Genomic DNA, 57450 nt, shown 5'->3' with positions numbered 1-57450 from the left:
CGGTGTCGAGGCCGCGGGCGGAGAGGATGCGGTCCTTGGCGAGGACGTCGAGGTCGCCGGTGCGCGGGTCCTGCGGGAGGTAGCCGACCTCGCCGGAGCGGGTCACCGTACCGGCGGCGGGCAGGCCCTCGCCGGCCAGCACCTTGGTGAGCGTGGTCTTGCCGGCGCCGTTGCGCCCGACCAGACCGATCCGGTCGCCGGCGGCGACCTTGAAGCTCGCGGACTCGATCAGAATGCGGGCGCCGGCGCGCAGCTCAAGGGCGTTCGCGGAAATCATGGCCGGGTACTACTCCTGGGACGTGGGCGGGCAGCCTGGGCGGTGCACAGGGCCGGGCGGCGGGAAGGGGGCTCGTCGGCGGTCGGCACGGCGCACGGGGCGCCGCCGCTCGCGCGCTATTGCCCGGAGAGAACAGCCATGACGGCAAGTCTACCGGGCCGCGCGGCAACCCCCCGGGGGGATTACCGCCCTGGGGTACCGGCGGCCCGTGCGGGACGGCCCGGACGCTACTGCTGCGGCGTCGCGGAGGCCTGGTCGGTGGCGGCGGCGGTCGGCTGGCCGGTGGCGGTCGACTGGTCGCCGACCGCGGGCGTCGCCGGGTCGGTGGCAGCCGGCGCCGGCCGGCCGGCCGCCGGGTCGGGTGCCTGGGCGGGCGGCACGTCCGTCGGCGCGGCCGACGGCTCGGCGCAGGCGATCGGCGAGCGGACGGCGGCGAACGGCGCGGCCGAGCTCTCGCACGGGACGACGGGCGCCGCGGCCTTGGTGTCGAACACCTTGGCCGGGACGATCGGGCCGTCCGTGATCAGCACCCGGGTCCGGTCCAGCACCTTGACCTGCGCGGCCGGGCCGGCGCTGAGCTCCCACCCGGTGCTGTCCAGCCGGTAGCCGGTGATGCCGCCGGAGACGGGCTGCCCGCTGTTCCCGAGGCAGCTGCGCGGGACGAGCACCGCGTAGTCGGTGTCGACCGTACGCATCGGGTCGTAGAGGCAGGTGCCCGGCGGCTTGCCGTTGTAGCGCAGGTCGCCGTCGGCGTCGCGCAGGCCCATGGTCAGGTTCGGGGTGACGATCGCCACCCACGGGGACGCCTTCTGGACGGTGTGCAGCGCCGCCGCGGCCCGCTCCTGGGCGAGTTGCTTGCGCTGCTCGTCGGTCCGCTTGTCGGCGCCCGGCTCGCCGTCGCCGCGCAGCCAGTCGGCCAGGCCGGGCACGGCGCGGTGCCAGCGCACCTCGTGGTCGCCCGGGCGCACCGAGGTGATCAGGCCGTCGTCCCAGACGACGATGGCGTTGTCGCCGGCCATCGCCAGGTACAGCGCGTTGGCGCCCTCGCGGCGGTAGGACCAGGCCTGTTCGCCGGTGTCGCGGTGGACCGCCTCCAGGCCGGGGCCGACGACCTTCAGCTCCAGGTCGGCCGCGCTCAGCGACTGGGAGTTCACCGGCGTGGCCTCCGCGTCGCCCGGCCCCGCCACCCGGTCGCCGAACGGCACCGGCTTGTTGGCGTGCGCCGCCGCTCCGGCCGCGAGGACCAGCATCACGGCGACGGCGGGCAGGATCGAGCGGGGGGTCAGTACACGCAGCGGCTTCCAGGACACGTTGCGGAGGGTACCTTTCGGCGGGCACACGAGTCAGCCGGGAATCGTCGTGGTCCCGCGGTGCGGACCCCGCGCCGGAGCGCGCGAGGCGGCCGCGCGCACCCCGCCGCCGACCTGCGCCGTCGGTGCCGACCGGGTCCGGAGCCGCGCCGCACGGCTCGCCGGGGGCGGGCTCCGGGGCCGGTCCGGACTGTTACAGACCCGATACACGACGGGCGCCCGGGGCGCCGTTGCGGCAGACGGCGTTCGAATATCGCCCACTTTAGGGTGACATTCGGCTTTTCCGACGCCCGACGGGCCTACTGTCGGCGAGCGGAGCGCCACGGTCCGTCCGCGCTCCCCCACCCCGCCCCACCCGTGACGCCCGGGAGAGACCATGCGCATCGGCCGCCTGACGCTGGCCGCCGCCGCCCTGCTGCTGATGGCCACCGCCAGCGTCCCGGCCGGGACGCCGCTCAGCCAGGGCGACCGGCACGCCCTCTCGTCCGACGCCTTCGAGCCCCGCGGCGCCGCACCCCGCCCGGCCGTGCAGCGGCCCCGGCACGAACCGCCCTTCGGCGCGTTCGTCGGCTCGTGGGACACCTACATCCCGCAGATCGGGCGGTACGCGCAGTGGCTCGGCGACGCCAACCTCCAGGTCGGCCACACCTACCTGGCGGGCGACAGCTGGGCGGACGTCGAGGGCGAGCCGGTGGTGCTCGGCATGTGGTCGCAGTGGCGGCTCGCCGACCCGTCCCGGGTGCTCGTGCTCGGCGTGCCGATGCTGGTGCCCAACGAGGGGAACGTGCCGGACGCCCAGGTGGCCAAGCTGCTCGGCCAGGGCGCGCGCGGCGACTTCGACCGGCACTTCCTCAAACTCGCCCACCGGCTGGTCGCCCTCGGCGGCGCCGACACCGTGCTGACCCCCGGGTGGGAGATGAACGGCGTCACCTACACCCACCGCTGCAAGCCCGACCCGGCCGCGTGGAAGGCGTACTGGCGGCGGATCGTCACGGTCATGCGCTCGGTGCCCGGGCAGCACTTCCGCTTCGACTTCGCGCCCAACCGCGGGCTGGACGCGATCCCGTGGACCAAGTGCTACCCCGGCGACGACGTCGTCGACATCATCGGCATGGACAGCTACGACCAGCCCGCCGGGGCCACCTTCGACGACTACGTGCGCGAGCCGTACGGGCTCCAGGACCAGGTGGAGTTCGCCGCCAGGCGCGGCAAGCAGGTCTCGTACCCGGAGTGGGGCCTGTTCCGCAACGGCGACAACCCGGACTTCGTGCAGCGCATGGTCGAGTGGATGCGCACCCACGACACCGCCTACCAGACCGTCACGGACTACTGCCCGCACGGCTTCTTCGGATGCGACCGCAACCCGCGCTCCAGCGCGCGGTTCAAGCAGCTGATGGCGGGCTCGAAGGGAGCGCCGGCGGTCGTCCCGACGGCGCCCCCGGTCCCGACCCCGCCGGGCACCCCGGCCAGCCAGAGCCCGTCGGTCGGAGCGTCGCCCCACGGCTCCCCCTCCGCCTCCCCCTCCGCTTCCCCGTCCGGCTCCCCGTCGCCCTCGCCGAGCGGACACCCGGCCCGACGGCAGGAGCAGTAGGACGCGGCCTTGGGGGGCTCAGCAGCGGCGGCGGGCCAGCAACGCCTCCTTGAGGCGCGGGAAGCGGGTCCGCAGGACGTGCGCCGCCGCCTGTCGGACCCGGATCGCACCGGCCCTGGCGGTCACCGCCGGGGCCGGCCCCTTCGGGCCGAACAGCAGCCGCTGGTTGGGCAGTCGGTCCGGCCGCCAGCGCTGCTTGTACGGCTCCTGGCCGCGCAGCAGGCTCAGCACCGGGATCCCGGCGCCGACCGTCTCGTCCAGCGCCGCGGCGAACAGCAGCCCGGCGATGTCCAGCCGCTCGCGCAGCTGAGGGTGGGCGCCGTACAGGTACAGGCCGCCGAAGGACGGGCAGAGCAGCAACAGGTTCACCGCCATCAGCTCGCCGTCGAGGCGGAACTGGTGCACGACCGCCCGGCCGGAGGCGACCATCCCGGTCGTGGACTCGGCCACGTGCCGGGCGAAGCGCTCGGTGCGGTGCTCCCGCGTCACGCCGCGCTCCTGCCACTGCAGGAAGTGCAGCCGCAGCAGCTCCTCCAGCGCCGCCGGCACCTCCGCCACCGGCGTCGAGCGGACCTCCACCCCCGCCTCGGCGATCTTGCGCAGCTTCACCCGGCTGCGCTGCGCGGTCTTTCCGGGCACCCGCTTGAGCAGCTGTTCCATCGAGACGGCCGGCAGGTACTGGCAGAGCGAGTCGGCGAACCGGCGGCGCCGGCCGCGCCAGTGCTCGAACACCTTCTGCACGGCCGCCTCGGGGTGGACCTCGCGCAGCTCCAGCGTGTGCCACGGCCGGGTGAGCGGGAGCGCGGCGGCGAACTCGGCGGCGGCCCGGTCGGCGCAGTCGTCGTCGAACAGGACGTCGGTGAAGTCGACCAGCCCCCCGCCGAGGGCGGTCAGCCCGCCGAGCGGACCGCCGCGCCGCCGGAAGGCGCCCGCGCCGACCAGCAGGCCGTCCCGGCGGACGGTCACCACCAGCAGGCCGCCCGGGGTGCCGTAGTGCCGCCACCACGAGCGCTGCCAGTCGGCGGCCTGGAAGAAGGTGGCGGTCCGGCAGCGGGCGGCCAGGTCGTCCCACTCCTCCGCGAGGGTGTCGAGGGTGTCATCCTCACGGCTCAGCTCGGCGGTCCAGACCGGGCCCGGCTCCGGGTCGGGTCCGGCACCGGACGGCGGGGCGGCCTGGGCGGGCAGACCGGCGGCCCGGGCCGCGGACCTCATCGCGCGCTCCCGGTCGCGGCCTTCTGCTTGGCAGGGAGCTCCCCTTCGGCTCCGGCACCGCCGGTGGGCTTGCCGGCCGCCTTCTCGGCCACGGCAGGCTTCTCGGCCGGCTTCCCGGCGTTCCTGTCGCCGGGCCCGGCGGCCGTCCGGGCGGGGGCCTCCTCCGTCCGCGGGCGCGGGGTGCCCGGAGCGGGGTCCGCCGGAGCCTCGGGGACGGCGGGTGCCGCGGCGTCGCCGCGGCGGCGGGTCATCATCACGAGCGCGCCCAGCAGCAGCCCGGCCGAACCGCCGACCGCGACGTCCAGGCTGCCGGACGGCGTCGTCGGCTTGTCCGGAGCGGCGGCCGGCGCCAGCGTGACCAGCCGGACGTTGGTGTCCCGGCTGCTGGTGTTGGCGAAGGAGACCAGCGAGCGGGCCACCGCGTCGGCGGTGCGGGCGGCCTCCCGGGCCTGGGTGCCGGTCCCGGTGATCTCGATCATCGGGGCGTCCGGGGAGGTGGTCCCGTGCACCAGGTTCCCCAGCTCGGTGAGGGTGTGCCCGGTGTCGGCGGCAGCCGCCGCGAGCACCTGCGGCTGGCCGGCCAGCCGCCCGTACGCCTGGGCGAAGTTGGTCGCGGTGGCGGCCTCCCCCGTGTTCTGCGGCACCACGAGCACATAGGCGCTGGCCGAGTACGAGGGGTGCGAGACGACGGCGTACCCGGCGCCGGCCGCGGCGCCCAGCGGCACCGCGAGCGCCACCGGCCACCAGCGGCGGACCAGGCGGCGGGCGCTTCGGCGCGGTGTGGTCATGGGTGTGACTCCTTGGATATCAGAGCCGCGCGGGCGGCCCTTCGGTGAGAACGGGGGGCGGTCAAGCGCGCGCCAGGCGGTCGTAGAGGGCGCCCAGGTCGGCGGCGACGCGGACGATGTCGTAGTGGCCGACCGCCGGGGGGTGCGGCAGCGGGTCGGCGGTGTGGTCGTTCAGGTGCCGCAGCTCGCGCAGCGCGGTCGCGTACGCGGCGGGCTCGGACGGGATGCGGCGGGCCTGCGGGGCCGCGCCGGGCGGCAGTTCGTCGAGCGCGGGGCAGGCGCTGTGCCGCACCGGCAGGCCCGCCGCGAGCCCCTCCAGGACGCCGAGGCCGAAGGTCTCCTCGGTCGAGGGGGCGGCCAGCACGTCCAGCGCGGTCAGCAGCTCCGGCACGTCGTCGCGCTCGCCGGTGAGCACCAGCCGTTCCCGGACGCCGAGTTCGGCGGCCCGGCGCTCCAGGGCGGCGCGCTCCGGGCCTTCGCCGATCAGCACCAGCCGGGCGTCCGGGTCGAGTGCGGCGAGCGCCTCCAGCAGGACGCCGAAGCGCTTGCCCGGCACCAGGCGGCCGATCCCGCCGACCACCCAACTCCCGTCCGGCAGGCCGAGTTCGGCGCGCAGCCGGCGCCGGGCAGCGGCCCGTTCGCCGTCCGGCCGGCGGAAGCGGGCGACGTCGATGCCGTTCGGGATCAGCTCCACCCGGGCCGGCGGGACGCCCCACGCGTGCAGCGTCTGGGCGACCTGGCGGGAGACCGCGACCGTGGTGGTCCCGAGCCGCTCGGCCGCCAGGTAGAGGCCCTTGACGCCCGGGGTGACCGGGCGGCCCTCGATCACCCCGGCGTGCAGCGAGTGCTCGGTGGACACCACCGCGCGGACCCCGGCCAGGCGCGCCGCCAGCCGGCCGTACAGCTGCGCGCGGTAGAGGTGGGTGTGCACGAGGTCGTAGCGGCCGCTGCGCACCAGCCGGACCAGCCGGGGCAGCGCCCCGAGGTCACGGTTGCCGCGCATGTCCAGGTGGTGAACGGTGAAGCCCTCGGCGCGCAGGGCCGTCGCGACCGTGCCGGGGTTGGTGAGGGCGAGCACCTCGCACTGCTGGTGCGGCGGCAAGTGCCTCAGCAGCAGCTGGAGTTGGCGCTCGGCACCACCGGAGGCGAGGCCGGTGACGATGTGCAGGACCCTCACCGCGCCGCCCTCCGGCGGGCCACCCGGGCGCGGCGCAGCTCGGTGACGGTGTCGCGCAGACGGTGCCGGCCGCGCTTGGCGCGCAGCCGCCAGGCGCCGTCGCGGTCGCCGACGTAGCAGCGGGGCAGCGCGAAGCGGCCGGTGAGCGGGGAGTGGGCGATCGCGACGGCGTAGTCGTAGCCGGCGTCGCGGACGGCCAGGGCGGCGGGCAGGTCGACGTCGCCGTACGGGTAGCAGAAGCCGGTGACCGGACCGCCGACGACCTCCTCCAGGAGCCGGCGGCTCTCCCTGGTCTGGGTCGTGAGGACGTCGGCGGGCAGGCCGGGCAGCGACTGGTGACCCAGGCCGTGCGAGCCGATCTCCCAGCCGGCGGCGGCGAGTTCGGTGACCTCCTGGACGGTGAGGAGCTTCTTGCGCGGGCCCTTCGCGTCCCAGTCGTTGGCCTGGCCCAGCAGGTCGGCGACGACGTAGGCGGTGGCGGTGAAGCCGTACGCCTGCAGGATCGGCACGGCGTGCCGCGCGAAGTCGGCGTAGCCGTCGTCGAAGGTGAGTCCCACGAGCCGTTCGTCCCGCCCGGCGGCCCGGGCCCGCATCAGCTCGCGGACCGAGACGCCGCGTCGGCCGCGCCGGTGCAGCCAGGCGATCTGTTCGGCGAAGCGCTGGGGGCTGACGGTGAGCTGGTAGGGGTCCTCCTCCTCGACCGCCACGGAGTGGTACATCAGGATCCACGGCGAGGTGGAGCCGGGGCCGGGCGGTTCTCCGACCGGGCGGCGGCTGCGGGGCAGGCGGGCCCGGTGCGGTGGGGCGTCGGTGACGCCCGCCTGGGCGGCCGAACGGACGGTTCCCCGTTCAGTGTCCATGGGGAAGCTTCCCTTCATCGGCGACGGTTGGCGGGTTCAGGACCCGGACGGCGGCGAGGACCGGCCCGCGGACCTCCCTGGCGCCGAGGCCGGTGCCGAGGGCGGCGAAGGCCAGCGCCACGGCCAGGCCCCCGGACACGGTCGAGAGCAGGGGGTCGGCGGTGAGGCCGGCCGCGCAGGTGCCGAGCGCGGTGGCGCCGGCGGCGGCGGCCAGCAGCCGGCCGTGGCCGCCCAGCACCAGGCGCAGCCGCAGCGGGATGCCCCGCAGGACGAGGCCGCGCAGCAGCAGGGCCGCGGTGGTGGTGATGCCGGACGCGTTCCCGGCGGCGAGGCCGAGGGCGCCGAAGTGCGGCGTGGCGAGCAGGCCGACGGCCACGGTGACGGCGAGGCCGAGCAGCATCGCGGCGACCGGGTACCAGTCGAGCAGGCGCCGCCCGCCGTCGTCGGTGCCCGGCTCGTCGGCCCGGCGCACGACGGGGCGCAGCGAGAAGTACGGGCGGATCATCACGCCGATCAGTGCCTGGGCGGGCAGGCCGAAGCTGTAGACCCGGATGACGGCGGCGGTGGCGGCGGTGTCCCGCGGGCCGAAGGCACCGCGCTGGAAGAGCAGCGAGACCACCGAGGGCGCGCAGGCCATCAGGAACGCGGTGCCGAGCAGGACGACGGCGGCGGCCTGCCCGAGGTCCTTCTCGACCCGGTCGCGGGCGGTGGTGAGGTCGCCCGCCGCGAGCGCGCGGGCGACCAGCGGGAAGGTGACGGTACAGATCAGGATGCCCGCCGTCATGGCGAGTTGGGAGACCTTGGCGGCGTAGTTGAGGTGCGAGATGGTGCCGGGCGGCAGCGCGGAGCCGAGGTAGCGCTCGACGAACACCTGGGACTGCCGGGTCAGGGTGAAGGCGGCGACCGGCAGCAGGGCGAACGGCATCAGGACCAGCGCGGGGCGCGAGCGGCGGGAACGGGCGGCACGGCCCGTCCGCAGCCGGCGGGCGAACGGGCCGACGAGCAGGGCGGCCATCAGGACGCTGCCGATCGCGACGCCGACGGCGGCCGAGCGGACGCCGAGGAAGGCCTGACAGCTCAGCATCACGGCCAGGATGCCGACGTTGTAGGCGACGTAGATGCCGGCCGGCGCGGTGAAGCGGTGGTGGGCGCGCAGCGCGGCGGCGAGGTAGCCGGCCACGCCGAAGGGCAGCACGGTGATCGCGGTGATCCGGGTGCAGGAGACGGCGAGGGCGGGGTCGCCGAGGCCGGGCGCGAGCAGTTCGACGAGCCGGGGCGCGCCGATCGCGGTGCCGAGGGCGAGGGCGCCGAGCGCGAGCAGCAGCCACGGCAGGGTGGCGCGGACGAGCTGGCGGACCGGGTCCGGGCGGTCCGGACGCTCTTCGCGCAGCACCAGGGCGAGGGCGAACGCGGGCACCATGAGGAAGGACATGGCGTCCTCGATCAGCAGCGGCGCGGCCGTCTCCGGCACCGTCCAGGAGACCAGGAAGGCGTCGGTGCCCTGGTTGGCGCCGAAGTAGCGGGCCAGCAGGAGGTCGCGCAGGAGCCCGAGGCCGGAGCCGGCGGCGCTGAGGAGGGCGGTGATGCCGAAGGCCTTGACGAGGAAGCCGCGCCGGGGGGCCGGGTCGGGGCCGCCGGGCGCCTCCCCGGCGGGCGGGGCGTGGCGCGGCGCGGGCAGCGTCGGGGCGAGCGCGGGCCGGTCCGTCGTCATGTCAGGCCTCCGGGGTCGCGGCGCGGGCGGCGAGGCCGAGGACGACGGAGGTCAGCACGGTGGTGGTGCCGCCGATGTCGGCGTAGAGGAAGTCGACGAGCACCCAGGTCAGCAGAGCCAGGGCGGCGAGGCCGGGGCCGCGGGTGCGGCGCAGGCAGCCGAGCAGGAGGCCGAGGAAGAGCGCGGCGTAGGCGACGATGCCGATCAGTCCCTGTTCGCTGAGCACCAGGAAGTACATGTTGTGCGGGGAGAGCAGCGGCTCGCGCTGGAAGCCGATGGTGGGGTCGGCGGCGTCGCTGCCCGAGGACAGGCGCAGCGGGGCGTGGCTGTCGCGCAACTGCTGGAAGGCCTTGGGGCCGGCGCCGTGGACGGGGTGGTCCTGCCAGATCCGGGTGGCGGTCGACCACAGGTCGTAACGGTCGGAGACGGACTGGTCGGGGGCGGCCTCGACGGAGCCGATCGAGCTGAGCCGCTCGGTGACCCCGGAGGCACCGAGGCCGAGTCCGCCGACGAGGACGACGGCGGCCGCCGCGCCGAGCACGACGCCCCGCACGAGCAGCCGGGCGTCGGTGCGCAGGAGCAGGACGGTGACGGCGACGGCGACGGCGATCCAGCTGCCGCGGCTGAAGGAGACGGCGAGGGGGAAGGCGAGGAACGCGGCGCAGGCGTACATCGCGCGCCGCAGCCGGACGCTGCCGCCGGGGCCTGGCGTCGCCACGCGGGCGGGAGTTCGAGGCCGGGCCCCGGGGGCGCGCTCGCCGAGGGCGAGGGCCAGGGCGGCCAGCAGGCCGTAGCTGACGACGGTGGACATCGCCATGATGTCGAGCGCGCCGAACGTGCCGACGGCGCGGATCGGCTGGCCGGTGTACGAGGCGCCGGTGCGGGTCAGGTACTGGTTCGCGCCGACGGCGCCCTCGACGAGCGCGGCGGCCACGAAGGAGCCGAGGACGAGCCGCTGGTCGGTGCGGTCGCGCAGCGAGCAGAGCACCGCGGCCGGGACGAGGACGAAGACCTGGACGAGCCGGACGAAGCCGGTGACGCTGCTGGCCGGGTCGATCGAGCCGACGGTGGCGACCGCGGCGGCGAACACGACCGCGGCGAACTGCGCACAGGTGGTGCGGCCGACGGCGGGCAGCCGCCCGCGCAGCAGGTTGTAGGCGGTGAGGGCGACCAGCGCGAGCGAGGCGAGGTCGGCGGCGGTGATGTGGACGGCGGCGGTGACGTCCTTCTCGCCGGTGGGCACGCACACCAGGAGCACGGTCGCCGCGGCGAGCAGGCTCGGCCGGTCGGCGAGCGCGGGCAGTGCCCTGCGTAAGGCCGGCCGGGGCGCGGCCCCGAGGACGGTGGAGAGGGTGAGGGCCACGAAGGGTCAGCTCCCGTCCGGGTGGAGCATCAGGGCCGCGGTGCGGCACAGGATCTTGATGTCCTGCCAGAGGCTCCAGCTCTCGATGTAGCGGTTGTCGAAGCGGGCCCGGTCCTCGATCGAGGTGTCCCCGCGCAGACCGTTGACCTGGGCGAGGCCGGTGAGGCCGACCGGGACGCGGTGGCGGTCCGCGTACTCCGGGTAGGCCTGGCTGAACCGCATGACGAAGTAGGGACGCTCGGGGCGCGGGCCGACGAGGCTCATGTCGCCGCGCAGGACGTTCCACAGCTGCGGCAGCTCGTCCAGCGAGCTCTTGCGCAGCAGTCGGCCGACGGCGCCCATCCGGTGGTCCTGGGAGATGTTCCAGCGGGTGGCCGACTCGTGCTCGTTGCTGGGGCGCAGGGTGCGGAACTTGAGGACCGTGAAGACCCGGCCGTCCAGCCCGGTGCGCTGCTGGCGGAAGAGCACGCCGGGGCCGGTGTCGAAGCGGACGGCGAGCGCGCACAGCGCGAGGACCGGGGCGAGCAGCAGCAGGCCGAGGCCGGCGGCGGCGACGTCCAGGGCGCGCTTGGCGGCCCAGCCGGGGCGGCGCATCGCGGGGCGCCCGACCTGGAGGCAGGGGAAGCCCCACAGGTGGTCGCCGGCGGCCAGCGGCGCGGTGGGCAGCGAGCCGTACTCGCGCAGGGCGGGCACCAGCCAGACCTGGCAGCCGAGCCGGGCGGCGTCGCGCAGGGTGGCGGCGGTCTCGGCCTCGTCGGCGGCGCCGGCGGTGGCGACGACGTGCTGCACGCGGTGGCGGCGGACCTCGCGCTCCAGGACCTCGCGGCCGCCGAGGACGGGCAGGTCGGTGTCGCCGGCCAACCGCGGCGGGTCGGCGTCGAGGAAGCCGACCGGGCGCATCCCGTACTCGCCGCGCGTGCTGAGGGCGGCGGCGACCCGGCGGCCGAGCCGGCCGGCGCCGAGCACCAGGACGGGGCTGGGGCGGCTGCGGCGGATCCGGCGGACGAGGTGGTAGAGGACGGCGCGACCGACGACGGCGATCAGCAGCTGGGTGGCGAGCAGCGCGGTGAGCCGGGCCGGGGTGGCCGGACCGCAGTCGGGCCACCGGCCCTCCAGGCAGCCGGTGAGGGTGACGGCGAAGGCGGTGGCGACCACGGCGCGCACGGCCAGGGCGGGCAGTTCGTCCAGGACGGACAGGGTGAGCCGGGTGCGGTAGAGGCCGCCGGCCAGGTTGAGCACGAGCAGGAGGGGCAGGACCGCGGCGACGCCGAGCAGCGGGGCGACTCGCTCCGCGGAGTCGAGGAACCGGTTGGCGATGCCCGCGGCGGCGCACAGCGCGATCGCGTCGACCTGGACCAGCGCGAGCGGCAGGGCGAGCCGGGAGCGGACCGCCCTGCGGTGCCGGCGCCCCGGCGCCACGGCGTGGGCCTGCACCGCCCCGGCCGGCCGGTCGAGCAGCCCGGTGCCGGGCCGCCGAGGGCCGGACAGGGGCCGACCGGATCGCGGCACACTGTCGTGGTCAATGGTCATCAGCGCACGAACTCCCCTGCTGTGTGCCCGGGGTGACGGCGCCCCGGCGCCGGTTGGCGCGGGGCGGCCGCCCGGGCCCGGTGGGCGCGGTCCTGACAGCACCTGCTGCCGCCGGCGACTCTCGGTTCCCTCGCGAATTCCCGGCGCAAAATCGAAACGAAGCAGGCGAAATCAGACAATACCGAACCGGGACTTACGGGCCGGAAGATGACTTGCCATTTCATTCCAGCCGCCCATTAATAGGTATTTCCGATTTGACGCCTCGCCTTATCCGGCTGAGGGTGCGAATACGGCAACGCCTGAGCGGCGGGCATTCACGGCATGTGAAACGATCAGATCCGTTCTGGGACACGGGTGCGGCGGCGTCCGGACGCCGGACCGGCACCCAGTAGATGGCGGTACAGGGCGTCCACCTGTTCGACCACCGTGCGGACGTCATGACGGGCGACCACGTGGTCGCGCAGCCCGGCGCCGCGGCGCTCGCACTCGATCGGATCGGACAGGGCTTCGGCCATTCGGGTGGCCAGCTCCGCCGTGTCCTCCGGCGGGACGACGGCCTGCCCGTGCGCGGCGGGCGGCAGGCACTCGCGGGCCCCCGGCACGTCGGTCAGCAGCACCGGACGGCCCGCCGCCATCGCCTCCAGCGGGGCCAGCGCCATCCCCTCCCAGCGGGAGGGCAGCACCACGAGATCGGCCGCCGCGAGCCACGGTCGCGGATCCGGCACGTCCCCCGCCATCCGCACCCGGGACGGCTCCGCCGACGCCCGCACCGCCTCCGCGAGCGCCTGCCCGTCCGGCCCGCCGCCGACCAGCGCCAGCCGGGCCCGCGGCACCCGCCGGAGCACCTCGGGCCAGGCCGCCAGCAGCACGTCCTGCCCCTTCTGCCGGCACAGCCGCCCCACGCAGACGGCCAGCGGGGCGTCCAGGTCCAGGCCGAGGGCGATCCGGGCGGCCCGGCGGTCGGCGGGCGCGTAGTGGCGGACGTCCACCCCGTTGGGCACCACCGCCCAGTCGGCGTGCAGGCCCGCGGCGACGCCGTCCGCCCGCTCCTGGACGCTGACGCACAGCAGGCGGTCCGCCCAGCGGGTCGCGAAGCGCTCCCAGCGCAGGGTGGCGGCGGCCAGCGCGCCGTCCACGGCGGCGAAGGACCAGGCGTGCGGCTGGAAGACGGTCGGCACCGCGCCGCGCACGGCCAGCCGGCCGGCCAGCCCGGCCTTGGCGCTGTGCAGGTGGACCACGTCGGGCGCGGCGGCCCGGACGATCCGGCGCAGCCGCCAGGCCTCCTTGACCGTCCCCGGCCCGGGCGAGCGCTCGGCGGGCCAGTCCTGGACCAGCGCGCCCACGGCGGCGGCCTCCTCGGCCAGCCGGCCGCCGCGCGGACAGGCCACCAGCACCCGGTGGCCGGCCTCCCGCTGGCCCCGGACCAGGTCGACGACGACGCGGGCCACCCCGCCGTCCACCGGCTGCGAAATGTGAAGGATCGTCATATGCACGGCGGCGAGCCTAGGGTGGCACCGCCGCGCCGGGCGGTCCCCGTCACCCGCAGGTGGCGGGCCGTCCACCCGTACGGCCCGCGGCTCGTACGGGTGGACGGACCCCTCGAAATCCCGGGCGATTTCCCGGGCCCCCTGGGGCGGTTCAGCGGACCTCGGCCGCCAAGTTCGCGAGCACCTCGTCGTGGATGCGGTTCAGGCCCTTCGGGGCGAAGGTGCGCTCGAAGAAGCCGCCGATGCCGCCGGCGCCCTGCCAGGTGGCCGAGACCGTCACCTTCGAGCGGCCCTCGCCCGCCGCCGCGACGGTCCAGGTGATCACCATGCTGGAGTTGGCGTCCTTCTCCACCAGCTGGTCCGGCTTCGGGGCCGAGACGGTGAACAGGCAGTCCCGCACGCGCTTCTCGGTGGCCTGGAGCTTCCAGTGCACCTGGGTGCCGGCCCCGGTGCCGCCGGCCCGGACCTCGTACTCGCTGTACTGCGCGGGCAGCAGCTTCGGGCGGGTCACCTGGTAGTCGGCCAGCGCCTCGTACACCCGCTCCGGGGCGGCGTCGTAGACCCGCTCGGTGGTGGCCAGCACCTGTCCCATGACCTGTACTCCTCGTGTGGTGGTTCCGATCTCAGCGGCAAGCCAACCACAGGGCCGCGGACCGGGCCTTCCGGGGCTCGCGCCCGGGTGCGGAGGCCGTAGGGTGGCGGATGTGCTCGAACTGGTGACAGCAGTGCGCTACGTGGACCCGCTGCGGGCCGGCGGCTCCGTGCCCGGCGTCGTGGAGACCGACGACCTCGGCACCTACGTCGTGAAGTTCACCGGCGCCGCGCAGGGGCGCAAGGCGCTCGTCGCCGAGGTGATCGTCGGCGAGCTCGCCCGGCGGCTCGGCCTGCGCGTGCCGGAACTGAGGCTGGTGGACTTCGACCCCGCGGTCGCCGCGGACGAACCGGACACCGAGATCCAGGACATGCTCAAGGCCAGCGCCGGGCTCAACCTCGGGATGGACCTGCTGCCCGGCGCGCGCGACTACCGGCCGGACCTGGTCCCCGTCGGCTCCGCCGAGGCCGGCCGGGTGGTCTGGCTGGACGCCCTCACCGGCAACGTCGACCGCACCGTGCACAACCCCAACCTCGTGGTCTGGCACGGACGGCTCTGGCTCATCGACAACGGCGCCGCGCTGATCTTCCACCACCGCTGGTCCACCGCGGAGGCGGCCGTCGGCAAGCGCTACGACCTCAGCGCGCACGCGCTCGGCGGCTGCGCCCCGGACGTCCGGCTGGCCGACGAGGACCTGCGGCCCCTGGTGACCGTCGGGCTGCTCGAGGAGGTGCTGGCGCTCGTCCCGGACGAATGGCTGGCCGACGAGCCGGGGTTCGACTCGGTGGACGCGGTGCGGCACGCGTACGTCACGCACCTGGCCGCCCGCGCGGTGCTCTCCTCGGCGTGGCTGCCGGAGGGCTTCGCCACGCCCGATCAGCTGCGCGAGGCCGAACGGCGGCGCGCCGCCCGGACGAGGGCCGGACGCCCGGCCTGGCTCCAGGAGGTGCCGGACCTGCACGGCAAGCCTTCGGTCGAGACGGTGTGGGAGCACCACGCGGAGTAGCACTAGTGCAGCGCGGGGTGGATCCAGCCGAAGTACTCGACCGCGGTGCCGGCCAGCAGGCCGGCCATGAGCAGGGGGAAGACCGCGGCGCCGTTGCGCCGGCGGACCCGCGCCGGGATCAGGGCAGCGCCGAGGCCCGCCACGAGCAGTCCGGCGAGGGGGCCGGCGGCGAGCATCGCGATCAGGCCCGCCACCGCGCCGACGGACGAGCCGGCCGCGAGCCCCATCACGCCGGCCATCAGGCCGACGACCACGAACTGCGCCAGCATCGTGCCGGCGGCGAGGAATTCGGCCATGCCGAGGACCAGCCACGGCCAGCTGCGCGCACCGCCGGCCGGTCGGGCCGGGACCGCCTGCCAACCGGTGCTGGTGTGTGCCATGCCGCTCAACTCCCCTGATGCTTCCGTTCGGTACAGATCCATCCTGGCGAGCGGACCGTGGGTCGGGCCTGAGTACGGGTACTCAAAAAAGACCGGGGAGCGGGACCCAGTGGGCCCGCTCCCCGGTGCTCAGGTGCTGAGGTGCTCAGGTGCTGAGGTGCTCAGGTGCTCAGGTGGTCACCCGCGGTCGGCGCGTCAGCGCCACCACTGGACCGCCTTCTCGGCGTTGATGATGCCCGCACCGTAGAAGCCGTTGTCGTTCTCGTCGCCCTCGCAGGTCGCCTTCCACTGGCCGGCGCCGCCCGGGTTGAAGTCCCCGGTCGGGCAGGCGTGGGACTCGGCCTGGTTGGTCAGCAGCTCGGTCAGCTCCTCGGGGCTGGCCCACGGGAAGGTGCCGGCGAGCAGCGCGACGACGCCGGTCACGTGCGGGGTGGCCATCGAAGTGCCCTGCATGTAGCCGTACTTGTTGCCCGGGATGGTGGACAGGATCCGGCCGTCCTTGTCCGGGGTGTCCGGGATCTGGTAGCGGCGGTCGCCACCCGGCGCGGCGACGGTCACGACGCCCTTGCCGTAGCTGGAGTAGTACGACTTCTCACCCTTGACGCCGACGGCGGAGACGGCGACGACGCCCGGCAGCTCGGTCGGCAGCGACAGGCAGTCGTTGGTGACCGGGCGGGTGCCCGGGGTGGTGTCGTCCGGGCTGGAGACGTCGGTGGTCTTGTGGGCCAGGTCGATGTTCTCGTTACCGGCCGCGGCGACGTTGAGGACGCCCTTGCGCTGCGAGAACGCGACGGCCTTGCGGACGGCGGCGGTGATGGCCGCCTGGTCCTTGTCGTTCGGGCAGTTGAACATCCACGGGTCGACGTAGTAGCTGTTGTTGGTCACCTTGAAGCCGTGCTCGCCGGCCCACACGAAGCCGCAGACCGCGTTCTCCGGGTAGATGAAGCCGCCGTCGTCGACGACCTTGACCGCGGCCAGCTTCACGTTCGGCGCGATGCCGACGACGCCCTTGCCGTTCTTGGCGGCGGCGATGGTGCCGGCCACGTGGGTGCCGTGGTCGCTGGTGGTCGGCTGCCAGGCCTTCCAGTCGGTGTTCGGCTTGCCGTCGACGCAGGAGACCGACTGCGAGGCGTCCACGTTGGGGGCCAGGTCCTCGTGGGTGGCGTCGATGCCCGAGTCCAGCACGCCGACGGTGACGTTGCGGCTGCCCAGGGATATCTTGTGCGCCTTGTCGACGCCGATCTGGCGCATGTCCCACTGGTTGGCCTCGTACGGCTCCTGCCCGGCGGCGGGGGCCGCGGCGGGCTCGGCGGCGACGTCGGCCTTGCCCTGGTCGGCGGCGAGGATGCCCTTGGTGCGGCTCGCACCGACCGAGTCGACGCCCTTGACCTGACGCAGCTTGTCGGCGAACGCGGTGTCGTTCGAGCGGGCGACGACGACGCCGATCTGCTCGTAGGAGTACACCACCGTGCCGCCCAGGGTGGTGATCGCCTTCTCCACCTTCTGCACCTGGCCGTGGTTGGCCTTGGTGTTGACCACGTAGCTCAGCAGCGGACCGGTCGTCGACCCGGCCGCGGGGGCGGGAGCGGCGATGGCGGTACCGGCCGGGAGCGCGAGCGCGCCCGCGGTGGCGAGCACGAGGCCCACCGCCGCGTACCGGGTCCGGCTGATCCGAGAAACACGCATAGGGGTAGGCCCTCCCGAGTCGTCATGCAGCAACTGCGGCAGCAGATGCGATGGAGTGATCGGGACGCTAATGAATATTTACTGAGAAAAGCAAGAGGTAGTCATCTAATCGTCACATCTAGACCAACAGTGGAGCCCAGGAGTCCGCAGGTCAACGGGCAAACAGTCGGTCATAGTGTTAAAAAGTGATGACCCTCGGGCGGGTTGGGACGCATGCCACCTAAAGGGCGTACAACCGGCGCGCGTTGTCCGCGGCGACCATCCGGGCCAACCGCTCCGCGTCCGCCGCCGAGCAGGCGCCCGCGGCCCGCCACTGCCCGAGCAACTCGCCCAGTCCGTACCGGAACTGCGCGGCGCCGACCACGTACAGCTCGGGCAGGCCGTACGCGTCGGTGGAGAAGAGCAGCTTGCCGAACGGTGCCAGTTCCAGCATCTCGCCGAGCACCGCCGCCACCCGGGGGCCGGCGTAGGAGGCCGTCAGCCCGAGGTCGGCGTACACCGTGGGGAAGGCCTGCGCGAGGTACGCGGCCTGGCGGTGGTACGGGTAGCAGTGCAGCAGCACGAGCGGGACTCCGCTCGGCTCGGCGGCGCGGACGAACGGGGTGAGCAGGGCCGGATCGGCCAGGTGCAGGGTGAGGTCGGGGTCGCCGAAGCCGGTGTGGAGCTGGATCGGCAGGCCGAGCCCGGCGCACACGTCGACGGCCGTCCACAGCAGGTGGTGCAGGAGCACCGGATCCGTCAGCCGACCGCCGCCGGTGCGTCGCCAGGCGCCCGCCGCAGCCACCACGGCGGGCCGGGCGGGCCGTTCGGGCGGGACGGCGAGGCCGTGCCGGTAGGCGATGACGGACTTGACGGCGACGGCCCCGGCGGCGGCCCCGGCCAGGGCGTCGCGGACGGCCTCCGGCCAGCCCCCGGCCGTCGCGGACACCGCTTCGGCGACCGTCTCCAGCCGGATCACCTCGCGCACCCGGGCGCGGGCGGCCGCGGCGAACTCGGTGAGCGGGAGCAGCGACCGGCCCGCGGCGGCGGTGAGCCCGGTGTCGATGAGGCAGGTGTCGAGCCCGGCGGCGGACAGCAGCCGGCCGGTGGCCTCAGTGGCGCCCAACTCCCGCCTGCGGGCGAGGTATTCGGCGGCCGACGGGTGGGCGGGCAGGCCGAGCGCGGGCGGGCACCAGCGCCGGACGGCGAGACCGAGGGCGCTGTCGAAGGGCGTGGTGCCGGGCGCGGGCGGGCGGTCCGACTCGGTGAGCAGCCCGGCGAGGTCGTCGTCCGGGAGGTCGGCCGCCACCACGCTGTGGCAGTGGTGATCGACCAGCGCGGGGACGTCCAGGAGGGGCACCGGTCAGTACCGCCAGCGGGTGGCGGCCACCATGCGCTCGGGGGCGGTGTCGGCGTACTGCACGGCCTCGGCCCGGCGGACCGCGAGCACGGCCTGGTACAGCGGCTCGCCGAGCGCCTCGCGGAGCACCGCCGAGCGCTCGTAGGCGGCGATCGCCTCGGCCGGGCGGGCCGGCAACCGGGGCACCGTACCGGGCGCGGCGGCGGCCGGATCGCCGTTGAACTCCGGCGGCAGGGCGAGGCGTTGGTCCAGCCCGGCGAGCCCGGCGGCGAGCACCGCGCCGACCGCGAGGTAGGGGTTGGCGCTGGCGTCGAAGCACTTGACCTCGGCGTTGGCCGCCGCGGAGCGCTCCCCCGCCGAGCCGGTGACCAGGCGCAGCGCGGCCTCGCGGTTCTCCAGGCCCCAGCACTGGTAGGCGCCGGCCCAGTGCGAGGGCACGAGCCGCAGGTACCCGGCGGGGCTGGAGCAGCCGAGCACGAGCAGTTCGGGCAGCGCGGCGAGCACGCCGGCCAGGAAGCCCTCGGCCTCGGCGGTCAGGCCGTGCGGGCCGGAGCCGCCGCGGCCGAGGTTGCGGTCCTCGCGCCAGAGGCTCAGGTGGAGGTGGGCGCCGTTGCCGACCGTGCCGGCCTCGACCACGGGGGCGAAGGAGACCCGCAGGCCGTGCCGGGCGGAGACGGCGCGGACGGTGTGCCGGACGAGGACGGCGGTGTCGGCGGCGGCGACCGGGCCCTCGGGGGCGACCGAGACCTCGAACTGGCCCGGCGCGTACTCGGGGTGGATCTGCAGGACCTCGAGTCCTTGCTCGCCGAGGGCGCGCAGGACGTCCCGCAGGTAGTCGGAGAGGTCGGTGAGGCGGTGCATCCCGTACGCGGGGCCGTGGGTGGGGTACTGCGGCTCGTCGGCCGGGGCGCCGGCGAGGGCGGCCACCCACTCGACCTCGATGCCGGCCTTGAGGGCGAGCCCGCGGGCGGCTGCCGTGGCCTCCATGCGGCGGGCGAACAGCCGCTGGCAGCCGGGGTGCGGCGTGCCGGCCTGGGTGTGCCGGTCCCCCGGGGCCCAGGCCCAGCCGGGCTGGGCGGCGAGCGGGACGACCCGGCCGAGGTCGGGGTACAGGCGCAGGTCCCCGGTGGGGCCGCCGATGATCGGGCTGGTCGTGATCGCGTCGTCGGCGAGGAACACGTCGAAGCAGGGGGCCGCGCCGAGGCCCCACTGGGCGGCGTGCACGAGGCCGTCGAGCGGCACGGCCTTGACCCGGGTGATGCCGGCGTTGTCCACCCAGGTGACGGCGACCGCCTCGACCCCGGCCGCGCGGAGCCGGTCGGCGGCGGCCTCGGCCTGCCGGGCGCGCTCGGCGCGCGGGGGCAGCTCGACGGCGGCGTGGGCGTCCACGGCGACGGCGACGGTGTCAGCGGTCATGCCTTCATGCTGCCCCTCGGGGCGGGCCCGCGTAACTCCTCGATCGGGTGGTCGGAACGGACGCGCATCCTCCCGTTCACCCGTTCGGGGCAGGGCGGTTTTGCCGCCGTCCGACCCCTTCCTACTCGGCAGTAGCTTCGCTACAGTGGCCGCACGCACCGCCGTCGGGCTTCGGGAGCCGCACCGACGGGTGCCGTGCGTCCTTCACCGGCCGGTGCCGCGAACCGCGGCCGACCGGGTTTCCCTCCTCGTGTCAGCGCCGCTCCGTTCAGCTCCGAGCGCCTGAGCACCACGGCACACCCCGCGGTTCGGCCGGAGCGGACCGGCCACTGCGCGGGTGGGCCTCACCCGTCATCCCTCCAGCCCCCGCGCACGGACCCTCCTCCGGCGGGCTGCCGCCCCCTGTTCACGCACGGGCGCGGCGGCGCGCCCGCCGGAGCGCGCGCGGGCCCTTCATGACTAGGAGTCAGGACCATGCAGCGTCCCTTTCCCACGGTCGCCGTGGTCGGCCTCGGCACGATGGGTGCCGGCGTCGCGGTGGCGGTCGCCAAGAGCGGCCGCCGGGTGATCGGCATCGAGGCCACCGAGGACTCGGCCGCCCGGGCGCTGGCCCGGATCGAGGAGGCCACCGCGCACGCCGTCGAGCGCGCGCGGATCACCGCCGAGGAGCGCGCGGCCCTGCTCGCGCTGATCTCCGTCGGCCACGAACTCCCCGCCGCCGCCGGTGCCGACCTCGTGATCGAGGAGGTGCCCGAACAGCTGGAGCTCAAGCGCGAGGTCTTCGCCGAGCTGGACCGGATCTGTCCGCCGGAGACGGTGCTCGCCACCGGCACCACCGCGCTCTCGGTGACCCGGATCGCCGCCGCGACCGCCCGCCCGGACCGGGTGCTGGGCCTGCACTTCTTCAACCCGGTCCACACCATGAAGCTGGTCGAGGTGGTCCGCACGGTGCTGACCGCCCCGCAGGTCGCCGAGGACGCCGCCGGGTTCGCCCGGGACCTCGGCAAGGAGCCGGTCGCGGCTGGCGACCGGGCCGGTTTCGTCGTCAACGGCCTGCTGTTCGCCTACCTGAACCAGGCCGCCGCGATGTACGAGTCCAAGTACGCCTCGCGCGAGGACATCGACGCCGCGATGCGACTCGGCTGCGGCCTGCCGATGGGCCCGCTGGCGCTGCTCGACCTGATCGGCGTGGACACCGCGCGGACCGTCCTGGAGGCGATGTACGAGCAGTCCAGGGACCGCCTGCACGCGCCCGCCCCGATCCTCGGCCAGCTGGTGTCGGCCGGGCTGCTGGGCCGCAAGACCGGCCGCGGCTTCTACACCTACGAGGCACCGGGCTCCTCCAGGGCCGTCGACGCGGCCACCGGGCCGGCTCGGCCGAAGGTGGCGGGCCGCGAGGTGCGCACGGTCGGCGTGTGCGGCTCGGGCACGATGGCGACCGGCATCGCCGAGGTGTTCGCCAAGTCCGGGTACGCCGTGCTGCTGGCCGCGCGCAGCCAGGAGAAGGCGGACCGGGCCAAGGCGCAGCTGGCGAAGTCGCTGGAGCGCTCGGTGACCAAGGGCCGGATGAGCGCCGAGCAGCGGGACGCGGCGCTCGCCCTGGTGACGCCGGTCGGGCAGTACGCGGAGCTGGCCGAGGTCGACCTGGTGGTCGAGGCGGTGGCCGAGGACCTGGCGGTCAAGCGGGAGCTGTTCGCGGCCCTGGACAAGATCGTCCGGCCGGGCGCGGTGCTCGCCACCACCACCTCCTCGCTGCCGGTGATCAGCTGCGCGACCGCCACCTCGCGGCCGCAGGACGTCGTCGGCATGCACTTCTTCAACCCGGCGCCGGCGATGAAGCTGGTCGAGGTGGTCTCCACCGTGCTGACCGCGCCGGACGTCACCGCGACCGTCCTGGACCTGTGCGCCAAGGTGCGCAAGCACCCGGTGGAGTGCGGGGACCGGGCCGGGTTCATCGTCAACGCGCTGCTCTTCCCGTACCTGAACGACGCGGTGCGGATGCTCCAGGAGCACTACGCGACGGTGGACGACATCGACACCGCGATGAAGCTCGGCTGCGGCTACCCGATGGGCCCGTTCGAGCTGCTGGACGTGGTCGGCCTGGACGTCTCGCTGACCATCGAGCAGGTGCTGCACCAGGAGTTCCGCGAGCCGGGCCTGGCCGCCGCGCCGCTGCTGGAGCACCTGGTGGCGGCGGGCTGCCTGGGCCGCAAGACCGGCCGCGGGTTCCGCGACCACGCGCGCCGGTGACCGTGCCGCAGCCCGGCGGCGCCGCTCCCCACGGGGCGGCGCCGGCCGGGAGCGCCCCGGCGGCCGGGCAGCCGCGCTCGGCCTGGAACCCCGGAACGGTGTCCGCGCGCTGGCCGCGCCCGGCCGTGACCGGCCCGGTCGCGCCGGTCCGCCGGGGAAGGGCCGCCGGGGCGCCGCCGGGGCCGTGTAGCGTTCCGGACATGGATCGGGTTCAGTCAGCCACCCCGCAGCAGTCCGCCGCACCGCGCGCCGCCGACCGGCCGGCCACGTCGGCCGGGGGCACCGGCCCGGACGTCGGACCGGGCGGCCGCCGGGCCGCGGCGCAGCGCCTGCAGATGCGCCAGGACCTGGCCACGGCCGCCATGGACCTGTTCGCCTCGCAGGGCTACGAGGAGACCACCGTCGACCAGATCGCGGCGGCGGCCGGGGTCGCCCGGCGCACCTTCTTCCGGTACTTCCGGTCGAAGGAGGAGGCGATCTTCCCCGACCACGACGACACGCTCGTGCGGGTCGCGGACCTGCTGGCCAGCGCCGAGCCCGAGGAGCACCCGCTCGACGTCGTCTGCCGGGGCATCAAGGAGGTGCTGCGGATGTACGCCTCCACGCCGGGGGTGTCGGTCGCGCGGTACCAGCTGATCCGTCAGGTGCCGGCGCTGCGCGAGCGGGAGATCGCCGTGGTGGCCCGGTACGAGCGGCTGTTCACCCGGTACCTGCTGGGCCGCTTCGACACCGGCGAGGACATCCCGTCGGGCTGGCAGCGCGGCGGCGAGGACGACTCCATGCTGGCCGAGGTCTCGGCGGCGGCGGTGGTCGCGGCACACAACCACGTGCTGCGGCGCTGGCTGCGGGCCGGGGGCCGGGGTGACGTGGAGGCGCAGCTGGACCACTCCTTCGAGGTGATCCGGCGGACCTTCTGGGCGTCCAGCGCGCCCGGTGCCAGGCGCCGCGGGTCCCTGGTGGCACCCGGTGCCAGTGGGACACCCGGGGAGGTGCTCGCCGAGAGCGCACTGAGTGCCAGCCCCGGAGGTGAGGTACTCATCACAGTCGCCCGGACGGACGCTCCGCTGGACGTCGTGGTGGACAGCATCCGGGCCGCGCTGAGTGGCTCCGAACGCGCCTAACGGGAGCGTTTCCGCAGGTCACAGAGGAATCGAAGGTCAAAAAGGGCCCGCGCCGAGGAATCGGCGGCGGGCCCTTTTCGTCCCCGTTCGGGTGTCCATGACAGCCGGTGGAGGTCGGCCAAATTCCTGACACCCGGTGTCTTTACGACTGGCACAGGGTGCCACTACGTTGTTACCCACCAGTCGCGGCGCCGCGGCTCCCCACCTCGGCGCGCCGTCGTCCGGTGTTCCCACACCCCGGGAGCAGTGCCCGTACCACCCGGTCCCACGGCCGGGCCCCGCCTGACCCGCCCACCACCCACCTCAGCGAAGCCGGTGTCCGCTCCCGGCCTTCCCCAGACGCCCTGTGCGCCCTCACACAGGTACGCCTCCGGAGGCAGAGCCATGCAGCAAATCCTCGACGCGATCCTCAGCAACAACGCCACGGCGGAGGACTTCGCAGCGATCCAGCTCCCCGATTCCTACCGAGCGGTCACGCTCCACAAGGACGAGGAACAGATGTTCGCCGGCCTCGACAGCCGCGACAAGGACCCCCGCAAGTCCCTCCACCTCGACGACGTCGCCCTGCCGGAGCTCGGCCCCGGCGAGGCCCTGGTCGCCGTCATGGCCAGCTCGGTGAACTACAACACCGTGTGGAGCTCGATCTTCGAGCCGGTCTCCACCTTCGGCTTCCTCGAGCGCTACGGCCGGCTGTCGCCGCTCACCAAGCGCCACGACCTGCCCTACCACGTGCTCGGCTCCGACCTCGCGGGCGTGGTGCTGCGCACCGGCGCCGGGGTCAACTCCTGGAAGCCCGGCGACGAGGTCGTCGCCCACTGTCTCTCGGTCGAACTGGAGTCCCCGGACGGCCACAACGACACGATGATGGACCCGGAGCAGCGCATCTGGGGCTTCGAGACCAACTTCGGCGGTCTGGCCCAGATCGCGCTGGTGAAGACCAACCAGCTGCTGCCCAAGCCGAAGCACCTCACCTGGGAGGAGGCCGCCTCCCCCGGCCTGGTCAACTCCACCGCCTACCGCCAGTTGGTCTCGCGCAACGGCGCCGGTCTGAAGCAGGGCGACAACGTGCTGATCTGGGGCGCCAGCGGCGGCCTCGGCTCGTACGCCACCCAGTACGCGCTGGCCGGCGGCGCCACCCCGATCTGCGTGGTCTCCAGCGAGGCCAAGGCCGACATCTGCCGCGCCATGGGCGCCGAGGCGATCATCGACCGCTCGGCCGAGGGCTACAGGTTCTGGAAGGACGAGAACAACCAGGACCCGCGCGAGTGGAAGCGCCTGGGCGCCAAGATCCGCGAGTTCACCGGCGGCGAGGACGTCGACATCGTCTTCGAGCACCCGGGCCGGGAGACCTTCGGCGCCTCGGTCTACGTCACCCGCAAGGGCGGCACCATCGTCACCTGCGCCTCCACCTCCGGCTACATGCACCAGTACGACAACCGCTACCTGTGGATGTCGCTCAAGCGGATCGTCGGCTCGCACTTCGCCAACTACCGCGAGGCGTACGAGGCCAACCGGCTGGTCGCCAAGGGCAAGATCCACCCGACGCTGTCGAAGGTCTACTCCCTGGAGGAGACCGGCCAGGCCGCCCTCGATGTGCACCACAACAAGCACCAGGGCAAGGTCGGCGTGCTGTGCCTGGCGCCCGAGGAGGGCCTGGGCGTGCGCGACGAGGAGTTCCGCGCCCGGCACGTCGAGGCCATCAACCGCTTCCGCAACGTCTGAGGCCGGACCGATGACCGAGCCGCAGAAGCGCGACCGGCCCTGGCTGATGCGCACCTACGCCGGACACTCCACCGCGAGCGACTCCAACGCGCTCTACCGGCGGAACCTGGCGAAGGGCCAGACCGGCCTCTCCGTCGCCTTCGACCTGCCGACCCAGACCGGCTACGACTCCGACCACATCCTCGCCCGCGGCGAGGTCGGCCGGGTCGGCGTGCCGGTGGGCCACGTCGGCGACATGCGCACCCTGTTCGACGGCATCCCGCTCGAGCAGACCAACACCTCCATGACGATCAACGCCACCGCGATGTGGCTGCTGGCGCTCTACCAGGTGGTCGCCGAGGAGCAGGGCGCCGACATCGCCAAGCTCACCGGCACCACCCAGAACGACATCGTCAAGGAGTACCTGTCCCGCGGGACGCACGTCTTCCCGCCCGGCCCGTCGGTGCGCCTGATCACCGACATGATCGCCTACACCGTCGGCAGCATCCCCAAGTGGAACCCGATCAACATCTGCAGCTACCACCTGCAGGAGGCCGGGGCCACGCCCGTCCAGGAGATCGCCTACGCGATGTGCACCGCCATCTCGGTGCTCGACGCGGTGCGCGACTCCGGGCAGGTGCCGGCCGAGCGCATGGGCGACGTGGTCGCGCGGATCTCCTTCTTCGTGAACGCCGGCGTGCGCTTCGTCGAGGAGATGTGCAAGATGCGTGCCTTCGCCCGGCTGTGGGAGAAGGTCACGCGCGAGCGCTACGGCGTCGAGGACCCCAAGCAGCGCCGGTTCCGCTACGGCGTGCAGGTCAACTCGCTCGGCCTGACCGAGGCGCAGCCGGAGAACAACGTCCAGCGGATCGTCCTGGAGATGCTGGCCGTCACGCTCTCCAAGGACGCCCGCGCCCGCGCCGTCCAGCTCCCGGCCTGGAACGAGGCGCTGGGCCTGCCGCGGCCGTGGGACCAGCAGTGGTCGCTGCGGATCCAGCAGGTGCTCGCCTACGAGTCCGACCTGCTGGAGTACGGGGACATCTTCAACGGCTCCGAGGTCATCGAGGCCAAGACGGCCGACCTGCTGGCCGGCGCCGAGGCGGAGATCGCCAAGGTGCTGGAGATGGGCGGCGTCATCCCGGCCGTCGAGTCCGGCTACCTGAAGTCCAACCTGGTCGCCTCGCACGCCGCCCGCCGGGCCCGGATCGAGTCCGGCGAGGACAAGATCGTCGGGGTCAACTGCTTCGACACCACCGAGGAGAGCCCGCTCACGGCCGACCTCGACACCGCGATCATGGTCGTCGACCCGGCCTCCGAGCAGTCCGTCCTCGCCGCCCTGGAGGCCTGGCGCGGACAGCGCGACGAGGCCGTCGCCCAGGAGGCGCTGGCGGAGCTCAAGACCGTCGCCGCCACCGACGCCAACCTGATGCCGGCCACGCTCGCCTGCGCCCGGGCCGGCGTCACCACCGGGGAGTGGTCCTTCGCCCTGCGCGAGGTCTTCGGCGAGTACCGCGCCCCCACCGGCGTCGGCGGCGCCCCGGTCGCGGTCGCGGCCGAGCCCGGCGGCGAACTGACCGCCGTGCGCGCCGCGGTGGCCGCCACCGCCGAGGAGCTGGGCGCCGGCAAGCTGCGCCTGCTGGTCGGCAAGCCCGGCCTGGACGGGCACTCCAACGGCGCCGAGCAGATCGCCGTCCGGGCCCGCGACGCCGGGTTCGAGGTGGTCTACCAGGGCATCCGGCTCACGCCGGAGCAGATCGTCTCCGCGGCCGTCGCGGAGGACGTCCACTGCGTGGGCCTGTCGATCCTCTCCGGCGCGCACGGCGAGCTCGTGCCCGACGTGCTACAGCGCCTGCGGCGGGCCGGGGTGGAGGATGTCCCGGTGATCGTGGGTGGCATCATCCCGGCAGCGGACGGCGAGGCCCTCAAGGCCGCCGGCGTCGCCGCCGTGTTCACCCCGAAGGACTTCGGCATCACGACCATCATCGGCCGGATCGTGGACGAGATCCGGCTGGCCAACAAGCTCCAGCCGTGGACGCCCGCACCGACCCCGGCGACGAACTGACCAGCTGACCAGCTGACCACTGGGAAGGAACAGAACCACCCTCATGAGCAACGTCAACCGCCTGCGCCCGCGCCGCTCCTGCCTCGCCGTACCGGGCAGCAACCCGCGCTTCCTGGAGAAGGCCCAGGGCCTGCCCGCCGACCAGGTCTTCCTCGACCTGGAGGACGCCTGCGCCCCGCTGGTCAAGGAGAGCGCCCGCCACACCATCGTCGACGCCCTCAACAACGGCGACTGGGGCGGCAAGACCCGCGTCGTCCGCGTCAACGACTGGACCACCCACTGGACCTACCGCGACGTGATCACCGTCGTCGAGGGCGCCGGCCCCAACCTCGACTGCATCATGCTGCCGAAGGTCCAGGACGCCGAGCAGGTCAAGGCGCTCGACCTCCTGCTCACCCAGATCGAGAAGACCATGGGCTTCGAGGTCGGGAAGATCGGCATCGAGGCGCAGATCGAGAACGCCAAGGGCCTGATCAACGTCGACGCCATCGCCGAGGCCTCGCCCCGGCTGGAGACCATCATCTTCGGCCCCGCCGACTTCATGGCCTCGATCAACATGAAGTCCCTGGTGGTCGGCGAGCAGCCGCCCGGCTACAACGCCGACGCCTACCACTACATCCTGATGCGCATCCTGATGGCCGCCCGCGCCAACGACCTCCAGGCGATCGACGGCCCGTACCTGCAGATCCGCAACCAGGAGGGCTACCGCGAGGTCGCCGGCCGCTCCGCCGCCCTCGGCTTCGACGGCAAGTGGGTGCTGCACCCGGACCAGGTCGCCGCCGCGAACGAGATCTACTCGCCCTCGCAGGAGGACTACGACCACGCCGAGCTGATCCTCGACGCCTACGACTACTGCACCTCCGCGGCGGGCGGCGCCAAGGGCTCGGCGATGCTCGGCGACGAGATGATCGACGAGGCCAGCCGCAAGATGGCCCTGGTCATCGCCGGCAAGGGCCGGGCCGCCGGTATGGAGCGCACCACCAAGTTCGAGATCCCGGAGGCCTGAGGCCATGCAGTTCGGACGCACCTACGAGGAGTTCGAGGTCGGCGCGGTCTACAAGCACTGGCCCGGGAAGACCGTCACCGAGTACGACGACCACCTGTTCTGTCTGCTCACCATGAACCACCACCCGCTCCACATGGACACCAACTACGCGGAGAAGACGACCGACTTCGGCAAGAACGTCGTCGTGGGGAACTACGTCTACTCGCTGCTGCTCGGCATGTCCGTCCCGGACGTCTCGGGCAAGGCGATCGCCAACCTGGAGATCGAGTCGCTGCGGCACGTCGCGCCGACCTTCCACGGCGACACGATCTACGGCGAGACCACCGTCCTCGACAAGTGGCCCTCCAAGTCCAAGGACGACCGGGGCATCGTCTACGTCGAGACCAAGGGGTACAAGCAGGACGGCACGGTCGTCTGCATCTTCCGCCGCAAGGTGATGGTGCCGACCGAGACGTACATCAAGGAGCGCGGCGGGGAGCAGCCCGGCCGTCCCACCCCTCTTTCCTGAACCTGCTTTCCCTCTCCCATGCCCCGGAGGGGCAGGCCGCCGTCATCGGCCGACCCCCACCCGGAACGGGGGCCCTGCTGCCGCAGCCACGCCGGCAGGGCCCCCGGCAATTCCCCCCCCCCCGACTTTTCACGACAAATCGGAGCCGCACGATGGGACGCCTCGCACAGACCGACGGCCTCACCGAGATCCAGCGGGACATCCTCGCCACCGTGCGGGATTTCGTCGACAAGGAGATCATTCCGGTCGCGACCGAGCTGGAGCACAAGGACGAGTACCCGACCGCCATCGTCGAGGGGATGAAGCAGCTCGGCCTCTTCGGCCTCACCATCCCCGAGGAGTACGGCGGCCTCGGCGAGTCGCTGCTCACCTACGCCCTCGTGGTGGAGGAGATCGCCCGCGGCTGGATGTCCGTCTCCGGCATCGTCAACACGCACTTCATCGTGGCGCACATGATCAACGCCCACGGCACGCAGGAGCAGAAGGACTACTTCCTGCCGAAGATGGCGGCCGGCGAGATCCGCGGCGCGTTCTCGATGTCCGAGCCCGGCCTCGGCTCCGACGTCTCGGCCATCTCCACCAAGGGCGTCAAGGACGGCGACTTCTACGTCCTCAACGGCCAGAAGATGTGGCTGACCAACGGCGGCACCTCCACCCTCGTCGCGGTCCTGTGCAAGACCGACGAGGGCGGCAGCAGCCCGTACAAGAACATGACCACCTTCCTGGTCGAGAAGACGGCCGGATTCGGCCCGAACCCGACCGTCCCCGGCCTCACCGTGCCCGGGAAGATCGAGAAGATGGGCTACAAGGGCGTCGACACGACCGAGCTGGTCCTCCAGGACGTCCGGATCCCGGCCGACCGGATCCTCGGCGGCGTCCCCGGCCGCGGCTTCTACCAGATGATGGACGGCGTCGAGGTCGGCCGCGTCAACGTCGCCGCCCGCGGCTGCGGCGTCGCCCGCCGCGCCTTCGAGCTCGGCATCTCCTACGCGCAGCAGCGCTCCACCTTCGGCAAGAAGATCGCCGAGCACCAGGCGATCCAGTTCAAGCTCGCCGAGATGGCCACCAAGGTCGAGGCCGCGCACCAGATGATGGTCATGGCCGCCCGCAAGAAGGACAGCGGCGAGCGCAACGACCTCGAGGCCGGCATGGCCAAGTACCTCGCCTCCGAGTACTGCAAGGAGGTCGTGGAGGACGCCTTCCGCATCCACGGCGGCTACGGCTTCTCCAAGGAGTACGAGATCGAGCGCCTCTACCGCGAGGCCCCGATGCTGCTCATCGGTGAAGGAACTGCGGAGATCCAGAAGATGATCGTCGGGCGCCGGCTCCTGGAGGAGTACCGGATCGCCGAGTGATCGAGGGGTCACCCACCTCAACGGGTGGCCCCCGGAACGGCCGGTCGACGGGCGTGCGGGCCCGTCCCGGCATCCCGCCGTGCCACGCGGCCCCGGCCTGGTCCGCCTGGGGTCCGGCACGGCCCGGAAGCGGCCGCAGGGCGCAGAGCTGCAGCTACGCGCCCTGCGGCCGCTTCCGCACGCCGTGGTGGCGCCGTCGCGGGGCGTGCGGAAGCGGATGACGCGGACGCGCCGTCCCCCCGCGCGCCCGCTGAGACAAGAGTCACCAGGCCCGTGCGGGCCCTTGGGAACCGGACGGGGGCGAGCTACGGTCGTATGAGCGGGCACGACCACGGGCCCGCGCAACGAGCAGGCGGGTTGCCCACCCACCGTGTGCTCCCGATAGCATCCACCGGGACAGCAGCCGTCCCTCTCTTACCCGATCCCGCGGTGGCCCCCGTCCAGCGGCCATGATCCCCCGCGACAAAGGTCTTCGATGCCCATCAGCCCGTCCCCTCACACCTCCGTCACGGACCGCGATGCCCTCGCAGCCACGACGGCCGGTCGGCGACCCCGCGTGACCATCGCGCGCGGAGCCACCCCCTGGTTCGTCCCCACCCTCGCCACGGCCGCCGTGACCACCGCCCTCACCCGGCGCAGCGGCAAGTGGGCCCTGGCGGCGGTACCGGCCTGCGCGCTCGGCGCGGGCATGCTGTGGTTCTTCCGCGACCCCGAGCGTGAGATCGGCACGGGCAGAGTGATCTCCCCCGCCGACGGCGTGGTGCAGAGCATCGACGCCTGGCCGGACGGCCGCACCCGGGTCGCCATCTTCATGAGCCCGCTCAACGTCCACGTCAACCGCGCGCCGCTGCCCGGCACGGTGACGTCGGTCGAGCACGTCGCGGGCGGGTTCGTGCCCGCGTTCAACAAGGACAGCGACCAGAACGAGCGGGTCGTCTGGCACTTCGACACCGAGCTCGGCGACATCGAGATGGTGCAGATCGCGGGGGCCGTGGCCCGCCGCATCGTGCCCTACGTCGACGCCGGCACCAAGGTCGCCCAAGGCGACCGGATCGGCCTGATCCGGTTCGGGTCGCGGGTCGACACCTACCTGCCGGCCGGCGTCGAGGTCGGCGTCGAGGTCGGCCAGAAGACCACAGCCGGGGTGACACGCCTTGACCGTGACTGATCCTGAGACGATCGTCGGCCTGGACGACGAGGAGACGGCGCTGCGCCGTCGCCGCTGGGCACGCGACCGCGAGCTCCGCGCGCCGCGCTCGCCGCAGCACCTGTCCACCGCCGACTTCCTGACCCTGGGGAACGCCGTCTGCGGCTTCCTGGCGATCTACTCGATCACCACCGGGGTCCTGATCCCGCACATCACCAACCCGGACGTCGCTCCGGACCGGCACAGCGCCGCCACCGCGGTCACGCTGCTGCTGATCGGCTCGATGTGCGACCTCTTCGACGGCCTGGTGGCGCGCAAGCTGCGCTCCTCCGCCCTGGGCGCCGAACTCGACAACCTGGCCGACCTGATCAGCTTCGGCATCGCGCCGGCCTACTTCGTCGCGGTCTGGGGCATGGTCTCGCAGGGCTCCAACCGGCCGCTGTCCGCGCTGATCGCGCTGACCGTGCTGCTCGCGGTGGTCCTGCGGCTGGCCCGCTTCTCGGCCGTGAAGATGCGGCCCGGGGTGTTCCAGGGCATGCCCTGCCCGATGGGCGCCATGACGGTCATCGCGATCGTGCTGCTCGACCCGCCGTTCCTGCCCGGTCTGGTGGCCATCTTCGGCGCCGCGTACCTGATGGTCAGCCGGATCGAGTACCCGAAGCCGCAGGGCCTGCTGGCCACGGCCACGCTGTGCTGGATCGTGGTCTCCATCGGCTGCCTGGCCGCCTGGGCCACCGGCCTGCCGGGCGGCAACGCGCTCCTGCACGTCGGCGCCTTCGCCCAGATCGCGCTCGCGGCCATGGCGCCGCTGCTGGTCATCCGGCGCAAGGTCGGCCAGAAGGTCGGCGACGTCCGCGCCCGGCGGGCGGAGTCGCGGCTCGGCTGAGCCTCCCGCGCACGACGAAGGGGCCCGGATCCACTGCGGATCCGGGCCCCTTCGTCGTTGTCGTCGTTGTCGTCGGTCTCGCCTGCGGCGGCCGCTCACGCCCCGCCGGTGTGGACGCTGAAGGCCGACCGGCGGGCCGCCCGGGCCACGCCCGGGTCCGGGTGCACGCCCGAGACCGCCGTCAGCACCGAGGCCGCCCGCGGGTGCCCCGACTGCCGGGCCCGGGCGAACAGCCGCACCGGGTCGCCCGCCGAGGCGCCCTCCACGTGGCCGACCAGCAGCTCCGTCTCGCCGTGGTCCAGGACCGCGGCCGCGGTGTCCACCCAGAGCCAGGCCGCGTCCTCGGCGCCCAGCACGTCGGCCGGGGACACGCCCTCGTCCGACTGCTCCGCGAGCCACAGCAGCGCGTAGGGGCGCAGCACCGGCTCGTCCACGGCCGCGCGCACCGCCTGCTCGGCCGTGCCGCCGGCCACCCGCAGCGCCTCGAAGGCCAGGCCGCGCACGAGCGCGTCGTCGCCCTGGGCGGCGTCCAGCAGCTCCGCCACGGCGCGGTCGGCCGGGCGGGCCGCCACCCAGGCCCGGTACTCGGCCCGGGCCGGGCCCGGCGAGTAGTCGGCGCAGGCGTTCAGCAGCTCGTAGGCGCTCTGCTCGATGTGGCCGGCCGCGGTCTGGGCGACCGTGCAGATCTCCTCCAGCTTGGCCCGCACCGCCCAGTGCCCGAGCGGTGACAGCTCGGCGGCGTCGTTCCTGCGCACGACGGCGCCGACGGCCGCGAGGCCGTCCAACATCCAGTCCAGGACGGCGGCGACGTCCGCGGGCGCGGCCGGGGTGTCGATCTGCGGCTCGCGGCAGGTGCCGCGGACGGCCGACACGGCGGAGGCGGCGTGCGGGACGGGCGACAGGCCCGCGCCCCCGCTGCCGCCGACCCGGCGCTCGTCCAGGCCGCGGCGCAGCAGCTCCAGGAGCTCGCTGTCGGCGACCGGGCCGGCCACCAGGTGCAGGAAGGAGAGCAGTTGCGGGGCCTGGTCCACGGCCTGGCCGGCCAGCACCGCGAAGACCCCGCGCAGGGCGGCCGGCGGGACCGGCGCGAGCAGCGTCCAGGCGTCGAACAGCGCGGACCAGCCGCGCACGACGGCCTCGTCGTCGTGCTCCCAGGCGTGCAGCCGCCAGCCCGGCCCGGCGCCGCCGTCGCGGGCCTCGACCAGGCCGACCAGCAGCGCCTGACCCCAGGCCTTGGCCGCGGCGCCGACCGTCATGGCCAGCGCGCGGCCCGCCGCGCGGGCGTCGTCGGGGAGCAGCTCGCCCCGCTTGTCGACCTCGCCGAGCTCCCCGGCCCAGCGGGCGATGCGGACGGCGTCCACCAGCATCCGGCGGGCCAGCGGGGCCAGCTCGGCGGGGGCGGGGAAGCCGTCCGGCACGGGGACCCGGCCGCGGCCGGGGGCGGGTGCGGGGCCTCGTCGGCGGGGTACGCCGCCCCCGCCCGGCCTGGCCCCGACGGGCCGGTGGGCCGTACCGGGGAGGCGGGTCACCGTCGCACCGGTACCGATCGTCGGTGGGAGCGGGGCATCACGGTCGCGCGGGTTCCGAGACGTCACGTCGAGCAGTCTTCCCCTTGTACCGGCCTTCTGTCACATCCGGTTGGTTGTACGGACGGGCGGGTTGTGGCAGCACCTCCGCAAGATCGGGCAACAGCGGCAAACCGCCTGGCCAAAATCGTGTGGCGGGCTCATGCCAGGCCCGTTTGCGATGGTCACGGGCGGTGTTCGAACGGATACGGAAAAGGCTGCGGCGAGCGCCGAACGGCCGACTCGCGCGGTGCGGCCGACGGGTCGGGGCACGAGGGCGACCGCCGGGCACGTCCGCCGGAAGCGCTCCCGGTGGATGCGGATCGGCCAGGTCGGCGAGAGCGGGAGCGGTGGCGGAAATCGACCGCGCCGACGTCCCGTTCCGGCGGAATCGGCTTCCGGTGCCCGGGGGGCGCGCGATGACGGGTGGGGGGAATTGCGAGAAGGGGGGACGTGGAGGCAGCGCGCAGGAATGACCGGTCGGAATGCCCCGGATAACGGCCTCCGGACCGCTTCAGAGGAGGGGGGTGAGCCAGCGCCGGAGGAGTTCCGAGTAGTGCGCGGGGTCGGAGTTCCAGAGGGCCGTGTGGTCCGCACCCGGGAAGGTCTGGAGGCTGACGACGTCGGGGCGGGCCGCGGCGAGGCGCCGGGCGGCCCGGATCGGCGCGATCGGGTCGTCCGGGCTGTGCAGGACGAGGGTCGGCACGCGCAGGTCGGCGCCCTCGGCGAGGCGGGAGAAGTCGGCCAGGTCGACCCCGGTGCGGCCCTCGGCGGCCAGCGCGCCGAGCTCGGCGACCGGCTCGGTGTAGCCGGCCCGGACCGCGCCGCGGCGGGCGGTGGCGGGCAGGTCGAGCACCGGCGAGTCCAGGACGATCCCGGCGATCGCCCCCGACCAGGCCGAGCGGGCCGCGGCCTGCAGGCACATCGTGGCGCCCACCGACCAGCCGTAGAGGATCACCCGGCCGGCGCCGCTGTCGAGGGCGAGCCGCACGGCCGACTCCACGTCGCGCCACTCGGTCTCGCCGAAGTGGCTGAGCCCGTCCGGCGAGGCGGGGGCGCCCTGGTCGCCGCGGTAGGTGACGGCGAGGGCGGGCAGCGCGAGGCGCTGGAGGACGGGCAGCACGGGGAGCGTCTGGGCGCGGTCGGCGCCGGGGCCGTGCACGAGGACCACCCAGGTGCCGCGCTTGCCGTCCAGGCGCCAGGCGGGCAGCGCGCCCAGCTCGCCGGCGGCGGCGGTCTCGGTGAAGGGGAGGCCGAGGGAGGTGGTCGGGTCGCCGAGGTGGACGCGCGGGGTGAAGCGGACCTCGGTGCCGGGGGTCAGGGTGCCCCGGTCGGCGCGGACCAGGCGGCGGGTGACGCCCTGTTCGTCGCTGTGCAGGACCTCGTCGACGACGGCGTGGCCGTCGCCGTCCCACTCCAGCGCCCAGCGGCCGGGGTGCAGGGCCGCCGGGGTGCGGTTGAAGGTGATCCGGCCGGCGGCGAGGTTCTGCACCAGGACGGGGCCGGACTCCAGCACGACGGTCTCCGGCCGCACGAGCCGCTCGGACGCACGCCGGCCGACGACCAGCACGGCGACCCCGGTGCCGACTGCGGCTGCCGCCACGACGGCTGCGGTTCCCCATCGCATATCGTTCCCCGCTCTGTGAGTCTGCTGGGGACAAGTTCACCGGCGGGTGGGGGCGGCGGCCAGTGGGATGGGCTGTACGGGGGACCGGAGAGCGGGTGCCGGACGGGTCAGACGGGGATCTCGGGGTGGGTCCCGGCCAGGAGTTCCCAGAAACGGGAGTGAGACGGCCGGTACGAACGGGCCCCCAGCCGCCGAACGCACGAAGCGCCGGGGTGGCCGCGCGCGGCCCGCTGGAGGATCCCACAGGATGTCATGCCCCTGCGGCCGCAGGGATCGGAGGTAGCGACGGCGGCGCGGACCGGCCACCGGCTGTGACCAACCCCTCCGCGACCTCGGTTGACTCCCGGTTCGGCCGCGTGATGGGATCCCAGGGCCAAACGGAGGCATGCAGAGGAAGCCGGTGCGAATCCGGCGCGGTCCCGCCACTGTCACCGGGGAGCACGCTCGAATTCGCCACGGCGGGTCAAGTGCCGCTGGAAGGCCCGAGGGTGCGTCCGACCCGGAAGCCAGGAGACTCTCGCCCCCGGTACGTCGACCCAGGGCGCGGACCCTGAGTGAGGACTCGCACGCGATGCAGGCTGCCCCGACCCGCCGAGCCCTCCCCTGTCCCCCTCCGTCGTGCGTCCGCTGACCCGCGCCGCCGCGTTCGCGCTCGGCGCCGTCGCGGGCTACCTGGCGGACGCCCGCTACGCCGATCCGCGCCGCGGTCACCCGGTGGCCGTCTTCGGCGGTGCCGCGACCCGCCTGGAGCGCCGGATGTGGCGCGACGACCGGGCCGCCGGCACCGCGTACACGGCGCTCTGCGTGGGCGCCGTCGCGGCCGGGGCGGTGGCCCTGGACCGGACGGTCGGCCGCCGACCGCTCGGGCGGGCCGCGCTGGCCGCCGCCGCGACCTGGACGGTACTCGGGGGCACGTCGCTGACCCGGGAGGCGCGCACGATCGGCCGGTCGCTGGCCGCGGGCGACCTGACCGCCGCCCGCGAACGGCTGCCGCACCTGTGCGGACGCGACCCGAGCGCGCTGGACGAGCAGCAGATCGCCCGCGCCGTCGTCGAGTCGGTGGCCGAGAACACCGCGGACGCCGTCGTGAACGCGCTGGCCTGGGGCGCCCTCGCCGGCACGCCCGGCCTGCTGGCCTTCCGCGCCGTCAACACGCTGGACGCGATGGTGGGCCACCGCTCGCCGCGCCACGCCCGGTTCGGCTGGGCCTCGGCCCGGCTGGACGACGCGGCGGGCTGGCCGGGCGCCCGGCTGACGGCGCTGCTGACGGTGGCCGCCGCGCCTCAGCCGCGGACGGCCTGGCGGGTGTGGCGGCGGGACGGTTCGGCGCACCCGAGCCCGAACGCGGGGCAGGCCGAGTCGGCGTTCGCGGGCGCCGTGGGCGTGCGGCTGGGCGGCACGCTGCGGTACGGCGAGCGCGTCGAGCACCGGCCGGTGCTGGGCGCGGAGCTGCGCCCGGTGACGGTGGACGACATCGAGCGGGCCTGCGCGCTGTCGCGGCGGGTGGGCGCGCTGGCGCTGGGTACGACGGTCGCGGGGCACATGCTGCTGCGATCGGTACTGAGGAGGGGAAGGGCATGAGCGAGCGCGGCGAGCTCATCATCGATAGGTGCGCATCGTGCGAAGCGCCTGCCGAGCGGAGCGAGGTGGGAGCATGAGCAACGCGCTGCTGGTCGCGGGGACGACCTCGGACGCGGGCAAGAGCGTCGTCACGGCGGGCATCTGCCGCTGGCTGGCCCGGCAGGGCGTCCGGGTGGCGCCCTTCAAGGCGCAGAACATGTCGTTGAACTCCTTCGTGACGGCCGACGGCGCCGAGATCGGCCGCGCCCAGGCGATGCAGGCCCAGGCCGCCCGGGTGGAGCCGGAGGCCGCGATGAACCCGGTGCTGCTCAAGCCCGGCGCGGACGGCCGCAGCCAGGTGGTGCTGCTCGGCCGGCCGGTCGCCGAGGTGGGCGCGCTGGACTACCGCGAGCGCAAGCCCGTCCTGCTGGAGCGCGCCCTAGAGTGCCTGGCGGATCTGCGCCGCCGGTACGAGGTGGTGGTGTGCGAGGGCGCGGGCTCGCCCGCCGAGATCAACCTGCGCGACCGGGACATCGCCAACATGGGCCTGGCGACGGCCGCCCGGCTGCCCGTCGTGGTGGTCGGCGACATCGACCGCGGCGGCGTGTTCGCCGCGATGTACGGGACGCTGGCGCTGCTGTCCGAGGAGGACCAGCGGCACGTGGCCGGCTGGTTCGTCAACAAGTTCCGCGGGGACGCCCGACTGCTGGCGCCCGGCCTGGAGATGCTGCACGGCCTGACCGGCCGTCCGGTGCTCGGCACGCTGCCGATGCTGCCGGGCCTGTGGCTGGACGCCGAGGACTCGCTGGACCTGTCGACGGTCGTCGACCGGGTCGACGGCCGCGGGCCGCTCGGCGCGGACGTGCTGCGGGTGGCCGTGGTGCGCTTCCCCCGGCTGTCGAACTTCACCGACCTGGACGCGCTGGCGCAGGAGCCCGGCGTGCTCGTCCGCTGGGCGACCCGGCCGGAGGAGCTCGCCGACGCCGACCTCGTCGTGCTGCCCGGCACCCGGGCCACCGTGGCCGACCTCGCCTGGCTGCGCGAGCGCGGGCTGGAGCCGGCGCTGAAGGCGCGGGCGGCGGCCGGGCGGCCGGTCCTCGGGGTGTGCGGCGGCTACCAGATGCTCGCGGGCTCGATCGTCGACGACGTCGAGTCCAGGGCCGGTGCCGTCGACGCGCTCGGGCTGCTGCCGACGCACGTGCGGTTCGGCGTGGAGAAGGTGCTCGCGCGGCCGGTCGGCGAGGCGTACGGGCAGCGGGTCGAGGGCTACGAGATCCACCACGGGGTGGTGACCGCGGAAGGCGGGGAGCCGTTCCTGGACGGCTGCCGGGTGGGCTCCGTCTGGGGCACGACCTGGCACGGCGCGCTGGAGAACGACGGGTTCCGCCGCGAGTTCCTGCGCGAGGTGGCCGCGCTGGCGGGCCGGGCGTTCGTCCCGGCACCGGACACCTCGTTCGCCGAGGCGCGCGAAGCCCGGCTGGACCGCCTGGGGGACCTGATCGAGGAGCACGCGGACACCGACGCGCTGTGGAAGCTGATCGAGGGCGGGGTGCCGGCGGCCGGATCGCTGCCGTTCCTGCCGCCCGGTGCGCCTGAGGAGGCTGGCAAGGCATGAGTGACGTCCGCTACCCGTTCACCGCGGTCGTCGGGATGGCCGACCTGCGGCTCGGACTGCTGCTGAACGCGGTCTCCCCGGCCGTGGGCGGCGTGCTGGTGCGCGGCGAGAAGGGCACCGCCAAGTCGACGATGGTCCGCGCGCTGGCCGGCCTGCTGCCGTCCATCGCCACCGTCGACGGCTGCCGCTTCGCCTGCGACCCGGCCGCGCCCGACCCGCAGTGCCCGGACGGGCCGCACGCCGGCGCCACGAGCGGTGAACGGCCTTCCCAGCTGGTCGAGTTGCCGGTCGGCGTGGCCGAGGACCGGATCGTCGGCTCGCTCGACCTGGAGCGCGCGCTCGCCGAGGGCGTCAAGGCGTACGAGCCCGGACTGCTCGCCAAGGCGCACCGCGGGGTGCTCTACATCGACGAGGTGAACCTGCTCCAGGACCACGTCGTCGACCTGCTGCTGGACGCCGCCGCGATGGGCCGCTCCTACGTCGAGCGCGAGGGCGTCTCGGTGCGGCACGCGGCCCGGTTCCTGCTGGTCGGCACGATGAACCCGGAGGAGGGCGAGCTGCGGCCGCAGCTGCTCGACCGCTTCGGCCTGACCGTGGAGATCGCCGCCACGCGCGACCCGGCCGAGCGCGCCGAGGTCGTCCGGCGGCGGCTCGCCTACGACGCGGATCCGGCCGGCTTCGCCGCACGGTTCGCCGACGAGGAGCGGGCACTCGCCGAACGGATCACCGCTGCAAGGGAGTTGCTGCCCAAGGTCGAGCTCACCGACGTCGCGCTCCGGCAGATCACCGCGGTGTGCGCCGCGTTCGAGGTGGACGGACTGCGCGCCGACATCGTCATGGCGCGGACGGCCGTCGCGCTGGCCGCGTGGGACGGGCGCACGGAGGTGCTGGAGGAGGACGTCCGCAAGGCCGCCCAGCTGGCGCTGCCGCACCGGCGCCGCCGCAACCCGTTCGACGCGCCGGGGCTGGACGAAGAGCAGCTGGACCGGACGCTGGAGGAGCACGCGCAGCCCGAGGACGCGCCGGAGGACGGGTCTCCTGGGCCCGACGGCGACGGACCGGGCCCCGACGACGACGGCGGCCCCGGCCCGGACGGCGGCGGCGGGGCGCCCGAGCCCGAGAGCGGTCCGCAGGCCCCGGAGGCCGCCGCCTCGGACGCCGCCGCCCCCGAGCCCGCCGAGCAGCAGCCCGTCCCGGCCCAACACCCCTCCCCCGCACGGGAGTCGGCGCCGGTCGCGGCCGGCGACCCGTACCGCACCCGGCTGTTCGCCGTGCGCGGCACCGGCCGCGGGGCCCAGGGCCGCCGCTCCCCCGCCGAGACCGACAGCGGGTACACCGTGCGCGCCCGGCGCCCCCAGGGCGCCCTCAGCCGGCTGCACCTGACCGCCACCCTCCAGGCCGCCGCGCCGCACCAGGTGGCGCGCGGGCGCTCCGGCGCCGCGCTCGTGCTGCGCAAGGACGACTTCCGCGAGCAGGTGCGCAAGGGCCGCGAGTCCAACCTGGTGCTGTTCGTCGTCGACGCCTCCGGCTCGATGGCCGCCCGGCAGCGGATGACGGCCGTCAAGGGCGCCGTGCTGTCGCTGCTGATGGACGCCTACCAGCGGCGCGACAAGATCGGCATGATCACCTTCCGCGGCGCGGGCGCCGAGCTGGCGCTCCCGCCCACCTCGTCGGTCGAGGTCGGCGCGGCCCGGCTGGAGTCGCTGCCCACCGGCGGGCGGACCCCACTGGCCGCCGGCCTGCTGCGCGCCCACGAGGTGCTGCGGATCGAGCGGCTGCGTGATCCGGCCCGCCGCCCGCTGGTCGTCGTCGTCACCGACGGACGGGCCACCGGCGGCCGCGACGCGCTCGCGCAGTCCCGCCGCGCGGCCGGGCTGTTCGCCGCGCAGGGCGTCGCGAGCGTCGTCCTGGACTGCGAGTCCGGCCCCGTCCGGCTCGGCCTCGCCCGCACCCTGGCCGGGCACCTCGGCGGCACCGCCGTCACCCTGGACGAGCTGCGCGCCGAGGGCGTCGCCTCGCTCGTCCGCGACAGTCGCGACGGTCGCGACAACCGTGCAACCACCATGCGAAAGGCGGCCTGAGCAGCCATGCCCAAGGGTGTTCCCGAGAGCGTTCCCGACGACGGCCTGACGACCCGCCAGCGCCGCACGCAGCCGATCACCGCCGTCCACACCGGCCCCGGCAAGGGCAAGTCGACGGCCGCGTTCGGCATGGCCTTGCGGGCCTGGAACCAGGGTTGGTCCGTCGGGGTGTTCCAGTTCGTGAAGTCCGCCAAGTGGAAGGTCGGCGAGGAGAACGCGCTGCGCGTCCTCGGCGCCTCCGGCGAGGGCGGCACCGTCGACTGGCACAAGATGGGCTCCGGCTGGTCGTGGATCCAGCGCTCCAGCGAGATGGAGCTGGACAGCGAGGCCGCCGCCAAGGAGGGCTGGGAGCAGGTCAAGCGCGACCTCGCGGCCGAGACCTACCGCTTCTACGTGCTCGACGAGTTCACCTACCCGATGCACTGGGGCTGGGTCGACCCGGAGGAGGTCGTGTCCGTGCTCAAGGACCGGCCGGGCAGCCAGCACGTCGTCATCACCGGCCGGTACGCCCCCGAGGCGCTCACCGGCTTCGCCGACCTCGTCACCGAGATGACCAAGGTCAAGCACCCCATGGACGCCGGCCGCAAGGGCCAGCGCGGCATCGAGTGGTGACTCCTTGAGCATCCCGCGCCTCGTCGTCGCCGCACCCTCCTCGGGCGCGGGCAAGACCACCGTCGCCACCGGCCTGATCGCCGCGCTCGCCGCGCGCGGGCTCGCGGTCTCCCCGCACAAGGTCGGACCGGACTACATCGACCCCGGCTACCACGCGCTCGCCGCCGGGCGGCCGGGCCGCAACCTGGACGCCTTCCTGTGCGGGCCGGAGCGGATCGCGCCGCTGTTCCTGCACGGCGCGGCCGGGGCCGACGTCGCCGTCGTCGAGGGCGTCATGGGGCTGTTCGACGGGGCGTCGGGGCGCGGGGAGCTCGCGTCCACCGCGCACGTCGGCAAGCTGCTGCGCGCGCCGGTGGTGCTCGTCGTGGACGGCAGCTCGCAGTCCCGCTCGGTGGCCGCGCTGGTGCACGGCTTCGCCTCCTGGGACCCGGAGGTGAGGCTCGCCGGGGTGATCCTCAACCGGGTCGCCTCCGACCGCCACGAGCAGTTGCTGCGCGAGGCCCTGGAGGAGGGCTCCGGCGTGCCCGTGCTGGGCGCGCTGCGCCGCTCCGCGGCCGTCGCGACGCCCTCGCGCCACCTCGGGCTGATCCCGGCCGTGGAGCGGTCGGCGGAGGCCCTGAAGGCCGTCGCGGACATGGGCGACCTCGTCGCCGCCTCGGTGGACCTCGACGCCGTCCTCGAACTCGCCCGGACGGCACCGGCCCTGGACGCCGAACCGTGGGACCCGGCGGCCGAGGTCGTGCCGGTCGCGGGCCGGCCCCGGATCGCCGTCGCGGGCGGCGCCGCGTTCTCCTTCTCGTACGCCGAGAACGCCGAACTCCTCGCCGCCGCCGGGGCGGAGGTCGTCCCGTTCGACCCGCTGCACGCCTGCGGGCTGCCCGAGCGCACCGCCGGGCTCGTCATCGGCGGCGGCTTCCCCGAGCTGTACGTCCGGGAGTTGAGCGGCAACGCGCAACTGCGCTCGGCGATCCGCGAGTTCGCCGCCGCCGGCGGCCCGATCGCGGCCGAGTGCGCCGGACTGCTCTACCTCGGACGGGAGCTGGACGGGAAGCCGATGTGCGGCGTGCTCGACACCGCCGCCCGGATGACCGAACGGCTCACCCTCGGCTACCGGGAGGCCGTCGCGCTGCACGACTCCCCGCTCGGCCCGGCCGGCACCCGGCTGCGCGGCCACGAGTTCCACCGCACGGTCTGCGAGCCGGCCGCGGGCGAGGAACCGGCCTGGGGCTGGCGCCTGCCCACCGGCCCCCGCACCGAGGGCTTCGCGGGCGGCAACGTCCACGCCTCCTACCTGCACCTGCACTGGGCCGGCACTCCGGAGCTCGCCGCGTCCTTCGCCTCCGCCGCCGCGGCGTTCCGGGCCCCGGCGGTGCCGGCGTGAACGTCATCGTCCTCGACGGGGGCTCCGGCTCCGGCAAGTCGAGCATCGCGCGCCGGCTCCAGGAGCTGCTGCCGGAGCCGTGGCTGCACCTCGGCACGGACACCCTGGTCGACGCGCTGCCGCCGCGGCTGCGCGAGGGCGCCGAGGGGATCGGCGGCATCGGCGGCCCGGACGGCGGTTCCGGAGCGGCCGGCGACTGACGTCCTGCGGTCGACCGTTCCGCAGGTTCCGGTACGAGGAAGGGCACAGGCATGGCCAGGCTGCACACGTACACCACCGAGATCACCTGGACCGGCAACCGGGGCACCGGCACCGGCGACTACCGCTCCTACGGCCGCGAGCACGACGTCGCCGCCGACGGCCGGCCGACCATCCCCGGCTCGTCCGACCCCGCCTTCCGCGGCGACCCCGCCCGCTGGAACCCCGAACAGCTGCTCCTCGCGTCGATCTCGCAGTGCCACCTGCTCTGGTACCTGCACCTGTGCGCCGTCAACGGCGTCGTCGTGACCTCGTACGTCGACAACCCGGTCGGCACGATGGCCGAGACGCCCGAGGGCGGGCACTTCACCGCGGCGGTGCTGCACCCGCGGATCGAGGTCGCGTCCGAGGGCATGGTCGAGAAGGCGCTGGCGCTGCACGCGGACGCGCACCGGGCCTGCTTCATCGCGAGTTCGGTCAACTTCCCGGTCTCGCACGAGCCGGTGGTGACGGCGGCGGCATAGCCGTCAGAGCGCCAGGGTCTGCCAGCCCCGGGTGATCTGGTCGTGGACGGCCGCCGGGTCCGGGGCCGCCTGCCGGGCCGCCGCGAGCGCGGCCAGCAGGGCCGCCCCGTCCGCCGGGCGCTGCGCCGGGTCGATGGCCAGGGCTTGGGTGACGACGGCGGCGAGCCCCGGGTCGAGGTCCCGGACCGCCGTCACCGCGGCCGCGTCCGGCCCGGTCTCCACGATCCGGCGGATCACCGCGCCCGTGCTGGTCGCCGCGAACGGGCTCGCGCCGTGCGCCGCGCACACCACGCAGCACGCCCACGCCCACACGTCGGCGGCCGTGCCGACCCGCTCGTCGCCGAACTGCTCCGGCGCCATGTAGGTGAGGGTGCCGGGCCCGCCGCCGGTCATGGTGAGCCGGGTGCCGTCCACGATCGCCGCGATGCCGAAATCCAGCAGCCGCGGACCGGCTGTCGTCAGCATGATGTTCGCCGGCTTGAGGTCCCGGTGCACCAGTCCCAGCCGGTGCACCCCGGACAGCGCCACGGCCAGCGCGAGCGCCAGGGCGCGCAGCGCCTCGGCGGAGCGGATCGGCCCCTGCTCGCGCAGGTGGACGTCGAGCGGGCGGCCGTCCAGCAGTTCCATGGCGAGGTACGGGCGGCCCTGGTCCACGCCCGAGTCGAGCACCCGGGCGGTGTACGCGCCCGGGACCATCGCCAGCACCTCGGACTCGCGCTGGAAGCGGCGCAGGAGCTCGCCGTCGTCGAGGAGTTCGAGGTTGATGGTCTTGAGGGCGACCTGCGTCGCGGAGCCCTGCCGCTGGGCGAGGTACACCGTGCCCATGCCTCCGGAGCCGATCCGGCCGAGGAGCTGGTAGCCGCCGAGGACGCGGGGCTCGTGCGAGCCGAGTGGCTGTCCGAGGGACGGGGTGGGCCGGGCGGGCGGCGTCGCGGGGGCGGGCGGGGCGAGCTGGGTGGGGACGTACCCCTGCTGCGGCGGCACGGTGGCCGCGTACGGGCTGAGCGGCGGCTGCTGCGCCGCCCCGGGCCCGACCGTCTTGGGCCGCAGGCTCGTGATCAGGGCGACGACCTGGAAGACCAGCGCGGCCGGAACCAGGATGACCGGCAGGACGAACACGGCGAGCACCGCGCGCAGGACGAGCAGTGCGAGGACCCGCAGCCGGGTCGGCGTGGACCGCCACGCCTGCCGGGGCATGCCGGTGGCCAGCACGTTGCGCTGGGTCAGGTAGGAGAGCCCCAGCCAGAGCACCAGGCACACGACGAAGGCCGTGACGTACCAGGTCCGGGCCATGTGGAGGGCCAGGTGCGACTCGAAGGAGATGTAGCGCGCATTGACCGGGTCGAACGGCTTCGCGAACAGCCTGTCGCCGAAATGGGAGAGCGTGGGGACGATGACGACCGCCCCGACCGCGGTCAGCACGACCACGGCCGCTTCGCCGACCGTCGCCCCGATGCCGCCCGGGGCACCCGCGCCCGCGTCCTCCCCGAGGGCCGTCAACGCCCTTCTGCGCGCCGCCGTCTGAGCGCGCACCAGCACCGGAAGCGTCGCCAGTCGGATCACCAGCACCGCGCCGAGCACGGCCAGCAGAGCCCAACCGATACCGATCATCATGCTTCCCCCCGCCTCATCGAGCACAGGGAGTATAGGGGGCCCGATTCCGCCGCGGCACGCTACGGGCGGCGGGCGGCGAAGGTGCCGTGGACGGGGTCGGCCAGGTAGCAGGTGGGGCAGCGGAGACGGGTGTAGATCGCCACGGGGCCCATGCAGACGTCCTCGCGGCCGTCGGCGGGGGAGGTGGAGGCGGCGGGGCGGCCGCATTCGAGGCAGGGGCGGGTGGGGCGTTCGGCGGTGGAGCAGGCGCGGCAGAGCATCCGTTCCGGGGTCTCGGCGTGGACGACGACGGGTTGGGGGCCGCCCGCGCAGAGGTGTTCGCAGAAGGTCCAGGTGTCGTCGGCCTCGGCCGCGAGCATCCGGGCGCGGGCCTCCTGCTGCCAGCGGGCCGCCTGCTGGATCGGGATCGTCACGGGCGGGCCCCAGCCGGCGGCGATGAGCCACTCCCTGCCCTCGGCGCCGGCGGCCCGGAGCTGGTCGTCGACGGCGATGTCCCTGGGGGTCCTGTCCTTCATCGGCGTTCTCCTCCGGCACGGTTGTGCCGGGTCTAACGCGGCCGGGGATCGGTTGGATACGCGAACCACCGCGGCGCGGGAGGCCCGTCCCGGCTACAGCCGCTCGACGTCCCCGTGGGCGACGAGCAGCTTCTTCAGCAGCGCGTCCAGCTGGGTGCGCTCGGCCCGGTCGAGGGGGGCGAGGAGGCGCTCCTCGTTCCGGACGTGGCCGAGCAGCAGCGCGTCGACGAGGTCCTTGCCCTCCGGGGTGAGCCGGACCAGCACCGCCCGGCGGTCGCTCGGACAGGGGTGCCGCTCGACGAGGCCCTTCGCGGACAGCCGGTCGACGCGGTTGGTGATCGCGCCCGACGTCACCATCGCGGACTTGAGCAGCGCGCGGGCGTTCAGCTCGTACGGCTCGCCGGACCGGCGGAGCGTCGCGAGGACGTCGAACTCCGAGGTGTCCAGGCCGTGCCGGGTGAAGTACTCGCGCAGGGCGGAGTCGACGCGGACGTTGAGGCGCCGCAGCCGGCCGATCAGGGCCATCGGGCCGCTGTCGATCTCGGGTCGGGCTCGGGCCCACTGATCGACGATGTCGTCCACGGTGTCCCGCCGCCGCTCCTGACCCTGCCCCTGCTCCCGCATGGCTTCCGCCTCCCTGGTCCGCTGTCCCTACCGGTTTATCTTAACCTTCACATACTTGACGTTCGCAGATCTCCGGCGCACTATTTATCTCAACGTTCAGATAGTCAACGTTGAGGGGAACGTCATGGATCGGAACCGCCTGGGGGTCGCCGCCACCGCCGCCCTCGCCCCGGCCGCGTGGGGCACGACCTACCTCGTCACCACGCAGCTCCTGCCCGAGGGCCGCCCCCTGCTGCTCGCCGTCGTCCGCGCCCTCCCGGCGGGGCTGCTCCTGCTGCTCATGGGCCGCCGGCTGCCGAGGGGCCGCTGGTGGGGGCGCGCGGCCGTGCTCGGGATGCTCAACATCGGGCTGTTCTTCCCGCTGGTCTTCGTCGGCGCCTACCGCCTGCCCGGCGGCGTCGCGGCGACCATCGGGGCGATCCAGCCGCTGCTGGTCGCCGGGTTCTCGGTCGGTGTGCTCGGCCTCCGGCCCGGGCGGCGGACGGTCCTGGCCGGACTGGCCGGGGTCGGCGGCGTCGCGCTCCTCGTCCTCAAGAGCGGAGCGCGGCTGGACGGCGTCGGCATCGCGGCGATGGTCGCGGGGATCGCGCTGATGGCGATGGGCACGGTCCTCACCCGCCGGTGGGGGCGCCCCGAGGGCGCGACCCTGCTCGACCTCACCGCGTGGCAGCTCCTGGCCGGCTCGGTCTTCCTCGTCCCGCTCGCGGCCGTGGTCGAGGGCGCGCCGCCCGCGCTGAGCGCCACCAACCTGGCCGGGTTCGCCTACCTCGGGCTGTTCGGCACGGCGATCGGCTATGTCCTCTGGTTCCGCGGGATCGAGCGCCTGGGCGCCGGCCCGGCGTCCTTCCTCGGGCTGATCAACCCCGTCGTCGCGACGGTGGGCGGCCTGGTCGTCCTCGGGCAGACCCTCACCCCGTGGCAGGTCCTGGGCCTGGTGATCGCCCTGGGCGCCCTGGTGGCCGGGCAGTCCCCGGCCCGTGCCCCGAAGCCGGTGGCGCCGACCCCCGCGCCCACCCCGGCTCCCGAGCGGGCGACCGCCGCCCGCTGACGCCGATCGCCCCCGCTGCCGAGCCCACTCGCCGGCGGGGGCGCGGCGTCGGGGCGGGAGGAGTCCGCGTCAGCCGGTGGCGCGGACGTAGATGTCGGCGGCGCCGGGCAGGCCTCCGGGGATGGTGGAGACGTAGATGCGGCGGCCGGCGGTCGTGGCGGGGGTGGGCGTGGGGATGGGGATGGCCGAAACGGTCGGGGTGGCCGGGGGACTCACCGTCACCGTCACCGTCGCGGTCGGGGCGGGCGACGGCGAGGTGTCGTCGTCCTCGTCATCGTCCGGGTCGGCGGCGGGCGCCGGGCCCACCGGGGTGACGTCGGCGGGCGCCGCGTCCGTGGTCACCACCGGGGACGGCACGGGGGTCCCGGATGCCGAGGGGGACGGCTCGGGGAGCTCCGGGGCCGTCGTGGGTTCGTTGCCGCCGAGGGCCGTGGCGAGGTCGGGCGGCAGCGGTGCGGCGGGGCCCGGGTCGGGGAGGTCGTAGGCGCGCAGGAAGTCGGCGAGGCCGACGTCCTTGCCGCCGGCGACGCGGTAGTGCAGGTACGCGACGGCCATGCCGTCGGGCGCGTGGGTGTAGACGGAGCCGACGGGTACGAAGGCCCGGCCCGCGCCCGGGTGCTGGGAGGGGTGGAGGCCGGCCAGGCGTTCGGCGCGGTCGCGGTCCGTCTCCCGGCCGCCGCCGCCCAGGGTGAGGGTGTTGACGCCCCGGACGAGCAGGGCCGCCGCGACGGACACGAGCAGCACGAGGCTCACGGCGACGGTGCGGCGCAGCACCGGCCGGCCGTGCAGGGCGGGCCAGGAGTCGGTGACCACGCGCTCGGGTGGGATGCCGTCCACCGTTGTCGCTCCCCCGTTCGATCGAGTCGTCACCGTGCTCGACGAGGGACCGCGGCCGAGAGTTCCTCGGCCGGCACGACCGGGCCGCACGACCCGCCCCCGCGACCCGCCGTACGACCGGCCCGCACGGCCCACCCGGCAGTCCGGCGGTCTCACCCCACGTACGCGGGGGCGACCGCCGCCGTGGTGACCCGCCGGGCGGCGCCGGTGCCGTCGGCCGGGACGGTCCACAGGTCGGCGCCGTAGTCGCCGGGGAGGGCGTAGAGGAGGGTGCCGGTGTCGCTCCAGACGGCCTGGTCGTCGATGTTGCGCTGCTCGGCGGTGGCGGTCTCGGTCATGGTGGCGAGGTCGAGGACGTAGAGCCGCCAGGGCGAGTCGGCGGGCAGGCCGGGCACGCGCTTCTTGTAGGCGACGCGGGTGCCGTCCGGGGAGAGCGAGGGGCACTCGACGTCGTCGTGGAGGGTGGTGAGGGTGCGGGCGGCGAGGTCGCCGCGGACGAGGTGGGTGGTGCCGCCGGAGGCGAGGGTCGCGTAGAAGGTGTCGTCGTCGGCGAAGGTGACGCCCCAGATGTTGATGTCGTGGGCTCGGAACGGCTGTCCGTCCTTGATGACGTCGAAGGTCTCCAGGTTCTCGCGGAGGTTCCCGTCGCGGACGTCGACGATCGAGGTGCGGGTGGAGAAGTCGGTGCCGGCGTAGGAGTCGCCGCTGACGAAGACGGTCCAGGCGGCGAAATGCCCGGAGGGCGAGACGCGGGCGCGCGTGGGGATGCCGGCGGCGGGGAAGGAGCGCTTCTCCTGGAGGTGGTCGTCGAGGACGACGGCGCGGTAGGTGTCCTCCAGGGCGCCGTGCTCGGCCTGGAGGCAGATGCCGGTGCCGCCGGCGGCGTGGAAGCGCAGGCACGTGACGCCGGAGGCGGTGCGGGGGCCGTCGGCGCGGTCGGCGGGGACGGTGGTGAGCTCGTCGCGGTGCGGGCCCCAGGCCATGTTGCGGAACACCAGTCGCCGGCCGCCGGGGGCGGCCGCGAGGGACACCGTCCCGGACGAGACGGCCGGGCCGCCCGCCTGCGTCCGGTCGCGGCGGGCGGTGCGGTCGGAGGCGTGGAGGACGGCGCCGGTGCCGACCGATCCGAGCAGGAGGACGGCGACCAGCAGGATGAGCACCCTGGCCCGGTTCCCGAGGGTCCGGCCGTGGACGGGCCGGTCCGTCACGGGCTCGTCGAGCAGGGGCTGGTTCTGGAGCGGCTGGTTCACGAGGACACCTCACGAGCGGGTTCGCGGAGCACGACGGCCGCGCCGACGACGCACAGGGCGAGCGCGCCCGCCGACCACGCGAGCGCGGTGGAGCCGCCGATCGCGCTCCACAGCGCGCCGAACAGCAGCGAGCAGGCGAACCGGGCGAGCGCCTGCCCGGTGCCGACGAGGGCGAGCCCGGCGCCGCGCTGCTCGGCGGGCACGGCGTCGGCCGCGGCGGCGGCGAGCACGCCGTCGGTGGCGGCGTAGAAGGAGCCGTGCAGGACGAGGACGCAGATCACCGCGGGCAGTCCGCGCAGCGGCGAGAGCAGCAGGCCGTACGCGAGGAGCAACAGCCCGTGCCCCGCGAGGAAGAGGGTGCGGCGGCCGATCCGGTCGGCGAGCAGGCCCAGGGGAACGGCGAGCAGGAGGAAGGCGGCGGCGGTGCCGAGCGGCAGCAGCGGGAACAGGTTGATGGACAGGCCGAGGCGGCGCTGCACGAGAAGGTAGACGAACGAGTCGCTGACGGTGGTGAGTCCGAGCAGGACGGCGCACGCGGTGAGCCGCCGCAGCCCCGGTAGCCGCAGCAGCCGCAGGCCGTCGCGCAGCGAGGGGGCGGCGCTCGACGGCTCGTCACAGGTGAGCCGGTTCGGCACAAACAGCAGCAGAACCAGCACGCCGAACACCGCGACGCACGCGCTGACGGTGAACACCGCGTCGTAGCCGTGCCGTTCGCCGCCGTCGGCGAGCATCGGGCCGCCGGCCAGGCGCAGCACCAGGAACGCGCTGAGCGGCCCGAGCAGCGCGCCCGCGGTGTCCATCGCGCGGTGCACGCCGAACGCCCGGCCGCGGTGGGCGGGGTCGGTGGCGAGCGAGATCATCGCGTCGCGCGGGGCGGTGCGCAGGCCCTTGCCGGTGCGGTCGACTGCGATGACGGCGCCGATCAGGGGCACGGTGTGGGCGAACAGCAGCAGCGGCTTGCACAGCGCCGACAGGCCGTAGCCGACGGCCGCGACGGCCTTGTGCCGGGCCGCGCCGTCGGCGCCGCGCCGGTCGGCGAGGTGGCCGCCGGCGAGGCGGACGAGCGCGCTGAAGCCGTTCTGGATGCCGTCCAGCAGTCCGAAGCCGAGCGGCGAGAGGCCGAGTCCGGTCAGCAGGTAGAGCGGGAGGACGGCGCTGACCATCTCGGAGGAGATGTCGGTGACCAGGCTGACGGTGCCGAGGGCGAGGACGGCCCCGGGCACGGCGCGCAGGGCGGCGGCCCGCCGCCCCGGCGTGGTTGCCGGGGCGGCGGGGGCCTTCGAGCTGCGGGATTCCGCGACGTACACGGGCGTCAGTTCCAGATGCCGGTGATGTCGTTCGCACCCGCGGAGTTGCCGGCGTGCGCGTTGACGCCCGCGAGGTCCTCCAGCGTGTGCAACACGTCGTAGTGGTTGTAGCTGGTGGAGGTGGTGCTGCCCGGGGCGACGTGCGCGCCGTAGACCACGGTGGGGATGCGGTTGCCGGAGAGCTTGTTGTCCTCGTCGAAGGTCATGACGAGGAGGCTGTTGTGGCTCCTGGCCCAGTCCGCGTAGGCGGCGAGGTTGGTCCGGATCCAGGAGTCGCCGGTGCCGACCGAACAGTCGTGCATGTCGTCGCAGAGGTCCGGGACGACGAACGACACCTTGGGCAGGGTGGTGAAGTCGGTCGGGAAGGCGTCCATGCCGTAGGCGGTGGAGGTCGGGACGTTGCCGAAGCCGAACCAGGGGTTGTGCTTCTGGGCGTAGTTGTCGACGCGGCAGTCGGTGGCGCCGACGGCGGGGATGCCCTCGTTGTAGCTGGCGAACGTCTGGCCGGTGGCCAGCAGTTCGGAGGCCAGGTTGGGCGCCTGCATGGTGCCGACGTCGACACAGCTGTCGTCGACGACGTCCTGGGAGCTGCCCGAGAACAGCATGTAGTAGTTGGGCTGGCTGGGGTGCGTGAGCGCGTAGGACTGGGTCAGTGTCGCGCCGCCGGCCACCAGGGTGTTGTTGACGTAGGGCGCCTTGGAGCTGCCGATCACCTGCGAGTAGGCGTGGTTCTCCATGACGACGACCACGATGTGGTCGGGTGTCGGGAGGGCGGCGGCGGTGTCGGCCGCGGCGTCGCCGGTGGCGGCCCACAGGCCGAGCGAGCCGGCCGAGAGGCCGAGGGCCGCGGCGAGCGCGGTCAGGGCGCGGTGGCGGGGAGCGCCGGGCGTGCGGAGTCGTGCGAAGGCCATGGGGGTCCTCCGTGCGTCGGATGTGCCTCGGGCTTGATGGGGGTTGAGCGCCGAAAACAGTAGGATCGCCGTGGTGACGTGTACCGCACAAGACAGGTGAAGAACAGACGAACAACTGCCGCCCCCGCAGCCCACGTCACATCCGCCGGCGATTGACCCGTTCCGGCCGGGCGTGGTGGGATCACCTGGGCTTTTGCCCGTCCGGGCGGGGCCGGACGGGGTCGGCCCGAGGCCGGGTCAAACCCTGGTCAAGGAGCGAGCCGAGGAGCTGGACGTGATCGGGCTGATCGCCGCCAACGGGTCGGTCCGGCCGCTCGCCGCCGAACTGCACGCCGCCTGGCCGGACAGCAGCAAGGTCTACCGGCCGTCGACCGGCAGTTGCTTCGGCCTGCCCGAGGCGATCGGACTGGCGCTGCACGAGTGTGAGTTCGTGATCTGCTTCGCGCCCCTGCCCGGGGCCGTCCGCCTGGCCGAGTACGCGGGCCCGCGCGGTACCGAGGGCAAGGGCCTGCTCTGCGTGGACCCCCGGCGCCGGTACGTGATCCCGCTGACCGGCGACGCCGGCACCACCGAGCTGGCCTGGGAGGTGGCGGCCGTCCTCGGCGTCCAGCCGGTGCTCACCGGCCCGCCGTCCCAGCGCGAGAGCGCGCTCGCCGAGCTGACCCGGCGGGCCGCGCCCGTGGCGGGACCCGACGGCCCCGCCACGGCGGCCCCCGCGGAGGAGCCGGTCCTGCGGATCCCCGACCCGGAGGACCCGGACGACCCCGACAGCGACCTCGCCGTCCTCCCCCGCACCCTCGTCCTCGGCGTCGGCGCGGGCAGCGGCACCGAGCAGACCGAGGTGATGCGGCTGCTCATGGACGTCCTGCGGGAGACCGGCCTGTCCCGCCAGTCCGTCGCGCGCATCGCCACCGTGGCCGGCAAGGGCGAGCACCCCGCCGTGACCTGGGCCCGGTGGTGCCTCGGCCGCCCCCCGGTGGACGAGCACCCGGCGGACGCGCTCGCGGCCGTCCCGGTGCCGAACCCGTCCGCCGACGTCGCCACCGCCGTCGGCACCGCGAGCGTCGCCGAGGCGGCGGCGCTGGCGAGCGCGCCGGGCGGCGAACTCGTCGTCGCCAAGCGGAAGTCGGCGCACGCGACGATCGCGATCGCGCGGACGGCGCTGCGCGGACGGCTGACGCTGGTCGGCCTCGGCCCCGGACCGCACGACCTGCTCGTGCCGCGCGCGCTGGAGGCGCTGCGGCGCGTCTCCGCAGTCGTCGGCCCGCCGGACGCGCTCGCGGCCGTCGCCGGACTGCTGCGCCCGGCCACGCGCAGGATCGCGCCGGAGGACAGCGCCGGGGCCGCCACCACGCTGGCCTCGCACGGCCACGACGTCGCCCTCGTGGCCCTCGGCGACGGCGCCGGACTGAGCGTGCCGCCCGGCGCGTACGACGTCCTCCGCGTCCCCGGCCTGCCCCTCGAACACCGGGAAGAAAGCGAAGGAGACCCCGCGTGACCCCAGCCGAACCCGACCTCCGCCACCACGGCGACGCCGAGGTGCGCGCCGACGGGCTCGGCCTGGTCGACCTCGCCGTCAACGTCCGCACCGGCACGCCCCCGACCTGGCTGCGCGAGCGCCTCGCCGCCACGCTCGGCGACCTCGCCGCCTATCCGGACCAGACGGCCGCGCGGGCGGCCGTCGCCGCGCGGCACGGGCGGCCGGTGGACGAGGTGCTGCTCACCTCGGGCGCCGCCGAGGCCTTCGTCCTGCTCGCACGCGTCCTGACTCCCCGTCACATTACCGTCGTCCACCCGCAGTTCACCGAGCCCGAGGCAGCCCTGCGCGACGCCGGGCACACGGTGCACCGCTCGCTCCTGTCGCCCTCGGACGGCTTCCGGCTCACCCCGGGCGCCGTCCCAGAGGAGGCCGACCTGGTCGTCCTCGGCAACCCGACCAACCCGACCTCCGTCCTGCACCCCGCCGACGCCGTCGCCGCCCTGGCCCGCCCCGGGCGCACCCTGGTGGTGGACGAGGCCTTCATGGACACCGTGCCCGGCGAGCGCGAGTCCCTCGCCGCCGCCCGCGACCTGCCCGGCCGGGTGGTCGTGCTGCGCAGCCTCACCAAGACCTGGGGCCTCGCCGGACTGCGGATCGGCTACGTGCTCGGGCCCGCGCCGCTGATCGCGGAGCTCGGCGCCGCGCAGCCGCTGTGGCCGGTCTCCACCCCGGCGCTGGCCGCCGCCGAGGCGTGCAGCACGCCGGCCGCGCTGGCCGAGGCGGAGGAGGCTGCCGCCGAGCTCGCCCTGTGGCGCGCCAACCTGCTCAAGGGGCTGGCCGGTTTCCCGTCCGTCCGGGTGCACGGGGCACCGGCCGCCTCCTTCCTCCTGGTCCGGCTGCCGGGCGCGGCCGCCGTCCGGGAGCGGCTTCGGGCGCGCGGCTTCGCCGTTCGCCGCGGGGACACCTTCCCGGGGCTGGGCGAGGAGTGGCTGCGGATCGCCGTCCGGGACGAGCCGACCACCGCACGCTTCCTGGACGCGCTGGCGGCCGTGCTCGACGAGACCTGACCGGTCCCGGCCTCAGCGCAGCGTGACCACGTCCCCGACCGCGATCGGCCCCGGCTCCAGCACCTGCGCGTACACGCCGGCGCAGGGCAGCTCGGGCATGCCCTCCAGCGGCACCAGGCGGTTCTCCGCGGCGAGCACCCGCAGGGCGTCCGCGCTGCGCGGCAGCGGTCCGTGGCGCAGCGTCGGTACGGCGCAGCGCGGCGTGGGCACCAGGACGCGCAGGCGCAGGAGCGGTCCGACGCGCAGTTCCCGCCCCACCCAGTCGTTCTCGACGTAGCCGGTGCCGGCGGTGCGGATCACGGCGTTCGGCCGGTAGCGCTCGGCCTGCGCGCCGGCGGCGGCGAGCGTCGAGGTCGTCAGGAGGTGCAGCGGCGCGAAGTCGAAGAACGTCCCGTCCGGTGCGGCCCGGCCCAGCTCGTTGACGGTGAAGCCGACCTCCACGTCGATCCCGCGGGCCAGCACCTCCTCCGGCACGGCCCGCTCGACCGCCGCCCCGGGCGGGCGTTCGGCGATCAGCGTCACCTTGCGGCCGAGCGCCTCGGACAGCCCCTCCTCGTCCACGCCCCGCTCGTCCGGGCCGGTGATCGCCACCGTGCCGTCCGCCGCGGTCCGGGCGGTGAAGCCCAGCAGGTCGGCCCAGAGCCGCGGGTGCTTGGCGCTGGCGATCCGGCCCGTCCCGACGTCGAGCAGGGCGCGCGCCCGGTCGCCGGCGAGGCCGCGCCCGGTGACCTCCGCGCGCGGCAGCTCCTCCCCCAGCAGCGACTTCACCGGGTAGCGGCGCACGCGCTCGACCGTCCCGACGACCAGACCTCCGGCGTCCCCGCTCACTGCCCGTCCTCCGCCGACTCCTCGTCCTGCGCACGCTCCTCGTCCTGCACCCACTCGCGGAGCGCCGCGAAGTGCAGTTCCCCGAGTCCCGCCCGGGGGTCGACCCAGAGCGGCAGGGCCGGGCCCGGGTGGTGGGCGGCGATCCACTCGATGTCCTGCGGCCCGAGTTCGTCGTCCAGCCAGACGAAGGGGCGGCCGGCCGCCCAGGCGACGAGGTCCCGGGTCTTCCAGTGCAGACCGTCCGGGTCCTCGCGGAACACCTCCGTCCACCGGATGTACGGGAGCTCGGGCAGGCCGATGCGGGGGCCTATGAAGGTGTTCGCCTCGTCCATCCAGGTGGTCGCCCACACCAGCTCGTACGGCAGGGACAGCAACTCGGGCCCGTGCAGCGGGTTGAGCCACACCCGCAGCGGCTCGACCCGCTCGCCCGGCGCCGGGCGGCGGCGCGCCACCCAGGAGTCGGGCAGGACGTGGTGGGTGTCGTAGCCGTCCGGGCGCTGCTCCCCCGGGGCGGCGTAGGGGTTCAGGGGACCGTCGACGTCGATGAGCAGAAGGGGCGTCATACCTGCTCATCCTGGCCGCCGTCGGCCGGGTTGACTACCGGGTTTCCGGTCCCGGGATGCTAGCGTCGCGGCGGCCCGGAACAATCTCCCGGGACCTCCACCGGACAGAGCGTAAGGTCGGCAGACTCCGTTGATTTCCATACCGAGAGCGGCACAGCGCCCGCTCGCCCCGCACGGTCGGCGCGCCCTCGGCGCCGCCGTGGCCACCGTGCTGGCCGGCGCGGCCCTCGGGTTCGCCCCGGCGGCCGCCGCCGCGCCCGCGCAGGGCTCGCTGCAGGAACAGTTCCGGGCCGCGGCCGCCGAGTTCCAGGTGCCGGAGGGCGTGCTGCTCGCGCTCTCCTACCAGGAGACCCGCTGGGACTCCCACCAGGGCGCGCCGAGCACGACCGGCAACTACAACGTCATGGGCCTGACCCAGGTCGACGTCGCCGCGGTCCGCGCGGCGCTGGCCGCCGGTCCGGGGCCCGACACGGCCGACGGCCGCGGCGACGACGCTCCGCCGCGGCCGGTCTCCGGCACGCCCACCGCGCCCTCCGTCGAGGACGGCCCGGAGCTGCACACGCTCGACGCGGCGGCGGCGCTGATCCACCGCCCGGCGGAGGACCTCAAGCGGGACCCCGCGCAGAGCGTCCGCGGCGGCGCGGCGCTGCTGGCCGAGTACCAGAGGGAGTCCCTGGAGCAGAGCGGCCGGGCCGCCTCGGCGGACCCGAGCGCCTGGTACCAGGCGGTGGCCCGGTTCAGCCGGTCCGGGGACGCGGGCGCGGCGAACCCGTTCGCCGACCGGGTCTTCGACACGCTGCGCAAGGGCGTCTCCCGGCGGACCGCCGAGGGCGAGACCCTCACCCTCGCGCCGATCCGGGTCCTGAACGTCCCGTCCACGGCGGCCCGCTCCGCCGCACCGGCCCCGCGCACGGCGACCCGCGCCGCGTACGTCACGCCGGCGGCCGACACCACGGCCACCGGCACCACGGTCACCCCTGCCGCTGCCACCGCCGCGGTCGCCGACGGCAGCGTCGAGTGCCCGGCCTCCCTCGGCTGCGACTTCCAGCCCGCCGCGTACGCGCTCACCAACCCGAGCGACCCGACGTCCTACGGCAACTACACCAAGGCCAACCGCCCGGACGACGGCGACCGGATCCAGTACATCGTCATCCACGACACCGAGGGCGGCTTCGCCGGCTCGATCGCGGCGTTCCAGAACCCGAGCAACCAGGCCAGCGCCCACTACATGGTGCGCTCCTCCGACGGTCACGTCACCCAGCTGGTCAACACGAACAACGTGGCCTGGCACGCGGGCAACAAGACCGTCAACATGCACAGCATCGGCGTCGAGCACGAGGGCTACGCCTTCCCGACCGACCGCCCGACCTGGTACTCGGAGCAGCTCTACCAGTCGTCGGCCGCGCTGGTCGGCTACCTGGCGAACCGGTTCGGCGTCCCGCTGGACCGTCAGCACGTCATCGGCCACGACGACGTCCCCGGCCCGGTCCAGGCGAACGTCGCCGGGATGCACTGGGACCCGGGCACGTTCTGGGACTGGTCGCACTACATGGACCTGCTCGGCGCCCCGCTCAAGGCGGGCATCGGCGGCCAGCCGTCGGTGGGCGGCGAGATCACGATCACCCCGGCCTTCGACACCACCAACCAGCCCCCGGTGAGCGGCACCGCCGACCGTCCGGAGAACTTCGTCTACCTGCGCACCAGCCCGGACCCGAACGCCCCGCTGCTCAACGGCGGTTCCACCCGGGCCTCCGACTGGAGCGACAAGGCCGTCACCGGCGCCTCCTACGTCGTCGCCGACCTGAGCGGCGACTGGACGGCCATCTGGTACGACGGCCAGAAGGCCTGGTTCTACAACCCCGGCGGCCAGAGCGCGACCGCCGACAACCGGCCCGGCCGGACCCTGCTGACCCCGAAGTCCGGCGCCGCCTCCGTCCCGGTGTACGGGCGCAGCTACCCCGAGGCCTCCGCCTACCTCCCGTACCCCGCGATCACCGCGCAGGCCGTCACCCCGCTGAACGCCACCGTGCCGGCCGGGCAGTCCTACGTCGCGGCGAGCGCGGCCCCGGTGCAGTCCGACTTCTACTACGGCCAGAACATCGACGGCAGCGCGCCCAACGACCGCACGCTGGTGGTCGGTTGCGACACCTACTACCCGATCCGCTACAACCACCGGCTGGCCTTCCTGAAGGCCTCCGACGTCGCGGGCGCCCCGGCCGCCGGACCGTGCACCCAGCCGCCCACGCCGAGCGCGGGCGTGCTGCGCGGGGCGGGCTCCGGCCGCTGCCTGGACGTCCCCTTCGCGAGCCAGGCCAACGGCACCCAGCCCGACATCTGGGACTGCAACGGCGGCGCCAACCAGCAGTGGACCTACACCCCGGCCGGCCAGCTGACCGTCTACGGCGGCACCAAGTGCCTGGACGCCTACAACAACCAGACCGCCCCGGGCACCAAGATCGACATCTACGACTGCAACGGCGGC

General features: G+C 74.5%; 48 protein-coding genes and 1 riboswitch (1 of these 49 only partly in view). Of the genes, 22 read left to right on the top strand and 26 right to left on the bottom strand.

Annotated elements, in window-relative coordinates; translation table 11 throughout:
• Positions 1-277: the beginning of an ABC-F family ATP-binding cassette domain-containing protein gene (locus PUR71_RS10415; RefSeq protein WP_329926343.1), read on the bottom strand. 1322 nt of this gene lie to the left of the window's left edge; the window shows 277 of its 1599 coding nt (coding positions 1-277); it begins with the start codon at positions 275-277; its stop codon lies off the left edge, out of view.
• Between the two features lie 227 nt (positions 278-504).
• Positions 505-1587, bottom strand: a complete 1083-nt coding sequence (locus tag PUR71_RS10410; RefSeq protein WP_329926342.1) for a hypothetical protein — start codon at positions 1585-1587, stop codon at positions 505-507.
• Positions 1588-1963: 376 nt separating this feature from the next.
• Between PUR71_RS10410 and PUR71_RS10405 the strand changes: the two genes are divergently transcribed.
• Positions 1964-3178, top strand: a complete 1215-nt coding sequence (locus PUR71_RS10405; RefSeq protein WP_329926341.1) for a glycoside hydrolase family 26 protein — start codon at positions 1964-1966, stop codon at positions 3176-3178.
• Between the two features lie 18 nt (positions 3179-3196).
• Here the strand turns inward: PUR71_RS10405 and PUR71_RS10400 are convergent, their stop codons facing one another.
• The 9 genes from PUR71_RS10400 to PUR71_RS10360 form a co-directional block, all read right to left on the bottom strand.
• Positions 3197-4390 carry a GNAT family N-acetyltransferase gene (locus tag PUR71_RS10400; RefSeq protein ID WP_329926340.1) on the bottom strand — a complete coding sequence of 398 codons (1194 nt, stop codon included), beginning with the start codon at positions 4388-4390 and terminating at the stop codon, positions 3197-3199.
• On the bottom strand, positions 4387-5178 hold the full coding sequence (locus PUR71_RS10395; protein ID WP_329926339.1) for a Wzz/FepE/Etk N-terminal domain-containing protein: 792 nt from the start codon (positions 5176-5178) through the stop codon (positions 4387-4389). Before PUR71_RS10395 ends, PUR71_RS10400 begins: the two co-directional genes overlap by 4 nt.
• A gap of 61 nt (positions 5179-5239) precedes the next feature.
• The gene (locus PUR71_RS10390) at positions 5240-6355 is read right to left on the bottom strand and encodes a glycosyltransferase (protein WP_329926337.1); all 1116 of its coding nucleotides are present in this window, start codon (positions 6353-6355) and stop codon (positions 5240-5242) included.
• Positions 6352-7215, bottom strand: a complete 864-nt coding sequence (locus PUR71_RS10385) for a polysaccharide deacetylase family protein (RefSeq protein WP_329926335.1) — start codon at positions 7213-7215, stop codon at positions 6352-6354. Before PUR71_RS10385 ends, PUR71_RS10390 begins: the two co-directional genes overlap by 4 nt.
• Complete coding sequence (locus tag PUR71_RS10380) at positions 7205-8926, bottom strand: lipid II flippase MurJ (protein WP_329926333.1); 1722 nt, start codon at positions 8924-8926, stop codon at positions 7205-7207. The genes PUR71_RS10385 and PUR71_RS10380 overlap by 11 nt, the downstream gene beginning before the upstream one ends.
• Before the next feature lies 1 nt (position 8927).
• The gene (locus PUR71_RS10375) at positions 8928-10289 is read right to left on the bottom strand and encodes an O-antigen ligase family protein (protein WP_329926331.1); all 1362 of its coding nucleotides are present in this window, start codon (positions 10287-10289) and stop codon (positions 8928-8930) included.
• A gap of 6 nt (positions 10290-10295) precedes the next feature.
• Positions 10296-11819, bottom strand: a complete 1524-nt coding sequence (locus PUR71_RS10370) for an exopolysaccharide biosynthesis polyprenyl glycosylphosphotransferase (RefSeq protein WP_329926330.1) — start codon at positions 11817-11819, stop codon at positions 10296-10298.
• Positions 11820-12151: 332 nt separating this feature from the next.
• On the bottom strand, positions 12152-13306 hold the full coding sequence (locus PUR71_RS10365) for a glycosyltransferase (protein WP_329926328.1): 1155 nt from the start codon (positions 13304-13306) through the stop codon (positions 12152-12154).
• 151 nt (positions 13307-13457) lie between these two features.
• Entirely contained in the window at positions 13458-13898 is a 441-nt protein-coding gene (locus PUR71_RS10360) for an SRPBCC family protein (RefSeq protein ID WP_329926326.1), read from the bottom strand.
• Between the two features lie 112 nt (positions 13899-14010).
• Here PUR71_RS10360 and PUR71_RS10355 point away from each other — a divergent pair, with 112 nt between their 5' ends.
• Complete coding sequence (locus tag PUR71_RS10355; RefSeq protein ID WP_329926418.1) at positions 14011-14904, top strand: HipA family kinase; 894 nt, start codon at positions 14011-14013, stop codon at positions 14902-14904.
• Positions 14905-14906: 2 nt separating this feature from the next.
• Here the strand turns inward: PUR71_RS10355 and PUR71_RS10350 are convergent, their stop codons facing one another.
• The 4 genes from PUR71_RS10350 to PUR71_RS10335 all read right to left on the bottom strand — a co-directional run bounded on the left by PUR71_RS10350 (position 14907) and on the right by PUR71_RS10335 (position 19725).
• Positions 14907-15284: a hypothetical protein gene (locus PUR71_RS10350; protein WP_329926325.1), complete on the bottom strand. Its 378-nt coding sequence runs from the start codon at positions 15282-15284 to the stop codon at positions 14907-14909.
• A 195-nt stretch (positions 15285-15479) separates the two neighbouring features.
• Positions 15480-16970 (bottom strand): S8 family peptidase, encoded by a 1491-nt coding sequence (locus tag PUR71_RS10345; RefSeq protein ID WP_329926323.1) that lies wholly within the window; start codon positions 16968-16970, stop codon positions 15480-15482.
• A gap of 220 nt (positions 16971-17190) precedes the next feature.
• A complete protein-coding gene (locus PUR71_RS10340; protein ID WP_329926321.1) occupies positions 17191-18309 on the bottom strand; it encodes an amidohydrolase family protein in 1119 nt (372 codons plus the stop codon).
• A 3-nt stretch (positions 18310-18312) separates the two neighbouring features.
• Positions 18313-19725 carry a glutamine synthetase family protein gene (locus PUR71_RS10335; protein ID WP_329926319.1) on the bottom strand — a complete coding sequence of 471 codons (1413 nt, stop codon included), beginning with the start codon at positions 19723-19725 and terminating at the stop codon, positions 18313-18315.
• 474 nt (positions 19726-20199) lie between these two features.
• On the opposite strand from PUR71_RS10335, the gene PUR71_RS10330 reads away from it, so the two are divergent.
• The 9 genes from PUR71_RS10330 (at position 20200) to PUR71_RS10290 (ending at position 31761) form a co-directional block, all read left to right on the top strand.
• The gene (locus PUR71_RS10330) at positions 20200-21975 is read left to right on the top strand and encodes a 3-hydroxyacyl-CoA dehydrogenase family protein (RefSeq protein WP_329926317.1); all 1776 of its coding nucleotides are present in this window, start codon (positions 20200-20202) and stop codon (positions 21973-21975) included.
• 200 nt (positions 21976-22175) lie between these two features.
• Complete coding sequence (locus PUR71_RS10325) at positions 22176-23096, top strand: TetR family transcriptional regulator (protein ID WP_329926315.1); 921 nt, start codon at positions 22176-22178, stop codon at positions 23094-23096.
• A 384-nt stretch (positions 23097-23480) separates the two neighbouring features.
• A complete protein-coding gene (gene ccrA / locus PUR71_RS10320; protein ID WP_329926314.1) occupies positions 23481-24818 on the top strand; it encodes a crotonyl-CoA carboxylase/reductase in 1338 nt (445 codons plus the stop codon).
• 10 nt (positions 24819-24828) lie between these two features.
• Positions 24829-26859 carry a protein meaA gene (locus PUR71_RS10315; RefSeq protein ID WP_329926313.1) on the top strand — a complete coding sequence of 677 codons (2031 nt, stop codon included), beginning with the start codon at positions 24829-24831 and terminating at the stop codon, positions 26857-26859.
• Positions 26860-26902: 43 nt separating this feature from the next.
• A complete protein-coding gene (locus tag PUR71_RS10310; RefSeq protein ID WP_329926311.1) occupies positions 26903-27865 on the top strand; it encodes an HpcH/HpaI aldolase/citrate lyase family protein in 963 nt (320 codons plus the stop codon).
• 4 nt (positions 27866-27869) lie between these two features.
• Positions 27870-28373 carry a MaoC family dehydratase gene (locus tag PUR71_RS10305; RefSeq protein WP_329926310.1) on the top strand — a complete coding sequence of 168 codons (504 nt, stop codon included), beginning with the start codon at positions 27870-27872 and terminating at the stop codon, positions 28371-28373.
• A gap of 152 nt (positions 28374-28525) precedes the next feature.
• Positions 28526-29728: an acyl-CoA dehydrogenase family protein gene (locus PUR71_RS10300; RefSeq protein WP_329926308.1), complete on the top strand. Its 1203-nt coding sequence runs from the start codon at positions 28526-28528 to the stop codon at positions 29726-29728.
• 475 nt (positions 29729-30203) lie between these two features.
• Positions 30204-30896, top strand: coding sequence for a phosphatidylserine decarboxylase (locus PUR71_RS10295; protein WP_329926306.1), 693 nt, complete (start codon positions 30204-30206; stop codon positions 30894-30896).
• Positions 30883-31761 carry a CDP-alcohol phosphatidyltransferase family protein gene (locus tag PUR71_RS10290; RefSeq protein ID WP_443077416.1) on the top strand — a complete coding sequence of 293 codons (879 nt, stop codon included), beginning with the start codon at positions 30883-30885 and terminating at the stop codon, positions 31759-31761. Before PUR71_RS10295 ends, PUR71_RS10290 begins: the two co-directional genes overlap by 14 nt.
• Before the next feature lie 95 nt (positions 31762-31856).
• Here PUR71_RS10290 and PUR71_RS10285 read toward each other — a convergent pair whose 3' ends face one another.
• Positions 31857-33179, bottom strand: coding sequence for a hypothetical protein (locus PUR71_RS10285; protein WP_329926304.1), 1323 nt, complete (start codon positions 33177-33179; stop codon positions 31857-31859).
• A gap of 661 nt (positions 33180-33840) precedes the next feature.
• On the bottom strand, positions 33841-34929 hold the full coding sequence (locus PUR71_RS10280) for an alpha/beta hydrolase family protein (RefSeq protein ID WP_329926303.1): 1089 nt from the start codon (positions 34927-34929) through the stop codon (positions 33841-33843).
• Positions 34930-35343: 414 nt separating this feature from the next.
• A riboswitch (cobalamin riboswitch) is annotated at positions 35344-35470 on the top strand.
• A 101-nt stretch (positions 35471-35571) separates the two neighbouring features.
• Between PUR71_RS10280 and PUR71_RS10275 the strand changes: the two genes are divergently transcribed.
• The 7 genes from PUR71_RS10275 (at position 35572) to PUR71_RS10245 (ending at position 42924) form a co-directional block, all read left to right on the top strand.
• Positions 35572-36534, top strand: coding sequence for a cobalamin biosynthesis protein (locus PUR71_RS10275; protein WP_329926301.1), 963 nt, complete (start codon positions 35572-35574; stop codon positions 36532-36534).
• 73 nt (positions 36535-36607) lie between these two features.
• On the top strand, positions 36608-38128 hold the full coding sequence (locus PUR71_RS10270) for a cobyric acid synthase (protein WP_329926299.1): 1521 nt from the start codon (positions 36608-36610) through the stop codon (positions 38126-38128).
• Positions 38125-40209: a putative cobaltochelatase gene (locus PUR71_RS10265; protein ID WP_329926297.1), complete on the top strand. Its 2085-nt coding sequence runs from the start codon at positions 38125-38127 to the stop codon at positions 40207-40209. The genes PUR71_RS10270 and PUR71_RS10265 overlap by 4 nt, the downstream gene beginning before the upstream one ends.
• Before the next feature lie 6 nt (positions 40210-40215).
• Positions 40216-40821: a cob(I)yrinic acid a,c-diamide adenosyltransferase gene (gene cobO / locus PUR71_RS10260; RefSeq protein WP_329926295.1), complete on the top strand. Its 606-nt coding sequence runs from the start codon at positions 40216-40218 to the stop codon at positions 40819-40821.
• 4 nt (positions 40822-40825) lie between these two features.
• Positions 40826-42202 (top strand): cobyrinate a,c-diamide synthase, encoded by a 1377-nt coding sequence (locus PUR71_RS10255; protein WP_329926294.1) that lies wholly within the window; start codon positions 40826-40828, stop codon positions 42200-42202.
• Complete coding sequence (locus tag PUR71_RS10250; RefSeq protein WP_329926293.1) at positions 42199-42402, top strand: phosphotransferase-like protein; 204 nt, start codon at positions 42199-42201, stop codon at positions 42400-42402. The genes PUR71_RS10255 and PUR71_RS10250 overlap by 4 nt, the downstream gene beginning before the upstream one ends.
• A 51-nt stretch (positions 42403-42453) precedes the next feature.
• Positions 42454-42924 (top strand): OsmC family protein, encoded by a 471-nt coding sequence (locus tag PUR71_RS10245; protein ID WP_329926291.1) that lies wholly within the window; start codon positions 42454-42456, stop codon positions 42922-42924.
• Between the two features lie 3 nt (positions 42925-42927).
• Here the strand turns inward: PUR71_RS10245 and PUR71_RS10240 are convergent, their stop codons facing one another.
• The 3 genes from PUR71_RS10240 to PUR71_RS10230 all read right to left on the bottom strand — a co-directional run bounded on the left by PUR71_RS10240 (position 42928) and on the right by PUR71_RS10230 (position 45677).
• Positions 42928-44538, bottom strand: coding sequence for a serine/threonine-protein kinase (locus tag PUR71_RS10240; protein WP_329926289.1), 1611 nt, complete (start codon positions 44536-44538; stop codon positions 42928-42930).
• A gap of 59 nt (positions 44539-44597) precedes the next feature.
• Positions 44598-45053: a hypothetical protein gene (locus PUR71_RS10235; RefSeq protein ID WP_329926287.1), complete on the bottom strand. Its 456-nt coding sequence runs from the start codon at positions 45051-45053 to the stop codon at positions 44598-44600.
• 93 nt (positions 45054-45146) lie between these two features.
• The gene (locus tag PUR71_RS10230; protein ID WP_329926285.1) at positions 45147-45677 is read right to left on the bottom strand and encodes a MarR family winged helix-turn-helix transcriptional regulator; all 531 of its coding nucleotides are present in this window, start codon (positions 45675-45677) and stop codon (positions 45147-45149) included.
• Positions 45678-45801: 124 nt separating this feature from the next.
• Between PUR71_RS10230 and PUR71_RS10225 the strand changes: the two genes are divergently transcribed.
• The gene (locus PUR71_RS10225) at positions 45802-46725 is read left to right on the top strand and encodes an EamA family transporter (protein ID WP_329926283.1); all 924 of its coding nucleotides are present in this window, start codon (positions 45802-45804) and stop codon (positions 46723-46725) included.
• A 69-nt stretch (positions 46726-46794) separates the two neighbouring features.
• Here the strand turns inward: PUR71_RS10225 and PUR71_RS10220 are convergent, their stop codons facing one another.
• The 4 genes from PUR71_RS10220 to PUR71_RS10205 all read right to left on the bottom strand — a co-directional run bounded on the left by PUR71_RS10220 (position 46795) and on the right by PUR71_RS10205 (position 51030).
• Positions 46795-47562: a hypothetical protein gene (locus tag PUR71_RS10220; protein ID WP_329926281.1), complete on the bottom strand. Its 768-nt coding sequence runs from the start codon at positions 47560-47562 to the stop codon at positions 46795-46797.
• Positions 47563-47714: 152 nt separating this feature from the next.
• Complete coding sequence (locus tag PUR71_RS10215; RefSeq protein ID WP_329926414.1) at positions 47715-48770, bottom strand: TolB family protein; 1056 nt, start codon at positions 48768-48770, stop codon at positions 47715-47717.
• 38 nt (positions 48771-48808) lie between these two features.
• On the bottom strand, positions 48809-50119 hold the full coding sequence (locus PUR71_RS10210) for an MFS transporter (RefSeq protein WP_329926279.1): 1311 nt from the start codon (positions 50117-50119) through the stop codon (positions 48809-48811).
• Positions 50120-50124: 5 nt separating this feature from the next.
• Entirely contained in the window at positions 50125-51030 is a 906-nt protein-coding gene (locus PUR71_RS10205) for an alkaline phosphatase family protein (RefSeq protein WP_329926278.1), read from the bottom strand.
• Between the two features lie 274 nt (positions 51031-51304).
• Between PUR71_RS10205 and PUR71_RS10200 the strand changes: the two genes are divergently transcribed.
• Entirely contained in the window at positions 51305-52528 is a 1224-nt protein-coding gene (locus PUR71_RS10200; RefSeq protein ID WP_329926276.1) for a cobalamin biosynthesis protein, read from the top strand.
• Positions 52525-53577, top strand: coding sequence for an Rv2231c family pyridoxal phosphate-dependent protein CobC (cobC, locus tag PUR71_RS10195; protein WP_329926274.1), 1053 nt, complete (start codon positions 52525-52527; stop codon positions 53575-53577). Before PUR71_RS10200 ends, cobC begins: the two co-directional genes overlap by 4 nt.
• Before the next feature lie 12 nt (positions 53578-53589).
• Here cobC and PUR71_RS10190 read toward each other — a convergent pair whose 3' ends face one another.
• On the bottom strand, positions 53590-54405 hold the full coding sequence (locus PUR71_RS10190; RefSeq protein ID WP_329926273.1) for an MOSC domain-containing protein: 816 nt from the start codon (positions 54403-54405) through the stop codon (positions 53590-53592).
• Entirely contained in the window at positions 54402-54968 is a 567-nt protein-coding gene (locus tag PUR71_RS10185; protein WP_329926272.1) for a hypothetical protein, read from the bottom strand. Before PUR71_RS10185 ends, PUR71_RS10190 begins: the two co-directional genes overlap by 4 nt.
• Before the next feature lie 130 nt (positions 54969-55098).
• On the opposite strand from PUR71_RS10185, the gene PUR71_RS10180 reads away from it, so the two are divergent.
• Positions 55099-57450, top strand: a 2352-nt coding sequence (locus PUR71_RS10180) for an N-acetylmuramoyl-L-alanine amidase (protein ID WP_329926270.1), incomplete at its 3' end; no start/stop codon positions are given.

This window comes from Streptomyces sp. SP17BM10 (genome assembly GCF_036322405.1).
Classification (GTDB): Bacteria; Actinomycetota; Actinomycetes; order Streptomycetales; family Streptomycetaceae; genus Kitasatospora.
The sequence above is the reverse complement of the archived record's forward strand: the minus strand, read 5'-3'. Positions and strand labels throughout refer to the sequence as shown.

Coding starts and splice junctions, on each gene's coding strand:
- PUR71_RS10360 (WP_329926326.1), bottom strand. CDS start 13,898: ATGGGACAGGTGCTGGCCACCACCGAGCGGGTCTACGACGCCGCCCCG.
- PUR71_RS10205 (WP_329926278.1), bottom strand. CDS start 51,030: ATGGCCTTCGCACGACTCCGCACGCCCGGCGCTCCCCGCCACCGCGCC.
- PUR71_RS10225 (WP_329926283.1), top strand. CDS start 45,802: ATGGATCGGAACCGCCTGGGGGTCGCCGCCACCGCCGCCCTCGCCCCG.
- PUR71_RS10305 (WP_329926310.1), top strand. CDS start 27,870: ATGCAGTTCGGACGCACCTACGAGGAGTTCGAGGTCGGCGCGGTCTAC.
- PUR71_RS10325 (WP_329926315.1), top strand. CDS start 22,176: ATGGATCGGGTTCAGTCAGCCACCCCGCAGCAGTCCGCCGCACCGCGC.
- PUR71_RS10385 (WP_329926335.1), bottom strand. CDS start 7,215: ATGGACACTGAACGGGGAACCGTCCGTTCGGCCGCCCAGGCGGGCGTC.
- PUR71_RS10395 (WP_329926339.1), bottom strand. CDS start 5,178: ATGACCACACCGCGCCGAAGCGCCCGCCGCCTGGTCCGCCGCTGGTGG.
- PUR71_RS10300 (WP_329926308.1), top strand. CDS start 28,526: ATGGGACGCCTCGCACAGACCGACGGCCTCACCGAGATCCAGCGGGAC.
- PUR71_RS10350 (WP_329926325.1), bottom strand. CDS start 15,284: ATGGCACACACCAGCACCGGTTGGCAGGCGGTCCCGGCCCGACCGGCC.
- PUR71_RS10345 (WP_329926323.1), bottom strand. CDS start 16,970: ATGCGTGTTTCTCGGATCAGCCGGACCCGGTACGCGGCGGTGGGCCTC.
- PUR71_RS10405 (WP_329926341.1), top strand. CDS start 1,964: ATGCGCATCGGCCGCCTGACGCTGGCCGCCGCCGCCCTGCTGCTGATG.
- PUR71_RS10370 (WP_329926330.1), bottom strand. CDS start 11,819: ATGACCATTGACCACGACAGTGTGCCGCGATCCGGTCGGCCCCTGTCC.
- PUR71_RS10295 (WP_329926306.1), top strand. CDS start 30,204: ATGCCCATCAGCCCGTCCCCTCACACCTCCGTCACGGACCGCGATGCC.
- PUR71_RS10330 (WP_329926317.1), top strand. CDS start 20,200: ATGCAGCGTCCCTTTCCCACGGTCGCCGTGGTCGGCCTCGGCACGATG.
- PUR71_RS10310 (WP_329926311.1), top strand. CDS start 26,903: ATGAGCAACGTCAACCGCCTGCGCCCGCGCCGCTCCTGCCTCGCCGTA.
- PUR71_RS10400 (WP_329926340.1), bottom strand. CDS start 4,390: ATGAGGTCCGCGGCCCGGGCCGCCGGTCTGCCCGCCCAGGCCGCCCCG.
- cobO (WP_329926295.1), top strand. CDS start 40,216: ATGCCCAAGGGTGTTCCCGAGAGCGTTCCCGACGACGGCCTGACGACC.
- PUR71_RS10380 (WP_329926333.1), bottom strand. CDS start 8,926: ATGACGACGGACCGGCCCGCGCTCGCCCCGACGCTGCCCGCGCCGCGC.
- PUR71_RS10265 (WP_329926297.1), top strand. CDS start 38,125: ATGAGTGACGTCCGCTACCCGTTCACCGCGGTCGTCGGGATGGCCGAC.
- PUR71_RS10185 (WP_329926272.1), bottom strand. CDS start 54,968: ATGACGCCCCTTCTGCTCATCGACGTCGACGGTCCCCTGAACCCCTAC.
- PUR71_RS10335 (WP_329926319.1), bottom strand. CDS start 19,725: ATGACCGCTGACACCGTCGCCGTCGCCGTGGACGCCCACGCCGCCGTC.
- ccrA (WP_329926314.1), top strand. CDS start 23,481: ATGCAGCAAATCCTCGACGCGATCCTCAGCAACAACGCCACGGCGGAG.
- PUR71_RS10235 (WP_329926287.1), bottom strand. CDS start 45,053: ATGAAGGACAGGACCCCCAGGGACATCGCCGTCGACGACCAGCTCCGG.
- PUR71_RS10240 (WP_329926289.1), bottom strand. CDS start 44,538: ATGATGATCGGTATCGGTTGGGCTCTGCTGGCCGTGCTCGGCGCGGTG.
- PUR71_RS10365 (WP_329926328.1), bottom strand. CDS start 13,306: ATGACGATCCTTCACATTTCGCAGCCGGTGGACGGCGGGGTGGCCCGC.
- PUR71_RS10230 (WP_329926285.1), bottom strand. CDS start 45,677: ATGCGGGAGCAGGGGCAGGGTCAGGAGCGGCGGCGGGACACCGTGGAC.
- PUR71_RS10315 (WP_329926313.1), top strand. CDS start 24,829: ATGACCGAGCCGCAGAAGCGCGACCGGCCCTGGCTGATGCGCACCTAC.
- PUR71_RS10245 (WP_329926291.1), top strand. CDS start 42,454: ATGGCCAGGCTGCACACGTACACCACCGAGATCACCTGGACCGGCAAC.
- PUR71_RS10270 (WP_329926299.1), top strand. CDS start 36,608: ATGAGCAACGCGCTGCTGGTCGCGGGGACGACCTCGGACGCGGGCAAG.